A 57671-nucleotide genomic window follows, 5' to 3' on the forward strand; every position below is an offset into this window, starting at 1 on the left:
ATGGCCTTCTCTTAGACCCGACTCAGATAACACCCGAGCTAACACCACTTCGCCCCAGTTACCTTGCTGCTTGTTGTCCCCTTTCAGTGCTTGAGTCAGGTTAAGTGCCTCTCGGCTCATCTGCTCGTTCAACTGTTGCAGGTTACGCAATTCGTGCACCAAGGTATGTCGCTCTTTCGCTTCATGTCCGAAGCTATCTGTGACTTGCTTTTTAAAGCCTTCAATTTGATCTTTTAGCGGTGATAGCAGCCCTTCTAAACTTTGCTTGTTCTGTTGATCAACTTTGGCTGTTTTCACTTCAAAAAGCTGGTTGGCTAAATGCTCAAATTGTTGTGTTAATCGTTGTTCTGCATTTTCTAACAGCTGCAGCTTTTCAGCACTGGCCTGCTTTTCTTGTTCATGACGTGCTTCTTGCTCACGTCTCGTGGCTTCACTGTCAGACAAATTGACCCGCACCTGTTCTAAGTCGATAGCTAGCTGTGCTTTTTCTTGCTTTAAGGCTTCGAGATAACGCAGTTTTTCAACCGCCGCCATTAATTTTCCATGCACTTGTTTAAGTTCAAATGCGGACTTATCACGCTCTGCATCTAAACTATCTAAATCATTTTGTGCTTCTTTAAGCTCTTGTTGTGTGCGCGCATGCCATTGCTTGTCAGATTCTAAATCGTGCTCCAGTAACTGCACTTCTAGCCGCATTTTTTGTTTTACCCACCAGCCTGTACTCACTGCGCCAAACAGCAAACCTGATGCGGCTGCGATAACGATATCTTGATGTTGAATGAACCACTGCATAGCGACTGCCTAATATTAAGTCTTACTCTATTATTGATAGTATTTTTATACTGGATAAATGTCCAGTTTTAGCCCATCAGAATGGTCGCTATATTAACGGTCTCTTTTTCATCCATCTGAGCATAATAATAATGATAAATGAGCGTCGAGCGCTTGGCTTTGGGATCAGTGCAGTTCTGCTTTGGTCTACCGTTGCAACAGCTTTCAAACTGACCTTAGCTGAATTAACCCCAGTTCAAATGCTGACGGTTGCGAGTATCGTGTCCGTCATCACCCTGTTCGCAATTTGTGCCGTTCAAGGTAAATTGTCACAACTTAGCAGCACGTTTATCGCCAATCCTTGGTATTACATTCTTTTAGGGTTAATTAACCCACTAGGCTACTACCTCATTTTATTTAAGGCTTACGACTTATTGCCCGCTTCGCAAGCGCAACCGTTGAACTACAGTTGGGCGATCACGTTAACCTTAATGGCAGCGGTATTTTTGGGGCAAAAGATCCGCAAGCAAGATTGGTTTGCCGCCGCATTAGGGTATTTAGGCGTTATCGTTATTGCGACTAAGGGAGATGTGCTCGCACTCAATTTTGAAAGCCCGATGGGGGTTGGTCTTGCGTTACTTTCTACGTTACTTTGGGCAGGCTACTGGATTCTCAATGCTAAAAACAAGGCTGACCCGGTTGTTGCGGTACTGCTCGGTTTTTTGGTCGCTGTACCTCTTGCGGTAGGAATCAGTATTTTCGAAGGGGCACCTTGGCAACAAATTACCTGGAAGGGTTGGGCGGCCGTAACCTATGTTGGCCTATTTGAAATGGGCGTAACGTTCGTACTCTGGATAAGCGCACTTAAAGCCACCAACAACACAGCACGCATCAGTAACCTGATATTTACCTCGCCGTTTATTTCTTTGATGTTACTTGCCACCATCATTGGCGAAGAAATTCATCCTTCAACCTTAGTGGGTTTAGTCTTGATTGTGATTGGTTTGGTGGTGCAGCAGATTAAGTTTGGCAAAAAAGCCGTCACTTCATAAAAGCATAAAAAATGCCGAACTACACAAAGGCGTAGCTCGGCATTCAGAATCTCAGTACATTTGTAACTATGCGTACTGCCCAGCTACATAGCCGCTCGACCATGCCCACTGGAAGTTATAACCGCCTAACCAACCTGTTACGTCCATGACTTCGCCAACAAAGTACAAGCCCGATACATTTTTCGCTTCCATGGTTTTAGATGACAAGTGATCGGTATCGACACCACCTAATGTCACTTCTGCCGTTCTATAACCTTCTGTGCCATTTGGCAATACTGGCCAATTTTCAAGATGATCATGAATGGCTTGCATCTCTTTCGGATTAAACTGCTTTAATGGTTTATCGGTTAGCTCTTTTCTGTCAATCAACACTTCTACAAATCGCTTAGGCAGCACTTTTGATAAAGTATTTTTTAAATTTTGATTTGGGTGCTTTTCACGAGACTCTGTCAGCAGTTCCATGACATCGGCTTCTGGCACCAAATTAATGCTAACTTGCTGTCCGGGTTTCCAGAATGAAGATATCTGTAATACCGACGGGCCCGACAAGCCACGATGGGTAAATAGTAGTGCTTCTTTAAACAATGTTCCGTCTTCAGCCGTGATTTCTGTCGGTATCGCGATGCCCGATAGCGTTTCAAAGTCTTCTTTATCTTGCTTATGCAAAGTAAACGGGACTAACCCTGCTGTTGTTGGGATAACAGGTAAGCCGAACTGCTCGGCAATATGGTAGCCGTAAGGCGTTGCACCCAGTTTAGGCATCGACAAGCCACCGGTTGCAACCACCAGTGACTCACACTTGATTTCATCGGTATTGGTTACTAGCGTAAAACCCGTGCCTGATTTTTCAATCGATTCAATATCGGTGCGAAAACGCAAGTTAACATTCGCTAACTCACACTCTTTTAGCAGCATATCGACAATTTGTTTAGCGTTATCTTGGCAAAACAATTGGCCGTGATCGCGCTCGTCAACATCAATGCCGTACTTGTACACCATCGAGATAAAATCCCAATTGGTGTATTGCGATAATGCTGACTTAACAAAATGTGGGTTTTGGCAAAGGAAGTTACTGGCCGTCACATCGTAGTTAGTGAAATTACAGCGACCACCACCAGAAATGATAATTTTACGACCTGGTTTTTTGGCGTTATCAAGCACGAGAACATTACGCCCTCTTTTGCCTGCTTCTGCTGCGCACATTAGCCCGGCGGCACCTGCACCAATCACCACTACATCGTATTTATTGCTCATAACCCACTACCTAAAAATAAAAAAAAGATGCGCGATAATTCGCGCATCCTTGCAATTTGGACGCTATTTTAACCAGTATTTACCGCTTACGCTACTAAAGCACGAAAGCCATCAACAAAGTCAGCCCGAGTAACGAAAAGGTGAGCAAAAACAACTCTCGAACTTTAACGCATTTATGAGTAAAAACAGGATCATGATGATGTAGGTATTCACGGCTCTTCAAATAATGAAATAAACGGACTTGCTTAGCCATATTGCCATGAGTGGTGAAAAAACCACGACCATCGACTTGCTGGTACAACAATGGATGGGCTTCTCTCATGATGTATATCAATGAGCGTAATGCGGTCAAATATCTCATCATGTTGATGCCACTAACAAGCATCAAGGTAAACAGAATGGTATCTACACTGATCATCTTTTCCTCCCTACATCCCCTAGGATACCGAAAGGAAAAGACGACCTATATTAGGAGGCTTTTCGAACTGCTTGGTTAAGCAGCTGGGGTATCCATGATAGAAGATGAACCTTCTTTTGCCATGGTAGCTAGGTCTTTATCAATGAAAAACAGCGCTTTGCCGTCTTCACCAACCAACTCTAGCTTGTCTAAGATCCCTTTAAATAATTTCTCTTCTTCGTGCTGTTCAGCGACGTACCACTGAAGGAAGTTAAAGGTTGAGTAATCTTGATTAGTAAACGCAGCGTGAGCCAGCTTATTGATTCTGTCTGTAATCATTTGCTCATGTTTGTACGTTTCACGGAATACATCGCCTAAGCTATTGAACTCGTGTTGAGGAGAGTCAATTGCCCCTAAGATTGGCATAGCGCCAGTTTCACTCACATAAGTAAAAAGACGCTGCATATGCTCCATTTCTTCGGTGGCATGAGCTCGCAAAAACTCGGCTGCCCCCTCAAAACCTTTATCTTCACACCAAGCACTCATTTGTAAGTATAGGTTGGATGAGAAAAATTCCAGATTAATTTGCTCATTTAACTGGTCGACCATAGTCTGAGATAACATGCACTGTTCCTATAAAACATCGAAAATTTGAATAACTATAACACCTTATTAACTTAATGACGCGCTGTCTAGCCTCAAGTATTGGGATCACATCTACAAAAAAATCTGGCATCTAGTGCTAACCTATTTATAAGGTATTGAAACTGGAGTGCATAACATGAGTTATCAACATATATTGGTCGCGGTCGATCTTTCTGAAGATAGTAAGATATTGATAGACAAAGCGGTTTCTTTGGCAAAAAAACTGGAAGCTGAAGTTTCCTTCATTCATATCGATGTCAATTATGCCGAACTCTATACGGGATTGATTGATATTAACCTTGCTGAAACTCAGCATAATAATATGGAAGCCTCACAGCAACAGTTACAAGATTTTGCCAAACATGCCGATTTTCCGATCAAGCATACTTTAGTCGGAAGTGGTGATTTAACTGACGAATTAAGAGAAGCAATTGGTGAATTATCCGTTGATATGCTGGTTTGTGGCCACCATCAAGATTTTTGGAGTAAGTTGCTTTCTTGCACACGGCAGTTAATCAATAACTCTCCGGTGGATTTACTTGTTGTACCACTCAACGATAGCCAAGAATAGGCAATCTGGGTAGACTGTGAGAATCATTCTCAACTAACATTATGGACAATGAGATATTTATCCGCAGTTACCCTACTTTGGGCCTTTTCTTTTAGTCTGATCGGGGTTTACCTCGCCGGGCAGGTCGATGCTTGGTTTTCCGTGTTAACACGAGTCGCCTTAGCGAGCCTCGTGTTTTTGCCTTTCCTGAAAATACGCCAAGTACCTAAATCACTCATTGCTAAGTTAATGGCTATTGGTGGCATTCAACTTGGCTTAATGTATTGCTTCTACTATCAATCTTTTTTGCTACTGAGCGTACCCGAAGTTCTGCTATTTACGGTCTTTACCCCAATTTACGTCACCTTAATCTATGACTTATATAAAGGGCATTTCTCTCCGTGGTATCTAGTTACTGCAGCGATTGCTGTTACAGGTGCCGCCGTGATTAAGTTCGCAGGTATCAACCCAAACTTCTTAACGGGCTTCTTAGTCGTACAAGGGGCTAACCTGTGCTTTGCTATCGGCCAAGTTAGCTACAAAGTGTTAATGGAGAAGCAACCGATAGAGCTACCCCAGCATTCGGTGTTTGGCTACTTCTACCTTGGCGCCTTGTGTGTCGCGCTCGTCGCATTTGCCCTGCTTGGCAACCCAGATAAACTGCCTACCACCCAAACCCAATGGGGCATTTTGGTTTACTTAGGACTTGTTGCATCCGGTGCTGGTTACTTCCTTTGGAATAAAGGGGCGTGCTTTGTAAATGCTGGAGCTCTAGCGGTGATGAACAACGCCTTAGTACCAGCAGGTCTAGTGGTCAACATTCTGATTTGGAACCGAGACGTAGACTTACCTCGGCTTGCCGCTGGCGCGAGCATTATTTTACTTTCACTTTGGGTCAATGAAACTTGGGTAAAGCGAAAAGTAGCTCAAGATGGAGCGCTTCGAGTGTAAGTAAACTCGTAACACGATAAACAGATGGCAAAAAAGCGACGTGGTTATAACGTCGCTTTTTTTATATTGGTCATCAGCACTGAGCTTTATTAGTGAGTGGGCCGCTGAATTAGTGTACGGCGGAGTCTCGCGAACTATGTTCTTCAACGGTATGCAGTAAGTCGCTTCTCGTCATGAGTTGCTGATAGTTGACTTCGGCTTTACGCAGTTTTTTCATCAGCTTTTGCTGTTTTTTAAGCGCTTTCGCTAATTTTTTGTTTCTCTTTTTCTGCTGTTTTAGCGCTTTCTTGCTATCCATAGATTCGGCTTTTAGTGATGCACTAATCTCTGGATTCAGAATCGTAACTTCTGCTACTTCCCTTAGAGGGAGAGATTCAAGCACTAAACCACATTGTTCTTCTCTTGGTTTATCCAAGCAAGATTTAGGCGGAATCGCTGCCGGTTTACACAAATGGTTTTTATCAGACGCGGCACGGCTGCATGAGCGGCACATGTACTTAGGCGAAGCAATTAAGGCATGGATATCGCCAAGGTTACTCGCGATATCATGTCGATTCAGTTTGCAAAGACGTCGAGTCATGCTCACTCCAAACAGAATAATGATAACAATTCGTGTTTAGATATAGCGTGATTTGATGTTTAACGCAAGCACTAAATTTGTAGCAACTGCTATGTCATTGATGCCTTTACATACACATCAAAACGATTCTTTTTCGTTTCAATCGCCATGGTCGGTTTTTGCTCATCTAACCAATTGGCATAGTCTGGTCTTTTTACCACAACACGCTTGGTTGCTAGCGCCATCGCAGGCACTAATAAGCCATCTGCATCAGTATCGGCACCCACTAGCGATTGAAAAACTCGCATTTCTTTTTTCACCAACGCGGATTTCTTCTTGTTCTCAGGGTGCGGGTACATCGGGTCTAGGTACACGACATCAGGATGCTCAAATCCTTCTTGAGTATAAAGCTTGTCTAATGCATCGAGACTGGAGGCATGCAATAGTGACATTCGCTCACTCACCCACCCGCCAATTTCCGCATCGGCTTTCGCACGCTCTAGCCCGTCATCCAACAATGCAGCAACCACAGGGTTACGCTCAATCATTTGCACTTTACAACCCAACGACGCCAAAACAAACGCGTCTCGGCCTAAACCAGCCGTACCGTCTAATACACTCGGCGTTGCACCCTTATTCAGCCCAGCGGCTTTTGCAATAGACTGTCCTTTTCCGCCACCAAACTTACGCCTATGGCCTACCGCACCACCGATAAGGTCGACAGAAATTGCCCCTAACTTGGGTTCGTCGAGTTTGCGTAATTCCAATTGCTCAGACGTAAGTACCAAAGCAAATATACTTTGTTCGTCATGGGTTAAGTTCCAACGCGCTGCCAGCTCGTCCATACGGGCTTGTTGGCTTGGGTTGTCACAAATCAATTGTAATTGCACGCTAGGCTCCGAATCTCTTTTTTATGGGGTCGCAAGTGTAACCTAATTTAATGAATGGCGAGACTGTTGTTGTTCAATCATCTCATCAATGAGTTCAGCCAGTGGTTTCGGCATACCTATTTCATACCCTTGTCCGTAATCGACGCCAAGCTCACACAAACATTCAATGATCGCCGGGCTTTCCACAAATTCCGCGACGGTAATTTTACCCATTTGCTGAGCCAAATCGTTTATCGAACGAACCATGATCAAGTCCATTTCATTTTCATCGATATCACGCACAAACAGGCCATCAATTTTGACAATGTCTACAGGCAAAGATTTGAGGTACCCAAATGAAGATAAGCCCGACCCAAAATCATCAAGGGCAATCAAACAACCTAAAGATTTAAGATGAGTGAACGCCTGTTTTGCTTGCTCGACATTTTGAATGGCAGCGGTTTCTGTTATTTCTAAACAGATTTTACTGCTCGGGAAATCGGCCTCTGCAATGGTTGTAGTCAATGTGTTGATGAACTCAATGTTGCCCAATGACTGACCCGAAATATTAATCGAGCACATATCAATCAAAGCGGATTTTTCAGGGTGATTATCAAGCCACTGCATGGTTTTCGTAATGACATGTCTATCAACCAAATGGGCGATGTTGTAGCGCTCTGATGCAGGCATAAAGACACCAGGAGATAAGTACTCGCCATCTCGCTTTTTGATTCTGACCAAAATCTCTACGTGAATTCGGTGAGCATTGCCCTCATCAAGCCCTAAAATTCGCTGTGCAAATAATTCCATTCGTTGCTCTGACAACGCCTCATGCACTAAGTTAACGCTTTCCATCTGCTGCTGACGGTAATTTAATTCGGCATCATCCACCCGGTAGAGCTGATAACGGTTGCGTCCTTCTTCTTTTGCTGCATAGCACGCAGTGTCCGCCTGCGCGTGCACCATTTGCGGGGAAATGGCCGTATGATCAATCAAACGGATACCAATACTACAGCTCACATTCAGGCGCATTTTATCTAACACAAATGGATTATCGTTGAGGGTATCTATTATGGTCTGCGACACTTTTATCGCAGCCACTTCAGTACAATCTCTTAGCAACACGCCAAACTCATCCCCCCCCATTCGCGAAAGCACACCATTAAATGGCAGCACGTCTTGAATGAGCTGGGCACAATACACTATGGCTTCATCGCCAGCTTCGTGACCGACAGTATCATTAATTACCTTCAATTGATCGAGATCGATAAACAGCATGGCATGAGTTCGATAGTGTCCCTCAATTTCTTGCATTGCTTTCAATAATTGCTGTTCGAAATAATTTCGGTTAAACGCTTTAGTGAGCACATCATGCTGGGCTTGGTAAGCAAGTTGATCGGCCAAATCTCGTGTTTCACTGATGTCTTCCCCCACGATCAATAATTGCTGCGTTTCCGTTAGTGGGCGAATGTTTTCTCGGATCCAGATAGATTGGCCATCCAGTGTTTTGTATTGCACTTCCCGTCGCCATACCGACAACTCTGACGGCTTAGGCTGCAATAACAACTGCCTCGCAGTTAATGCATGATCATCCACGTAGAAGTCTTTTAGCCGGTGGCCAAGCAAGTCCATAGATTGATAACCCAACAGTTCTTGGGCGAAGCGGTTTACGGCCTGAATTCGATTGTTTTCGTCCAAGGTCAGCATCATGACCGGCTGTTTTTCATAGTAATGACGAAAGCTCGCCTCACTTTCAAACAGCTTTTCTTCGGTTTCTTTGCGAGAGGTAATATCTTGCGCTTCCACCAAGAATTCTTGGTGTGATTGCTCAACCACTGGTAACGCTTTTAGAGAAATGTCTAGTATTCTGGAGCCAAGAGTGTGGTGCAGCACCTCACCTTCAAACCGTATCCCAGAGGAAATACGCTCAAGGCTAAAGTACTGATAGATTTTATTGGCTGAGTCAGTGTGCCAACTGGAAAACTGCCACAGCGGGCGTTCAATATTGAAATCGTGACTGAACAGCAACTCCTGCATACGGCTATTACTTGAAATCAAGCGGCCATGTTGGTCAAAAATACCCAAATAAAGATTACTTTGATCAAATACCGTTTCCAACAACACTTGGTTTTTCCGCAGTTGCCGCTTACTGCTATTTAGTCTTTTGGTGTAATAAAGCAAACTGACGATGGTCAGAATCATTATCACAATGAACATCAAATACACTTTAAACTCTTGTAGATAAGATAACCAAAATGGAATCGGCTTATTATATAAGGAGCCCGATAATACTCCGCTACTATCGAGATCCCAATGTTTAAGTGCCTGATAATCTAACTTTAGCTGCGGGTTACTTAAAGAAATGTCCGGCAATGGCGCCTCGGGGTTATGCAGCACATCTAGCGCTTTTGCCCCTACAGCCACCCCATGCAGGTAGCCATCATTGATAATTCCACCAACGCTACCATGACCAAAACCAGCATTATGCAGCATATAGATGGGGGCTTTGGAATGTTGTTTCAGCCACGCCCAATCTTCAATGCCCAGCATCTCGCCATTCTCATCTCGGAAGTATATCCAAAACAGCAAGGCCGATTGTCGTGTCATCTTTTCTGTTATTTGGTGCAAAGTCTGGTTACTACTGGGGGCAATTACTTTAATAAGTGCCCTATCTGCAGGGTTCTTTGTTAAATATTGCTCAATGACCTTACGAGCGGCGTTACCCGTTTGGGAGTGATCAATGATGACCACAATTTTTTCTATATCAGGCTGAAAGCTTTTAATCAGTCGGATATTCCCCGCCACCTCAGAGTGTTCTGGGATGCCCGTAGCTCGAATTTTGGAATGAAGAGTGGGAGAGTAATTGTTGATACCACCAAAGATAACGGGAGTGTCACCAATTTCTTTGGACAAACTTTGCATCAGTGCTAATGCGTTATTATCACTGACAATAATGGCCTTGAATTTTTCTTGCTCGAATTTGGTTCTAAACAAAGATTCCAATTGTTCAAAGTACTGAGGAGTTTGCAAACGTTTCGTATCAAGATAAAACACACGATTGGATATATTTTCGGAGTCTAGTTGCTCAGAAAGACCCTTTTGGAGATTGTCTGTCCAAAAAAAACCTTGATGGTACGAATGCACGACCAATACATTTTCGTTACCACCAGACACTCCTGCGGTATATAAAGCAGTGCTTAGCAGTAATGTTACTGTCATTATCCAAGTACGTATCAAAATATCTTCTCGTCAAATTTGTCGGATATGCCTACTATGTCCAAAGCATCCTACTCCAGACTGAAACCTCCGATCCCCCGAAACAAGGAACGTAACATGCATACCAACCAGACACGTCTTGATGATTTAGATCGTGCCATTTTAAAAGCGTTAATGAGCGACGCAAGAACTCCGTATGCAGAAATGGCCAAGCAATTTAATGTTAGCCCAGCCACCATTCATGTGCGAATAGAAAAAATGAAAGCCGCTGATATCATTGAAGGAACGGAGGTGATAGTCAACACCAAGAAGCTAGGGTATGACGTGTGTTGCTTTATTGGTATTAACTTAAATGCCGCGAGAGATTACCACTCTGCGATTGCCAAGCTGAATGCACTGGATGAAGTGGTAGAAGCTTATTACACCACAGGTGCTTATAACATCTTCGTGAAGCTAATGTGTAAATCGATAGAAGAACTGCAGTTTGTCCTGATCGACAAACTGCAGGCCATTGATGAAGTGCAATCAACAGAAACGCTGATCTCACTGCAAAACCCGATCAATCGGAATGTGAATCCTTAGGCAGGAAGTGCGAAGTACTAAACTCTAAAGGCTAAGTGGAGATCGCCTCACACCTAGCACTTAGCTTTTCGCACCTAGCTTTTAGTACTTCTAGCCCTAAGCACTAATACCCGCATGTCTTAGCATGGCATCAATTTGTGGCTCGCGGCCTCGGAAGCGTTTGAATAGCTCCATTGGTTCTTCGCTGCCGCCCATTTCTAGGATGTTGTTTAAGAAGCTTTGTCCTGTTTCAGCATTAAAGATGCCCTCTTCCTCAAAACGAGAAAAGGCATCGGCTGATAACACTTCAGCCCATAAGTAGCTGTAGTAACCGGCACTGTAACCACCAGCAAAGATATGGCCAAAGCTATGAGAGAATCGGTTCCACTCAAGGCTTGGTAATACGGCGACTTTGCTTTTTACTTCGGTTAACGTTTCTAGTACACGAGCACCAATTTCTGGATCAAACTCGGTGTGAAGGGTGAAGTCGAACAAGCCAAGTTCAAGCTGGCGCAAAATAAACATCGCAGATTGGAAGTTCTTGGCTGCGAGCATTTTGTCTAGCATTGCTTTTGGCAGTGCTTCACCTGTTTCATAATGACCTGAAATAAAGCTTAACGCTTGCTCTTCCCAACACCAATTTTCTAGGAACTGACTTGGTAGCTCAACCGCATCCCATGGCACACCATTGATACCAGAAACCGCTGACTCTTCGATCTGCGTTAGCATGTGATGAATACCATGACCCGTTTCGTGGAATAGCGTCACGACTTCATCATGAGTAAACAAAGCTGGCTTGTCGCCAACCGGCTTATTGAAGTTACACGTGAGGTACGCGACTGGCGATTGCAGTTCACCGGTTTCGGTAACACGACGCACGCGGCACTCATCCATCCATGCACCGCCACGCTTGTGTTCACGCGCATACAAGTCTAGGTAGAAGCTACCACGCAGCTCGTCTTTGCTATCAAAGATATCGAAGAAACGCACCGAATCGTGCCATACATCAACCCCCTCACGCTCTTGCACTCGCATGCCAAACACACGGTTCAGTACTTCAAATAAGCCCGCGATGACTTTCGATTCAGGAAAGTAAGGACGCAACTCTTCATCGGAGATTTGGAACAAGTTCTGTTTTTGTTTTTCACTGTAATAGCCGATATCCCACGGATTTAACTCAGTGACACCACATTCTTTCTCAACAAACTGGCGCAATTCTTCTACTTCGCGTTCACCTTGTGGCTTGGCTTTTACTGCTAAGTCGTTTAAGAAACCAAGAACTTGTTGTGGGTTTTCCGCCATCTTAGTTGATAGCGACTTTTCACTATAGGTAGCAAAACCGAGCAAACGAGCAATTTCGTGACGCAGCTTTAATTGCTCTGCGATTAACTCCGAGTTATCCCATTTGTTAGCATTAGGCCCACGGTCAGAAGCGCGAGTTACGTAAGCTTCATACAGCTCTTTACGTAGCTCTTGATTGTCACAGTAAGTCATGACGGGAATGTAAGATGGCATTTCCAAGGTAATTAACCATCCATCCAATTCCTTGGCTTGTGCTGCCGCTTTTGCCGCCGCGATTGCTGAGTCTGGCATACCCGCTAATTCCGTTTCATCGGTAATTTGCTTCGTCCAACCCATCGTTGCGTCTAATACGTTATTCGAGAACTGAGAACCAAGCTCAGACATACGCTTGCTAATCTCGCCATAACGATGCTGCTCATCCGCTGGCAAACCAATACCAGAAAGTTCGAAGTCACGCAGTGCATCAGTGATCGATTTCTTTTGCGCTTGCGCTAGGCCGGTAAATTCCTCTGAATTTTTAATACTCTTATACGCATCGTATAAGCCTTTATGTTGACCAACCCAAGTGCCATATTCTGACAAAATAGGCAGACAGCTTTCATAGGCTTCACGTAATTCGTTACTATTTAGTACCGAGTTCATGTGGCTCACAGGAGACCAAATGCGGCTTAAACGGTCATCCACTTCTGCCAAGGGCATACAAATCGTTTTGTGACTCGGCGTGTCATTTGCTTCAAGAACTTGTTCTACTTTTGCGCGGCACTCTGCAATGGCTTGCTCTACAGCGGGCTTAACGTGTTCTGGTTTAATTTGAGAAAATAGCGGAAGATCGGTAAAGCTCAATAGTGGGTTGGACATCCTGAGTTCCTTTTAAAATTCGTCTTTTTTATTATTTCTACGTCTAATAAATGTAGGCATCTTATAGAAATTTCAATAGTGGCGTATAATCATTCACATTAGTTTATTAAAGTATCGTGAACCAAGCCTTCACAGCTCATTTCATAAAGCGAGAAACCATTTTGTTAAGTTATCGTCACAGTTTTCACGCAGGCAACCACGCCGATGTGGTTAAGCATATCGTCCAATCATTAATATTGGATGCTTTGGCTCAAAAAGAAACACCCTATGTTTACCACGATACGCACTCTGGTGTTGGTCGCTACGACCTGACTCACGAATGGTCAGAAAAAACCGGCGAATACAAACAAGGTATCTCTCGCGTTTGGCAGCAAACCGACATCCCAGCAGACATTAAAACCTACTTAAGTGCCATTACAGATCTTAATCAAGGTGATGAATTGCGTTACTACCCGGGCTCACCTCGCGTGGCTCGTGCACATTTGCGCCCTCAAGATCGCATGGTATTAACCGAACTGCATCCAAGTGATCACCCTCTTTTGGAGCAAGAGTTCCACCGTGATCGCCAAGTGAAAATTTACAAAGAAGATGGTTTTCAACGCTTGAAAGGCAGTTTACCGCCAAAAGAGCGCCGTGGTTTAGTTTTGATTGATCCACCTTATGAGCTAGCCAATGAATACCGTGATGTCGTAAAAGCAATCGGCCAAAGCCACAAGCGCTGGGCAACGGGCATTTATGCGATTTGGTACCCGGTTGTGAACCGTTACGACATTGATGACATGATTAAAGGACTTGAAAAGCTGGGTATTAGAAAGATATTACAAATAGAACTTGGCGTTTCTCCAGACACCAATGAACGTGGTATGACGGCATCAGGCATGATCGTGATAAACCCGCCTTGGAAACTAGAAAGCCAAATGAAGCAAATTTTACCGTTCTTGCAGCAAGCAATTGCCCCTGCGACCGGTCATCATAAAGTAGAATGGATTGTACCAGAGTAATTTCAAGGATAAGGAACAGCTCAACACCCTTCGTCCTGATTAGAAAACTTAAAAAAATTAAAACAAATCGGAGAAAGAAACAATGACAACACATTTTGACTATATCTGTATTGGCGGTGGTAGCGGTGGTATCGCATCGGCTAACCGTGCAGCAATGTACGGCGCTAAAGTGGCGCTGATTGAAGCTCAAGACCTTGGCGGTACTTGTGTTAACGTTGGCTGTGTGCCTAAAAAAGTGATGTGGCATGGTGCTCAAATCGCTGAAGCTATGCACCTTTACGCAAAAGATTATGGCTTTGATGTGGACGTCAAAGGCTTCGACTGGAGCAAACTGGTTGAAAACCGTCAAGCTTACATCAGCCGAATCCATGCTTCTTACGATCGAGTATTAGGCAACAACAAAATCAATGTGATTAAAGGCTTCGCTACGTTTATTGACGAAAAAACCGTTGAGGTAAACGGCGAGCAATACACAGCCGATCATATTCTGATTGCTGTAGGCGGCCGCCCAACGATTCCAAACATCCCAGGCGCCGAGCACGGTATTGATTCAAATGGCTTCTTCGAGCTAAACGAACAACCGAAGCGTGTTGCGGTTATCGGCGCAGGTTACATTGCGGTTGAAATTGCAGGCGTACTGCATGCGCTTGGCACAGAAACACATTTGTTCTGCCGTAAAGAATCACCACTGCGTAGCTTTGACCCGATGATCATCGATACCTTAGTTGAAGTGATGAACACCGAAGGCCCAACACTTCATACGCAGTCAGTGCCTAAAGAAGTGGTCAAAGAAGCAGACGGTAGCCTGACTCTTCACTTAGAAAATGGCAACACTCAAAACGTTGATACGCTAATTTGGGCGATTGGTCGCCACCCAGCAACTGATGCAATCAACCTATCTAATACTGGCGTTGCAACTAACGATGCGGGTTACATCAAGGTAGACGAATACCAACAGACTAATGTCGATGGCATTTACTGTGTTGGCGATATTATGGAAGGCGGCATTGAGCTGACGCCAGTTGCTGTTAAGGCTGGTCGTCAATTGTCTGAGCGTTTATTCAACAACAAGCCTGAAGCCAAAATGGACTATGAATTGGTACCTACGGTTGTATTCTGCCACCCACCAATTGGTACGATTGGCCTTACAGAACAAGAAGCAGACGACAAGTTTGGTAAAGATAACGTAAAAGTGTACACATCTGGCTTCACAGCGATGTACACCGCCGTTACGACTAATCGCCAACCTTGTAAAATGAAACTCGTGTGTGCGGGTGAAGAAGAAACCGTTGTCGGCATCCATGGTATTGGTTTTACTGTTGATGAAATGCTGCAAGGCTTCGGTGTTGCAATGAAAATGGGCGCCACTAAAGCAGACTTCGATTCAGTCGTAGCCATTCACCCAACAGGTTCTGAGGAATTTGTTACCATGAGATAATCACTTAAAATTCAAGGAGTTATAAAGATACCCCTTTGATTTTGAATGACAATAAAAAAGCCATGGACTATCCACCCATGGCTTTTTTGTATCAGTAACTTCGCATGTTAACTATGGGCACCGCTCCAAACGATGTCACGATAACGCTCGGCGTTAGTATCACCTTCTGTACTAAACAGCATAACAACCGCGTCTTGATTTAAACCAAGCTCATCACGAGTGGCTTGATCTGCCCCTTCTCGACATAACTTGTACAGCAACCCTAACGTGATAGCACCAGACTCACCACTGATGATTTGACTGTCGCCGGCAAGCGGATTACCCAACACTCGCATACCCGTAGCGGATACACTATCGTCCACAGCAGCAAAGTGATTACTGCAATCTTTTAGAACAGGCCAAGTAATCGGGTTAGGTTCACCACAAGCAAGACCTGCCATAATTGAGTTCAGCTCACCGGATACGTTAACGATTTCGCCTTTTGAACCTGAACGGAAGATACAATCAGCAGCAGAAGGTTCTGCGATAATCGTTTCGAAACTATCCGCTCCAAGCTTATCCGCTAAGTAACCTAAAATGCCGCCCGCCATTGCCCCGACACCCGCTTGCAGAAACACATGCGTTGGCGATCCAAATTCAAACTGCGCGGTTTGCTCGACGGCTTCGTCAGCCATGGTCATGTAACCTTGAGAAATCCAGGTTGGAATTTCTTCATAGCCATCCCACGCCGTATCTTGTACTAGCATCCAGCCATTGTCTTGCGCTGTCTGATTCGCCATACGCACAGTGTCATCATAATTTACGTCAGTAACGATGCACTCAGCGCCTAACCCTTGAATTCGTTTAACGCTCGCTTGAGCGGACCCCTTTGGCATGTACACAACAGCCTTTTGGCCCATCTCTCTTGCGGCCCAAGCCACACCGGTGCCGTGGTTCCCGGCGGTTGCAGTGGTAAATACCAATGGCTTATCAAGTTTAGAGGCTACGGTTTTCAGATTTATTTCCGAAATATCAATGCTTAGATGCTTAGCCAATTGACAGCCAAGAGCATATGAACCACCGAGTACTTTAAACGCATTGAGGCCAAAGCGCTTTGACTCGTCTTTTACCAAAATAGCTTTTACACCCAACTGTTTCGCTAAGCTAGGTAACGAAACCAAAGGCGTTGGCTGATAGCCTTCAATTTGACGATGAAATTCACGCGCTTGCAGAGCTTGTTTAGCAGTAAATAGCTCGCAGATTTTACCAGTGTAGAATGAGTTTTTTGATAGTTTTAGCATAGGGCACACTTCAATACAGGCTGAAATTGCGACAAGGCCATCAGAGCTTAAAAGCTAATGGCCGAATATCGAAACGAATTATTTGATGTAAGCGATCACGTCTACTTACCCTAAACCCAGAAGTTTGCTGGGCTTATTCATGAAGTTACCTGCGAATCCTACGTCGGAATATAATAATTCACTATCTAGTTCGCATTTACCTACCTATCTACTATAGCAAGCATTCACTTTACTGATATTATTAACAAAAACCATCCATCACTGCCATGCTTGCTCATAATCGAACCGAACTCATCTACCACTATTTTGATTTACCTGAACATCAGAAAAACACTTTCTTGGAGCATCTAACGAGAACGAGCCCCGAGCTAGCACAACAAATATTGCCATTCTTAACGCTAAAAGATGATGATGCCTCAGCCTTAACCGAGTTGCTTTCACAACACGTAACACAAGTCGTTCAGCATCAAGACACGCTAACCGATCTATCAGGGCAAAAGCTTGGAAAGTATGAGCTTAGCCATCTAATTGGTAGCGGCGGCTTTGGCGTGGTATATGAAGCCACTAGGCAAGATCAGACGTTTGATCAGACCTTGGCGATAAAAGTTACCCAACCAAAATTACAATCGTTACTTGGCGATGATTTTATTTATCAAGAAGCTCAAATTCTTGCTCGATTAAATCACCCATACATCGCTAAAGTGTACGATGGCGGTCGCCACAATGACTTTTCATATATTGTGATGGAAAAAGTGAACGGTGAACCGTTAAGCACATACTGTCAGCAGCATTTAGATTTCAATGCAAAGCTAACTTTATTCCGCAAAATATGCCAAGCAGTACAGCACGCACACCAGTCCCAAGTTTTACACGGTGATATTAAGCCTGAAAATATCATGGTCCAGGCTGAGAATCAGCCCAAGTTATTGGACTTTAACGGCACCGCTGCTTTTAGCGAGCAAAAAAGCATACGCGCTTTCAGTCGAGAGTTTGCTAGCCCTGAACAACTCTCCGGGGAGTTCTTGACCAATCACAGTGACATTTATTCTCTCGGAAAACTGCTCGAGTGGCTAATGAACGGTGAAAAGGCATCAACCTATCTCAAGAAGATCATAACTAAAGCGACTCAAGTATCACTAAATGAACGGTACGCCACAGTTCAAGCCTTATCTGAGGATATACAAGCGTTAGCAACCAAGCACCCAACAAGCTTCGAGCAACGCACGTTCTCTCGCGTAATATTAAGAGCAAGTCAACGACACCCTATTCGAGCACTATTAACCCTACTAACCCTCACTCTGATTTTGGTTTTCACTAATACGCTCAATCAGAAAAACCTCCAACTTCACCACGAAAAAGCGGTCACAGAGCAAATGATTTTCGAAGTCACCCATCTTTTTTTCAACAGTAAAGGACTCGTGCCTTTGCCCAGTTTATTAGAATTAACTCGTCGACGCGTTCTTGCAAATCCAGAGATGTCTGCTGAATTGAAACAAAAGCTTGTTCAAGCAATGATGACTCCACTACCTGAAAAGCAACAGCTCAATACTGACTGTCTGCCTGATTGTTCATAAGAGAAAACCATGGCAAAACTATATCTCATCGTTACATGCATGTTGCTATCAACACTCGTTGCTGCAGAACCCTCGGCATCAGAGCTTTTGACCTCATCGAAAAACAACCCCATTGTCTTTCGACCACTCAATATCATTATCAAAAACAACATCATCAAGAAGCGAGATCATCAAGGTAATCTTTGCTATTTCGATACAACCCGCCTTAATGAAAGCAACTATTTTGGTCCCATTGGTGGCTTAACCTACAAGGTAACGTCACAAGGTATTTATACTTACCCAGACATTGGTGACCAATTCGGTTCCGGTAAAGGGCGCACTGTTTGTGACATGGATCATGACAAGCGTTATACGGAAACTGAATTTGAGGCTATTACCGTTTTCGATGGCTGGGATGGGCTAGTTGGGTGCGCTTTGACAGGGTGTCGGTACAATGACTTAAATGGGTATTATATCGATGATTATTACGACTACGAACGCAGAAAATACCGCGCAGTGGCGAACCAATTCAACCCACAAACACTGATTTCAATGCAAAAAACTCAAGGTTTAGGAAAAATTCAGGGGATTGAACATGCAAACCGCAGCGAGTATCTGTGGTTTTCTTACCCTGAAGAAAAAGCACAAACCATTAACTTTGATGGCATTTGGCTCGAAACCCAATACAACAGCACTCCAAACCCTAACCACCTTTGCTTGCTAATAAAAGCCAACAAAATATGGTCTCTACCAAGCAAAAATGACCAATGCCCCAAACAAATAAACGCCTACTCGCTTGACGCAACAGAGCAATATCAAGACATGTGGTGGCTTAATCAAGAAACTCATTTTGCGACGTTGGCCCAACTGAATACATTAGTAAAATGGCAAACTTCAGAGACTAAAGATCAATACACAAATTGGGAATTCTTGCCGACAAGTCACGACTGGCAGAAAGGGATCTTATATCGCTTTAAACAACAGATTTCAGTACAAGACCCAACGAAAGCCATCACTTTACAAGCCTCACAGCTCACTAAAATCATAACGTTCAAATCAAGGTGAAGCATGACTCCAGATAATTTCACCGAGCTACTACATATGTGGCAACAGAATGACAAGCAAGCTGAAGAGGCCATCTATAGTTTGGCTTACCAGCATATGCATCAATTAGCTCATCAAGAGCGGCATCGCAGTGCGCAAAAGCATGGTGCTGATAACCCAGTGAATATGAACCCAATGCACAACACGACAGCATTAGTTCATGATGCTTACTTAAAAATAAGCCAAAATCGAAATCTCGACTATCACAATAGAAACCACTTTTTCTTGATGATTACAAAAGTCATGCGACAAATATTGGTCGATTACGCTCGAAAAGAATTGGCTCAAAAGCGACAATATCAAGATGAACTTATCGACACCAACAAAGCATCATTTGAAGATTTACTCAGCCTAGACAAGGCCATCGATAAGCTGGATAACAACTACCCTCGCCAAGCTAATGCCGTAAAACTTAAATATTTTGCAGGTCTTAGGACAAAAGAAATCAGCCAAATGTTGAACTGCAGTGAAAGTTTGATTGAAAAAGACCTCCGCTTTTCTCGCGGTTGGATCCAATTACAAGTTTGCTGATTTTTTTTAAATTATTTTGCGGCTTTTAGTTCTAATTACGTTCCTTGTTGGTCTTCTTCCGTTTCGACAATATAAACGGAACTCATTAACAGGAACGAGCAATGAATAAGTATTCTTTTTTAGCAATGGCTGTTGCAAGCATTCTAACAGGCTGTGGTGGTTCATCAGACAGTGCCAACAAGGACGTCGTAGACACAAAAATTAACTATCAAGCAGCAGACGGCTATTTGATTAACGCCCAAGTCTACATTGACCGAAATGAAGACGGCATTGCTCAAGAATCAGAGAAGCACCAATTAACCGGAGAGAAGGGCCTCTTCCAACTAACTAAAGCAGATAGTACCTACCCCGTGATCATCAAGGCTATTGCAGGTAAAACGTTTGATAGTGATAAAGGCGGTTACTTAACAAAAGGCTTTGAACTTATCGCAGAACCAGGACAGACGTTCGTATCGCCCTACACGACATTAGCCAAAGTAAAACAAATAACACTGGCTGAGCTTGCAACCGAGTTGAACCTCGAAGAGTCAATTCTAAGCAGTGATTATGTCGCATTAAAGCAAGACCAATCAGCCGAACAGCGCGCAAAAAAAATTCACCTAGTCGCTCGTTCCCTAACCCAACAATTGGAACCAACGTTATCCGAAACTAATTTGCTAAAAGAGAAACTCACGAGTGATAGCAAGAAGTTCATCGTAAAAGCCGATGAAATGATCAACAGCTCACCAGAGAGCTTAGATTCCGCCTTACTGATGCTTGACGACAGCGGTAAGGTCCAAAAAACGTCAATGCCGCCAAGTGTCAAAGCCGCTCTCGTTGGAAAACAATTTTTTACCATTTCTACCAACGCCTATTATTTTAAAACTGAAGGCTTAACAACCATTCAGTTTAATGACACACAAGCGATACTTAACGACGACTCCGGACAACCAATGTCGCCGATAGACATCACATACTCTAGTAGAGGTTTCCATAGCGAAAAAGGTGATATCGATGAAACGCTTGTCTATAGTAGTGACGCATTAAGTCTGATCGTAACCAAACAAAATGATCTTCAATTTTATTCAACCCATGACTACAGCAATGGCTATCAGAAGCAAGACTTCACACGAGAAAAATTAGTCGGAAAAACTTGGTATTACTTTTTTGACGACTCAAAAGACAAATCACCGCTCATCGTTGATTCCGCCTTTAAGTTTACAGACAAGGAAGTCATGGTTAGTAGTATCAGTGGTGATTTTGCAACCACTAAGAGTGCATGGCATTTAGATAACGGCTCTCTAGTCATATCCAAACACGATGACTGGAAAGAGGATTTACGTATTAGCCTGACCACAATTACGAGTGACGACCTCAGTCTGGTGTACAAAGATGGCGCAAGCCAAGGCTTACCAAAATTTATGACAACCAACTCAGACTTAGCGCGAACACTGCTAAAAGAGTGGCGTTGATCATCTAGCAAACCATTGTTCTATAAGCCCCGCAATTTGCTGGGCTTTTTTGTGCTTTCCGCTACAATGCCTCGGTTATTGAATATCAACCAAGGAATGATTGTACTGATGAATAAATCCCTACCTTTACTTTGCCTCAGCGCTGCCATGTTGGCTTCCAACGCGTACGCTCAAAGTGCATTAACCACTTATGGTGACATTGCTCAAATTGGTATTCCGCTAACAGCAGGAGCGATCTCACTGTATAAGGGAGACAAAGAAGGGTTTGTTCAACTAGCAGAAGGTGCTCTTTACACCGTCATTGCCACCCAAGGGCTAAAGTACGCGGTAAATGCGGAGCGCCCTAACGGCGGAGAGCACTCTTTTCCATCAGGGCATACCTCTGCCGCCACTCAAGGAGCAGCCTACTTGCAGTTTCGTTATGGCGCGGCTTATGGGGTTCCTGCCTATGCTGCTGCGGCACTGGTGGGCTATTCGCGAGTTGAAGGTGAGTATCACCACTGGCGTGATGTCATCGCTGGTATGGCATTAGCCACAGGCATTCAATATGCGGTGACTGAAGCGGGATACTCGATTACCGTCCATCCTTATTTTGCCGACAAAGAAACCGGCATTTTTGCGCAGATGAACTTTTAATACTCGTCATGCATTTGTTTAAATTGATGACGGCCAATATTACGGTTCAATACACAGCACATTGAGTAACGAAGACCCTTTTAGCTGGGTGACTTTTCCACTAGTAAAGAAAGCTTGATTACCGTCGCCCCAATAAGGCAAATGAATTGGCCATTTATTCTTAACCAATTCACCGGATTTCAAAATGGCTTGCCACTCTTCATTGTTGGCAAGTCGCATATCCAGTTTTCCACACAAAGCCTGTGCCGATTGATAGTTCATGCGATTCCAAGCCCTATCGTATTCCATGTAGAACGAATTATTGTCTTCTAGTACATACGGCACAACATACGTATGTATACCTAGCTTAGATTGACGGCGAATTTCAATATCATTACTCGCCGCCTTTTCAACCTTAGCGGTAGCTAATGCTGCGGGCTGCATATCTTTACTGGCCATCGCTGTGCTCGTCGTCGCTTCCTGCTTTGACTTTGTAGTCTTCTGGGCAGCAACTGGCGCAGCCATCAATGTAGCTTTATCCGCCGCTTCAACGCTTGCTTTAGGCTTTGATGCTTGTGACTTCGACTTTTGTGCTTCAGGCTTACCCTCTTCAACCACCTCTCTAACAAAGGCATCTTTGTAGGCTGGAAGCTGACGAATTTTCATTTTTTCTTGGTTTGCGGTCGCGAAATTTTCATAAGGGCCAATCAAGCAACGGTATTCTTGACCCTCTTTTTTCATCCAAACGTCCGTCGAGACTTTCTTATAAATGCTTTTTGCTTTTGAAAGCGGCATTGGCTTTTTCAAAATGCCACACTGAACCCAAAATAGTCCTTGAGATGTTTGCGGCTTTTTCTTGCCCCATAATCCATTGCCGATCGGACAATTGCCTTTTAGCATCGGCAATTCATTTTTTGACGCCTGAACCGCATCGCAGAGATATTCTTCGTCGGCCATCGCCTTACCTGCAGGCAAGGCAAGCGCGCACACCAGCGCAATTACAGGTAACGCCACTTTAGCCGTCAACTTTCCGTCCATAGCAAACTCCGCATTCATCAATATGATGTTTTTGATGCAAAAAAAGAGCCGTAAAAATACGACTCTTTAGTTTACGAACATTTTTGATTGAAAATCAATCGCCTTGGATCACCCTTTGTAGATTTTAGGGTTAAATACGTCACGTAACCAATCACCGAGCAGGTTGATCACCAAGACTAAGGTAACTAGCAACACACCAGGGAAAGCAGTAATCCACCACGCGCCTGAGAAGATGTAGTTAAAGCCAATACTGATCAACGCCCCTAGCGAGGGTTGATCGACAGGTAGACCCAAACCTAAAAACGAAAGCGCCGCTTCCGACATAATTGCGTTAGCCACTTGAACCGTTGAAATAACCAAGATTGGTGATAAACAGTTAGGCAGAATATGACGGAACATAATACGCGGAGACTTAAAGCCCATCACTCGCGCCGCTTCAACGTATTCTTTTTTCTTTTCCGCTAATACAGAAGCACGGATAGTACGAGCATATTGTGGCCATTCCGCCACACCGATGATCACCACCAACATAACAACCGCATACTGGGCATAGAAATCGCTGCCAAAGCTTGCTTTAAAGATGGCGGAAACAATGATTGCCACCATCATGGTTGAGAATGAAAGCTGAACATCGGCAAATCGCATTAAGAAGCTATCAATACGACCACCAAAGTAGCCTGCTGAAAGACCAATAATGATCCCCAGACACAGCTGAAGGCCAACCGCTAAGAAACCAATGGTTAATGATAGGCGAGAACCATAGAGCATAGTCGATAAAATATCACGCCCTTGCTCGTCAGTGCCGAGAAGAAAGCGCTCGTCACCGCCGTCCATCCACGATGGAGGCAGCTCTGAATCCATCAGATCAATGGACATTAAGTCATATGGATCCGTTGGAGCGATAATCGGTGCAGCCAGTGCCAGCACCAAAAACACCATAAAGACAGAAAAACTGAACATTGCCACTTTGTCTTTAAGGAAGTAGTACAAAAAATCTGATTGTTTAAAGCGCTCAAAACGGCTTGGAACGCTAGAAGTCGTGCTAGTAGTCATGATTACGCTCCTTTACCCGTTAGATTTACAGTTGGGTTAATGATGCCGTACAACAAATCGACAATGGTGTTTGTAACCACAAATAACAGTCCTACGAAAATAACGTAAGCAGTAATCAAAGGGGTATCAACACGATTGATGGCTTCTAAGAATAAGAAACCAGTACCCGGCCATTGGAACACCGTTTCGGTCAAAATCGTGTACGCAACCATGGTTCCGATTTGAACACCACCAACAGTAAGAACTGGCAGCATGGTGTTTTTAAGCGCATGTTGATAATAAATTTTATTAAGCGCTAGCCCTTTTGCTTTACCAAATTTAATGTACTCAGAGCTAAGAACTTCCAGCATTTCTGAACGAACTAAACGAATAAACAAAGGCAACATAATGGAAGCTAGAGCAATACACGGTAAAACAAGGTGAGCGAGGCCATCCAACGTCAAATAACCCGATTCCCAGCCAAACCAATTCGCGGTATCACCACGGCCATAAGACGGAAGCCAGCCTAACTCAATGGAGAATACGTACATCAGAAGAATTGCCGTTAAGAAAACGGGCACAGAGATACCGATGCTACTGCCAGCCATCACTATCTTAGTAAAAATACTTTTTGGGTGAATCGCTGAATAAACCCCTAACGGGATAGAACAGACGACAATGATGACAGCTGCACCAAAGACCAACTCTAACGTTGCAACTAATTTATCTAAAATAACATCCACAGCAGGTCGCTTGAAGAAGTACGACGTACCCAAGTCCCCTTGAACTGCTTTGCCTATAAAACGAGAATATTTAGTAATGAATGGGTCGTTGAGGCCAAGATCATCACGCAGCGCTTGTCGCTCCGATTCCGAAACTGACTGGCCAACTAACTCGCGTAACGGATCGCCCAGATTATCCTGGATAGCAAACGCCACCAAACTGATCACAAACATCACTATCAGTGCCTGAAACAGGCGCTTGACCAGAAACGTAAACATCCCTTGCCCCTTTAATATCTATCCATGACTTTCAAAAAAGAAAGAATTCAGCCTTAAAAATGGCGCTTAACCCGACTGAAACAAAGTTAAGCACCAAAAAAGAGTTCAGCACTCACTTATCTTAAATAAAGTGAGTGCTAATACTTCAATTACTTAACAACTAGGTCGCCAAAGTAAGGGAAGTTCATACCATTGATGATTGGACCAATTTCTACATTGCTCTTAGCCGCCCATGATGGATCCTGCCAATGTAGTGGGACGAATGCCGCTTCATTGTAAAGCGTTGCTTCAACTTGTTTCAACGTCGCGCTACGCTTTTTCAGATCCGTTTCAGCGTTGGTTCCCATCACTAGCTTATCAAGCTCAGGGTTCGAGTAACCACCACAGTTGTATTGGCCTTTACCTGTTGCTTCATCACGAGTCATCGTTAAGAACTCAGAGAAGTTTGCAGAATCTTCTGTATCTGGGTGCCAGCCGATCATCATCATGTCCGCCGCACACTTATCAAACTCAGGCCAGTATTGCGCTTTTGGCATTGTTTTAAGGTCAACCTTGATGCCAATTTTCGACAGCATTGCAGACGTCGCTTGAGCAATTTTCGCATCATTCACATAACGGTTGTTTGGTGCCATCATGCTTAATGTAAAGCCATCAGCGTAACCTGCTTCTTTCATCAGAGCTTTTGCTTTCTTAAGGTCGTAGCGAGGTTTAAGATCTTCATTGTAACCTGCGTAACCAACTGGGCTCTGTTGAGCGGCAGCCGTTGCTGCTCCTTTCATGATTTTCTTCGTAATGCCTTCGTTGTTCACTGCATAAACAATCGCTTGACGAACACGTACGTCTTTCAGCGCTTCGTTGCTGTTTTGGTTCATTTGGAACGTGATAATACGTGTACCTGGCATAGTGTACAGATCAACGCTTTTCGCTTTTTTAATACGCTTGTAGTCATTTGGAGCAACAGGAGCAATCATGTCTACGTCACCAGAAAGCAGTGCGGCTACACGTGTCGCATCTTCTTTAATCGGTACAAGAGTTAGATTATCAACATTGCCTTTTGAAGCGGTATCCCAGTAGTTACCAAAGCGTTCAAATTCAACTTTAACGCCTTGCTCACGAGACTTAATCGTAAATGGACCCGTACCAGAAACGTTCGTAGAAGCATACGAATTACCGTGCTTCACTAGAGCAGCCTTGTCTTCACCTGCTGCTGTCTTGCCTGAATAGAATTTGCTATCCATTGGGAAGATGTACGTCGCAACGTTTTCAATTAGAGGGTAAGTGCCGTCTGTTTTCACTTCAACGGTATAGTCGTCAACTTTAGTTAAAGAAACTAAAGGACCAAAGATACCTTTAAAGTCAGGTGATGATTTTAGACGAGAGAAAGTCCAAACAACATCATCCGCTGTAAACGCATTACCAGAATGGAATTTAACGCCTTTGCGAAGAGTAAAGCGCATAGTTTCGTTATCAACACGCTCCCATGATTCAGCCAAGCGCGGCTCAAAGTCCATAGTTTGAGTAAAGCGCACTAGTGGGTCAAATACCATGTGCGACATCTGCAATGTGCCGCCAGATAGCTGCTCATGCGGATCCAGAGAAACTGGGTCTGCGGCATAACCAACCGTAATATCAGCGGCTGCTGCACCAAAACTAAGACCTGCGGCCATCAACGCCACTGCTAATTTGCTTTTCATGGTTTTCATTGCATAACTCCTTATGCGGGAATCCAAATCCCTAGTTGTTGTATTTGTCTGTGTTGTGTTTGTCTTTCTTACATTTATTGTTTTCCAGTCAATAACGAAACTGGTGGCTTACGCCGTTTGTACGTCTTCTCGCAAACCCGTGAATTCAGGCATTAGAGAAATTAACTGCTTACTGTACTCATGCTGTGGGTCAGTAAACAATTGCTCGGTTGGGGCAACTTCTAATAACGTGCCCATCTGCATCACGCCAATACGGTCACACATTTGACGAATGACAGGTAAATCGTGACTGATAAACAACATGGTTAAGTTCAGCTCGTCTTGAAGATCTTTTAATAGGTTCAAAATCTGAGCTTGAACAGATACATCCAATGCCGATGTTGGTTCATCACAAATCAATAAACGAGGCCTTGTTGCCAAAGCTCGTGCGATAGAAATACGTTGACGCTGACCACCTGAAAATTCATGTGGGTACTTCAAACCAGCCATCACCCCTAAACCAACGTGATCAAGCAAATCGTTCACAATAGTGCGCGTTTCTGCTTCATTGGCAGTGAGTTTATGGAATCGAATTGGTTCTGCAATGATGTCGAAGATTTTCATTCGAGGGTTCATTGAGGTATACGGGTTCTGGAACACCATCTGCATTTGGCGACGCATAGGACGACGCTCTTTTTCAGATTTCAGGGAAGTTAAATCAACACTTTCAAACGAAACTGTTCCTGAATCTGGTGCATATAAACCAGCTATAATGCGAGCAATGGTCGATTTACCAGAACCTGATTCACCAACCAAACCAAAGGTTTCACCCTCATTAACTTCAAAACTAACGTTATTAGACGCTTGCACGTATTCACGGCGGCTTTCAAACAAAGAATCTTTAGTTATAAAACGTAGGTTAACGTTTTGGACATCAAGTAGCGGGCCTTCATATTCACGCTGATCTTGGCTTTGACCCAACCAATGGTTCTTAATATCTAGTTGCTTTAGTTCTTCAGCTTCTTCGATATAACTTACTAGTGGGAAGCGTCCTAATTTAACGTCAGAGCGAGGAACCGCTGAGATCAAGCTACGGGTATAGGAATGATCAGGGTCACCCAGTACTTTCTTCGTTGGACCAATTTCGACTAGATCACCACGGTACATTACTGCTACACGGTCTGTGACATTAGATACCACACCCATATCGTGAGTAACCAACATACAGCCGACGTTTTTCTCGATACACAAATCGCGGATAAGAGTCAGGATTTGGTCTTGAATGGATACATCAAGTGCTGTAGTGGGTTCATCTGCGATGATTAACTCTGGTTCACCAGCCAACGCGATTGCAATAACCACACGTTGACGCATACCACCAGAAAATTGGTGAGGGTACTGCTTTAAACGGTTTTCAGGCTGTGGGATCCCGACTTGATTCATCAACGACAGCGATCTTTCGTACGCTTCTTGATCAGAAACCTTCATATTGGCATGAATCGTTTCTTTCAGTTGATGTTCAACCGTAAATAGCGGGTTGAGTGACGTCATAGGATCTTGGAATATAAATCCAATTTTTGAACCACGTACGCTTCGCATTTGTTCAGGCGTTAATCCTGAAATTTTTTCGCCATCAAGAAATACGTCGCCATTAACAACTAGCCCTGGTGGGCTTAATAAATCGATGACTGCATTACCTACTGTTGACTTGCCAGCGCCGGATTCTCCGACCACACCAACAATTTCACCGCGTTCAATATTAAACGACAATGATTTAACAGCAGCATGAACTCCGTGTCGAGATGGGTACTCGATACGAAGATCCCTTACTTCTAAAAGTGACATTATCAGACCTCTACTGCTCTGGCAGTTTTCTGCCCTGTCTGCAAAATTGATTCCATTCGATGTCAGAAACAAGTTTCTGACCAAGATAAGCCAGCTCATAATTTGGCTTATTATTCACAGAAAAGCAACAAACAAAGCATAAAAATGGGCTTGAGAATCAATTAGAAGCAGATTAAATGCATATTAATTCACTTTTAAAGATTTTTCGTGCATTTTTTGCTCTATCGATCAGTCGAACATTACGCCATCTAACAGCTAAAAATTAGGCTTTTCTATTACAGAACGGTTCAAAGTACAAATAATCAGCAAGACATAATTATTCAAACTATCAAATTAACAAAACAGAAACATGTGTCATTTTTAGGTTGATAGGCAGATGTATAAGCTACTAAATTAGCAATTAGGCAGTTTATATAACTAGCAAACAATCGATAGTCACACCATAATATGTAATACCAATGTGGTAACAAATTGATGTAGCACGGAAAATGAGTTCTAGCGCACATAGGATAATGATAAAAACCACATTAGTGACTCCCTTTCTCTCGCAATCTCTCTCAGTCAGTACAATCTCAACACCTTTATATACCAATAAGTAGGTTTGCCGCCGATACCTAACAATAGAGTAAATTATGAGCCAATCGACAGGCTTGATGAGAGAAGTGAAATCGAACGAGGCTTCAGATACACAAAAGCCTCATCTAATGATAAGGCTTTTTTAGTAGAGGTCGGTGAAGAGCCGACTTTGAATAAGCCGAACCCCCGACTCTCGGGTTTTAAATGCAAAAAAGCCTCATCTAATGATGAGGCTTTTTTAATAGTGGTCGGTGAAGAGGGATTCGAACCCCCGACCCTCTGGTCCCAAACCAGATGCGCTACCAAGCTGCGCTATTCACCGACAAATTCTGTACTTGGTTCGCTTTCAGTAGGGTCAACCCTCTGGTCCGCTATTCCAAGAGCCGTGATGCGCTATCAAACCACGCTATTCACCGACATAGGTTTTATTCTGAAAAATCAGAAAAGGAAACTAATGGGTTTAGTTACCGAGTTAATGGGGTGGCTAACGAGATTCGAACTCGCGACCACCGGAATCACAATCCAGGGCTCTACCAACTGAGCTATAGCCACCACTAACTTTTTACATAACCGCAATTAAGCGATTATCGAAATAGTGGTCGGTGAAGAGGGATTCGAACCCCCGACCCTCTGGTCCCAAACCAGATGCGCTACCAAGCTGCGCTATTCACCGACAAATTTTTTAATTTGGTTCACACTAAAAAGAGTTAACTCTTTGGAAATGCTAGTCCAATGTTCCTGAGGAACGTTTCGTTTCGACATTAAATCAAAACTGGAAACAAATGTCACCAAAATAATGGGGTGGCTAACGAGATTCGAACTCGCGACCACCGGAATCACAATCCAGGGCTCTACCAACTGAGCTATAGCCACCATTATGTATCTTTTCGCCAATAACTACTTATTTTACTAAGTATCCGGATGGTACGCCCGAAAGGATTCGAACCTTCGACCTTTGGCTCCGGAGGCCAACGCTCTATCCAGCTGAGCTACGGGCGCATGCCCTATCGGCGGAGTGGAATAATACGGATATCACACTATGCCGTCTAGTGTTTTTTCAACTTTTTTTACCGTTTGTTGCCTTTTTCAGCAATTAGGATGTGATAAAGACCTTGTCATGGCGATCTTGTGGTTTCTTGCAACAACTCAACAAGCTATAATCACGCAATATTTACATTGATTTAACAGGCGTTTTTCTCCTGCTTTATCAAAAATCAACAAATAGTGGTAAACATCGTATTTATCATCGCCCAGGAATGTAAAGTGAGTTTATGGATATGTCTCGACCAATTTTAAGTCTATTGGCTGCTACCTTAGTTTTTTCTAGTAGCGCATTCGCCACCTCTGTTGACCGTGATGCAATTGAAAAACGCATTCAGCCTGTCGGTCAGGTTTATTTAGCAGGCAGTGAGCCTGTTGCAGCAGAACCTGCAGGTCCACGCGATGGCGCTACTGTTTACAATACATTTTGTACAGCTTGTCACACATCAGGTGTCAGTGGTGCCCCTATCAAGGGTGATGCAGGCCAGTGGGGTTCACGAATCGCACAAGGTCGTGATGTATTGAATAACCACGCTATCAATGGCTTTAATGCAATGCCAGCAAAAGGCTCTTGTATGGATTGTTCTGACGATGAAATCATCGCAGCGATCGATCATATGATTGAAGGGCTGTAAAGGCTAAGTGCTAAGAATAAAAGGCTTGGTTAACCTACCAAGCCTTTTTTGATCTTTTCTCTATAATATTTCGCTTTTAGGGCTTATCTCTACTTCTTAAACATCGCCCTTATATTGGCAATGTGCGCCTGACCTTTTTCCATTCTTTCTTCCGCCGACTGAGGCTTTTTAGTTGACTCCCATTCAATATCATCTTGCGGAAGTTCGTCTAAAAATCGACTTTGTTGCGGTTTGATCAGTTCACCATATTGGCGGCGTTCTTTACAGATAGTAAACGTCAGTTCTTTTTGAGCGCGAGTAATGCCTACATACATAAGGCGACGCTCTTCTTCTACGTTTTCTTCATCAATGCTGGTCTGGTGAGGCAATATGCCCTCTTCCGCCCCAATCAAATAAACGTAAGGAAACTCCAACCCTTTTGATGCGTGCAATGTCATTAACTGTACTTGGTCTGCATCGTCGTCATCTTCGCCACGTTCCATCATGTCTCTGAGGGTGAGCCTTAACACCACTTCTTTCAGCGTTTTTATCTCTTTGTCGTAATTGTCACCTTCAAGGTCGGCCACTATCCAACTGTATAAATCCGACACATTCTTCATGCGCATTTCAGCCGCTTTAGGGCTAGCTGAAGTTTCATATAGCCAATCTTCGTAATGAATATCACGCACCAAAGAACGTACAGCTTCAACGGTATTACCACGTTCAGCGTTATCCGAAATCGCGACAATCCAGCGAGTAAAACGTTGCAGGTTTTCTAAACCTCGCCCTGTTAGGGTTTGCTCTAATCCCATCTCAAAGCTGGCTTCAAACAAGCTTTTACCACGCATATTGGCGTAGCTGCCTAGTTTTTCTAGGGTTACCGGGCCGATCTCACGCCTTGGCGTATTCACTATGCGTAAAAAGGCATTATCATCGTCAGGGTTAACTAATACGCGCAAGTAAGCCATGATGTCTTTAATTTCAGACCGAGAGAAAAAAGACGTGCCGCCCGAAATCTTATATGGGATGCGGTTTTGCATCAGCGCTTTTTCGATCAAACGAGACTGATGGTTACCACGGTAAAGAATTGAATAGTCTTTATAGTCAGTTCGGTTTAAGAACTTATGCGCAATCAGTTCACCCGTGACTCTTTCCGCTTCATGCTCTTCATTTTTTGCATGCAACACTTTGAGTTGCTCCCCATCAGGGATTTCTGAAAATAGCCTTTTTTCATAAACGTGTGGGTTATTGGCAATCAAAATATTAGCAGAACGCAAAATACGACTGGTGGAGCGATAGTTTTGCTCAAGCTTGATCAGTCGTAAGTCTGGGTAATCTTTACCTAACAAGACTAAGTTTTGCGGTTTGGCACCGCGCCAGGAGTAGATAGACTGGTCATCATCGCCAACCACGGTTAACCGGCCTCGTTCACCTACGATTAATTTCACCAATTCATATTGGCTGGTGTTGGTATCTTGATATTCATCCACCAGCAGGTAGCGAATACGACTTTGCCAACGCTTACGAACTTCTTCATTGTTTCGCAGTAGTAATACTGGCAGTGAAATCAAATCATCAAAATCCAGTGCGTTATAGGCTTTCATTTGCTTAAGGTACATTTCATAACAAAAGGCAAATAACTGGTCTTGCTCGCCTTTCGCTTGTCCTTTCACCTGTTCCGCCGTCAACATGTCATTTTTCCAATTGGAAATACTGCTCATTAAGGCCTTTAACAGATCTTTATCGCCATCAAGTTGGGTTTCTGTTAACTCTTTGAGTAACGCCATTTGGTCTTGGTCATCAAATAACGAAAAGCCAGCCTTTAGCCCCAGTGTTTTGTATTCTTTGCGGATGATGTTCAAGCCTAATGTATGAAAGGTTGAAACCATCAAGCCTTTAGATTCTTGTTTCCCCAGCGTTTGCCCCACCCGCTCTTTCATTTCTCGTGAGGCTTTATTGGTAAAGGTTACCGCTGCAATATTACGAGCTTTATAGCCACATTGCTGAACCAAGTAAGCGATCTTATTGGTAATAACACGGGTTTTACCCGAGCCTGCGCCAGCCAGTACTAGGCAGGGCCCAGACACAAATTTTACCGCTTCGTCTTGTCTTGGGTTCAGCTTCATTTTGCACTCTAAAAGGTTCTCATTATTCGGGCTATATAATAGACGTGCTAAGGTTTGAAAGCTATGTCCAATCCATTGCATGAAAAAAGATCCACTAATTTGTTATTTTTTGTTGCACAAGAGGGCAGCAAGTGATCTATAATGAATGAACGTTCATTCATTAATAGGTGTCTACATGAGTATCAACACTGAACAGGATAAACGCGAAAAGATTCTAAATGCAACGGAAGCAGTGCTGGCTGAAGAAGGATTCCAAGGCATTTCCATGCAGAAAATCGCAAAGGAAGCAGGGGTAGCCGCAGGAACGATTTATCGATATTTCGAAGATAAAGATCACCTGCTAAAAGAGATTCGCTTTCGAGTCACCAAACGAATTGCTGATCATCTGCAAGCCAACGTGAGCGAAACAATGCCGATAGAAGAGCGCTATCAGGTGATGTGGCTAAACTTATGGAATCTGGCCCGCGACAACTGTTTATTGCTCAGCAATCGAGTGCAATACGACTCACTGCCAAAGCCCTCAAGCTCAGAGGAATGGCAACAAGAAAGAGAGATGTTTCATAAAGTAGAGCTGACTTTCAACCAAGGTAAAGAGTCTGGCCTATTTAAACCTCTCGATAACAGAATTTTATTTGGCTTAAGCCTAGAAGTCGGTGTGACATTAGCGCGCAAACACTCTCTAGGAATCATTCACATTGACGACGAAACCCTTGATGCCGCGATTGCTGCAAGCTGGGACGCTATTATTCAACATTAACTTGGAGTTCTAAACAGAATGAAAAAGTGGACATTTTTTATGTTACTTATCGCGATACTGCTTTTCGGTAGCGTAATAGGTTTTAATCTTTTCAAGCAGCAGAAAATTGCTGAGTATCTTGCGAATCGCCCGGAAGCTGAATTCCCAGTGACGGCTCAAGAAGTAGTTTCTATTGACTGGGTTCCAAACATTGAAGCAATTGGCTTTATCGAACCTAACCAAGGTGTGACTTTAACAACAGAAACCAGCGGTGTTATCAAAAGCATTGATTTTGAATCTGGTGTTGCGGTTAAAAAAGGGCAAGTTTTAGTGGCATTGGATTCTGCTGTTGAACGTGCGAATCTAAAAAGTACTCAAGCTCGCCTACCAGCTGCAGAAGCCAAATTCAAACGTTACGAAGGCCTGTACAAAAAAGGTTCTGTTTCAAAAGAATCGTTTGACGAAGCAAAAGCGGCTTACTTTTCTTTAGAAGCTGAAATCGAGAGCTCTAAAGCCTCGATTGCTCGCCGTACCTTGAAGGCACCGTTTGATGGTGTGGTTGGTATTCGTAATGTGTACCTAGGTCAGTATCTTCAACCTAGTACCGAGATTGTTCGCCTTGAAGACACCAGCGTAATGCGTTTGCGCTTCACGGTTCCTCAAACGGATATTCCACGTATTCACATTGACCAAAAAATCAAAATTTCAGTGGATGCCTACCCTGAAGATAGCTTCGAAGGCACCATCAGTGCCATTGAGCCTGCGGTAAGCGTTCAAAGCGGCCTAGTACAAGTTCAAGCTGATATTCCTAACAATGATGGTCAATTACGTAGCGGTATGTTCGCTCGTGCTAACATCATTTTACCAGCAATCACCGGCCAAGTAACACTGCCACAAACCGCCATTACCTTCACATTATACGGCGACAGCGTGTATGTCATTACTGAAGAAGATGGTCAGAAACGCGTTAAGCAGCGTGTAGTAAAAGTGGGCGAACGCAAAGCGGATATTGCTCACGTAATAGAAGGCGTTGAGCCTGGTGATTTAGTGGTTACGACTGGTCAAGTTCGTCTAAGTAATGATGCAAAAGTACGCATTGTTGAAAATGACGCAACAACACCACCAGCCGAAACACCGATGCTGTAATTGGAGGAAGCATGCGCTTTACTGATGTTTTTATTAAGCGTCCAGTTTTAGCGGTATCGATCAGCTTTTTGATTGCCTTGCTTGGTTTCCAAGCGATATTCAAAATGCAGGTCCGTCAATACCCTGAAATGACGAACACAGTGGTTACTGTATCCACTAGCTACTACGGTGCAAGTGCCGACCTGATACAAGGCTTTATAACTCAGCCCTTGGAGCAAGCCGTCGCACAGGCCGATAATATCGACTTTATGACGTCGCAATCGGTGTTGGGTAAATCCACCATCACAGTGACCATGAAATTGAACACCGACCCAAATGCGGCATTGGCAGATATACTCGCCAAAACCAACTCGGTTCGGTCTCAGTTACCCAAAGAGTCTGAAGACCCCACGGTAACCATGTCGACCGGTGATTCAACCGCCGTGCTGTACATCGGCTTCACCAGTGAAGAGTTATCTTCTAGCCAAATCACCGACTACCTTGAGCGTGTAATCAACCCTCAATTGTTCTCGGTAAATGGCGTATCTAAAATCGATATGTACGGTGGTATGAAATACGCCCTACGTGTGTGGTTAGATCCGGCCAAAATGGCTGCGTTGAAGATGACAGCAACCGACGTGATGCAAGTCTTGAACGCCAACAACTTTCAGTCAGCAACGGGTCAGGCAACCGGTGAGTTCGTTCTATATAACGGCAGCGCCGATACACAGATCTCAAATGTTGCTGAGCTAGAAAAACTGGTGATTAAGAGTGATGTCGGTGAAGTTATTCGTTTAGGTAACATCGCCAAAGTAACACTAGAGAAAAGCCATGATGTTTATCGAGCCAGTGCCAACGGTCAAGAAGCCGTGGTTGCTGCAATAAATGGTGCACCTAGTGCCAACCCAATTACCATCGCTAAAGATGTGTTGGATCTTCTTCCTCAATTGAGAAAGAACTTACCTAGCAATATCAGCATGGAAGTCATGTATGACTCAACGGAAGCCATCAATGAATCTATCAACGAGGTAATCAAAACCATCGTTGAAGCGGCATTGATCGTACTGGTGGTGATCACCTTGTTCCTTGGCTCATTCCGCGCCGTTATGATCCCATTGGTGACAATTCCGTTGTCGCTGATTGGTGTTGCAATGGTGATGCAAGCCATGGGTTTCTCATGGAACTTAATGACGCTACTGGCCATGGTATTGGCTATCGGCTTGGTAGTAGATGATGCCATCGTTGTACTTGAGAACGTCGATAGACACATTAAGCTAGGTGAATCACCGTTCCGTGCTGCGGTTATCGGTACTCGAGAAATTGCGGTTCCTGTTATCGCTATGACGTTAACACTGGGTGCGGTATATGCGCCTATCGCGTTAATGGGTGGTATTACCGGTTCCCTGTTTAAAGAGTTTGCTCTAACACTTGCAGGGGCGGTGTTTGTCTCGGGTATTGTTGCATTAACACTATCGCCAATGATGTGTTCGAAAATGCTCAAAGCCAACGAGACACCAAACAAGTTTGAGACTACTGTCCACAACTTGCTTGACCGTATGTCTAATGGCTATGAGAGAATGCTTGGTCGCGTCATGCAACGTCGTCCTGTTATCATCGCGTTCGCTATCATCGTGTTTGCTAGTTTGCCGATGCTGTTTAAGTTCATCCCTAGTGAGCTTGCTCCATCAGAAGATAAAGGTGTGGTAATGCTGATGGGTACTGGCCCGTCAAACGCTAACCTAGATTACTTGCAAAACACCATGAACCAAGTGAATGCTATTCTGACTGAACAGCCAGAAGTGAAATTTGCTCAAGTGTTTACGGGTGTTCCTGCGTCTAACCAAGCCTTTGGTTTGGCTTCTATGGTGCCATGGAGCCAGCGTGAAGCTAGTCAAGCTGAAGTCTCTAAGCGTATTGGTGAATTGGTAAAAGACGTTCCAGGAATGGCCGTTACCGCTTTCCAAATGCCTGAATTGCCAGGTGCGGGTTCTGGCCTGCCACTGCAGTTTGTTATTACGACACCAAATAGCTTTGAAAGCTTGTTCCAAATTGCGACCGATATTCTGGCTGACGTTTCAGTTAACCCATTGTTTGTTTACTCAACATTGGATCTTAACTACGACTCCGCAACCATGAAGATCCATATCGACAAGGACAAAGCGGGTATCTATGGTGTGACCATGCAAGACATCGGTATGACCTTAAGTACCATGATGGCTGATGGTTATGTTAACCGTATCGATTTGAATGGTCGTTCTTATGAAGTGATCCCTCAAGTTGAGCGTAAATACCGCCTGAACCCTGAATCCATGAACAACTACTACGTTCGCGCAGCAGATGGCAATGCGATTCCACTGGGCAGCTTAATTGACATTGAAGTGGTTGCGGAGCCCCGTGCTCTACCTCACTTCAACCAATTAAACTCAGCGAGTATTGGTGCGGTGCCAAGCCCAGGTGTTGCTATGGGTGATGCCGTTAACTGGTTTGAAGATGTCGCACAAAACAAACTACCATCAGGCTACAACCATGACTACATGGGTGAAGCAAGACAGTACGTAACAGAAGGTAGCGCGCTATTCGCAACCTTTGGTTTAGCACTAGCGATCATCTTCTTGGTTCTAGCGATTCAATTTGAATCCGTTCGAGATCCATTGGTTATCATGGTGTCGGTTCCACTGGCGATATGTGGTGCATTGATTTCACTTGCATGGGGCGCAGCCTCAATGAATATCTACTCGCAAGTGGGCTTGATCACCTTGGTTGGTCTTATCACCAAGCACGGTATTTTGATTTGTGAAGTAGCAAAAGAAGAGCAACTGCATAATAAGAAAGATCGTATTGCGGCGGTAACGGAAGCGGCGAAGGTTCGTCTGCGTCCTATCCTAATGACTACTGCTGCCATGATTGCAGGTCTGATTCCACTGATGTACGCAACCGGCGCAGGTGCTGCTCAACGTTTCAGCATTGGTATTGTAATCGTATCCGGTCTTGCTATCGGTACTATCTTTACCTTGTTCGTACTACCAGTGATTTACAGCTACCTTGCTGAAAAACACAAACCGCTTCCTATTTTCCTAGAAGATAAAGATCTAGAAAAACTGGCGCGAGTAGACGAAGCCAAAGCCGCTCAACGCGAAATTCGCGAATAGAGCATTAACGGGTATATCATCCAATCAAAAGGCTACTTCGGTAGCCTTTTTTGTATTTGCTAACGACTTTTTTATTTGAAATGAATAGAATGAAGGCATTGATATAGGAGCGATTAGAAAATGTTTGATCCAAAAAAGCTTGAACAAGTAGCAAAGCAGATCCATGAATCCATGCCGCAACCGGTCAAAGAATTGGGTTCGGATGTTGAACAAAAAGTACGCCAGGTCATTCAAGGCCAGCTAAACAAACTTGATGTTGTTAGCCGTGAAGAGTTCGATGTGCAAACTCAGGTACTTCTGCGCACTCGCCAGAAACTGACTGAAATGGAACAAAAGCTAGCGGATCTTGAAGCTAAGTTCTCAGACAAATAGTACTTAGCTAGTGACACAAAAAAAGCAGAACCGTAAAGGTCCTGCTTTTTTATTATCAACTAAAGAAACATATTTGCGAAACTACAAGGTTTCTAACTTAGCGTATTGTGTCACTAACCACTTAATGCCCTCACCATTAAAGGCAACTTGCACTCGGCTTTGAGGTCCACTGCCTTCAAAATTAATGATCGTGCCTTCACCAAATTTCGGGTGCATTACTCGCGCACCTAAGCTAAAACCGGTTTCGTTGAAGTTTTCTTTTACTGCCGTTGGGCTAAAGCGCCCTGTGCTAGTCGGTCGGCTCACCTGCGCTTTCATACGTACTTCATCCAAACAAGTTTCGGGTAACTCACGAATAAAACGAGATGGCTTATGATATTTATCTTGCCCGTACAGACGACGCATCTCAGCATAAGTAATGTAGAGCTTTTCCATCGCTCGGGTCATGCCAACATAACAAAGGCGACGCTCTTCTTCCAACCGCCCCGCTTCTTCTGCCGACATTTGGCTTGGGAACATGCCCTCTTCAACACCGACCATGAAGACCATTGGGAACTCCAAACCCTTAGCACTGTGCAGAGTCATGAGTTGTACTGCCTCATCAAACTCATCCGCCTGCCCCTCACCCGCTTCAAGCGCAGCGTGAGATAAGAACGCAGACAGCTCGCTCATTTCATCGGCTTCTTCTGGTTTTTCAAACTGGCGAGTTGCCGTAACCAATTCTTCTAAGTTTTCAATTCGGGCTTTCGATTTCTCGCCCTTTTCTTGCTCGTACATAGCAAACAAACCGGAGAACTTAATCACATGGTCCGCTTGTTCATGCATCGCCATTTCGGCCGTGTCATCTTCTAGGGCATTAACCAGTTCAACAAAACGGCTTAACGCGCCCGCAGCACGGCCAGCAAAGACTTTTTCGTCTAACAAGGCAACACTGGTTTGCCACATGGTCGCTCCGCGCTCGCGAGCTGCAAAACGGATGGTCTCTAGTGTTTTATCACCTAAACCACGAGTGGGTGTATTCACCACTCGTTCAAATGCCGCATCATCATTACGGTTAGACATCAGACGTAGGTAACCCAGTGCATCACGAATTTCTAAACGTTCAAAAAATCGCATGCCACCATAAATACGATACGGTAAGCCCCCTTGAATTAAGGCTTCTTCCAACACCCGCGACTGAGCATTGTTTCGATACAACATAGCCGTATCGGTTAATGAACCGCCTTTTTCTTTCCACTCTTTGATTTTACTAACCGCAAAGCGTGCTTCATCTAATTCGTTATACGCGGAATAAACAGAAATGGATTCACCGTCATCGCCGTCTGTCCAAAGCTCTTTCCCCATACGCTCAGTATTGTTAGAAATCAGCTCATTGGCGGCTTTCAAAATCGTTTTTGTTGAACGGTAGTTTTGCTCAAGACGAACGGTTGACGCGCCCACAAATTCATCAAGAAAGCGTTGAATGTTTTCAATTTTTGCACCACGCCAGCCATAGATCGACTGATCATCATCCCCCACGATCATCACGTTACATGCTGGGCCGGCCATCATGCGTAGCCAAGCGTATTGGATGTTGTTGGTATCTTGGAATTCGTCGACCAAAATGTGCTTAAAGCGCGCTTGGTAGTGCTCTCGAATGTGTTGTTTATCGCGCAGTAACTCTTGGGCACGCAACAAAATTTCTGCAAAGTCGATCAAACCTGCACGATCACAAGCTTCTTGATAAGCCGTATAAATTTGTAACCATGTTTTGGTCACAGGATCATGATAAGCATCAATATGGTTTGGACGTAAACCTTCATCTTTCTTGCCGTTGATCCACCAGCAAGCTTGGCGAGCAGGCCATTGCTTTTCATCTAGGTTTAATGCTTTTATCAAGCGCTTCAGCAAACGCTGTTGATCATCAGAATCGATGATCTGAAAATCTTCTGGCAACTTAGCATCAAGGTAATGAGCACGCAGGATGCGATGACAAATACCATGGAACGTGCCATTCCACATCCCTGAAGAACTACCCATCATTAACTCTTCAATACGGCCCCGCATCTCGGCGGCAGCCTTATTGGTAAAAGTAACCGACATAATAGAAAACGGCGACGCTTGCTCTACCGACATCAGCCACGCAATGCGATGCACCAGCACTCGGGTTTTACCACTGCCCGCCCCCGCTAAGATCAACATATTGTTTAGCGGCGCTGCGACAGCTTCGCGTTGTTTGTCATTCAAACCATCAAGTAATAAGGAAGCGTCCATCGTTTTCTACTGTTTATTTATACATAACAAAAGATTATACCCCAAATAAAGGTCAGAAATCTGGCTTAAGAAACGAAAAAAATGTCATTTTTTAATCAATTTAAATTCAATGACTTAGAGTTTAAATTGTAATAATGTGAAAATTTATCGCACATAATGTGAAATATTTTCAGCGTTTACCTAATCTAATTAGGTAAGCAACTTGAGCAAAGCGACAAAAAACCAAGTTGTGATAATTAAAGAAACTATGGATCAAGTTCGAGGAATTTATTATGAAAAAATCTAATCTTGCTGTTACTGCTGCTATCACAGGTCTTCTAGCTCTTGGAGGCACAGCGTTAACTGCGACGTCTGCTGTCGCGGCTGAAAAAGAGAAATGCTACGGAGTAAGTAAAGCGGGCAAAAATGACTGTGCTACCAAAAGCAGCTCATGTGCAGGTACAGCTAAAGAAGATTTCCAAAAAGATGCATTCGTTGTAATGCCAAAAGGACTTTGTGGCAAATTGGCTGGCGGCAGCACCATGTCTTCATAATAAACAGTTTATTCAGCAGGGCTCAATTAGCACGCCCTGCTGAGCTGTTACCTTTTATTCATTTCGGAGAAATTCAATGCATCCATTAGTTGGAGTCGGTTTGCGAACTCCTCACTTAGACTTTTTTGAGCACACTCCTACCGATTTGGGCTGGCTTGAAATCCACAGTGAGAACTATTTCCAACCTCGTTCACCATCCCGTATCCAATTAAATGCGATCGCAGATAAATACCCAATAAGCTGTCATGGTATTGGTTTGTCCCTTGGCTCAGTCAACCAGGTCAGCCAATCTCATTTACGACAATTGAAAACGTTAGTCGATGACCTTAACCCCATCATGGTTTCTGATCATTTAAGTTGGAGCGAAAATGGTGGTCATCACTTTAACGACTTGCTGCCCCTTCCTTATACAGAAGAAGCACTGGATGTATTTTGCCGCAATGTACTTCAAGTTCAGGATTACATCGGTAGACCGTTACTGATTGAAAACCCATCCAGTTACATGAAATTCAATCATTCCACCATTGATGAGTGGGACTTCTTAAACCAAGTACACCAAAGAACTGATTGCCGATTGTTGCTGGATTTCAATAACATTCATGTATCCGCGTTCAATCACCAATTCGATGCTAACCACTATATTCAAACCATCAACGCAAACGCTGTTGATGAAATTCATCTTGCGGGCTTCACCGTAAAGCAGTACCCACAAGGGGAAATCTGGATCGATACGCACAGTAAACCCGTCAGCGACGAAGTTTGGCAACTGTTTCAAACTTGGATCTCCCAACATGGTGCTAAGCACACCCTAATTGAATGGGATCTCGATATTCCTAACGTTGAAGTGTTACTGGGTGAAGCGAAAACCGCAAGTGGGTACTTACACAAAGCGAAACACGGAGGCATTATTCATGACTCTATCGCTGGCTAACCTACAGTCCCGTTTTGCTGATGCCTTGAATTACCAAGCAAAAGGGGAAGAGTGCAATATTCATAGTGATCACTTTGCTGCGGATCAGCGTATGCAGATCTATCGCAACAACTACATCATCAGTTTGAGTGAGGTTCTGCAAGCAACTTACCCGCAAGTATTGGCTCTGGTCGGGGAAGAGTGCTTCATGCAGATAGCTCGACATCACGTACTGAACAACCCGCTACAACAAGGTGATGTGACCCACTACGGCGCTAATTTTACTAACAGTATTGAGCAATTTGAACAAGTCATACAACAAGCACCCTACTTACTCGATGTCGCGGCTCTCGAGTGGCTGCTTGATACAAGCAATCAATCGAGCAACATATCTTCTGTTGCCGATCTTAATGTACTCCCACTGGAAAACCTGAGTCAGATAGATGCAGATCAACAGCCTTTTGTTCAACTGAAGTTACAGAACAATCTTCACGTGCTGGCTAGCGATTATGCCGTATTCAGTTTATGGCACGGAATTAAGAACAATCAGCTAGATAACCTTGATTTAAGTAAAGCAGAGCAAGGTGTCGTCTATGTCGACGAAGCTCACCAAGCGCACATTACACCATTAAACCCATTGAGCTTTAAGCTATTGGAACACTGTTTAGCACCGCATACCTTAGGCACATTGCCTGCCGAGCTTTTGCCACACTTAGCCGATTTGGTGAACCATCAATTGGTGATAGGTTTTGAATTGGCGACAAAGGAGAACGTAGAATGAACATGAATCAAAATTTGGCTCGTTACGATCAATTGATCGCGACTCTGCAATCTCTATTTGTACCCATTCTATTATTGGCATGTAGAATTTGGGTTGGCTATGTCTTCTTTAATTCCGGCCTAACCAAAATCGCCACTTGGGACAGTACACTCTATTTGTTTGAGTACGAATATCAGGTTCCACTGTTACCATGGCAACTTGCCGCTTATGTAGGCACCGCGACTGAACTCAGTTTACCGGCATTTTTGGTGCTCGGGTTGCTAACTCGCCCAATGGCTGCAGCTCTATTCGTGTTCAACATCATGGCAGTTGTCTCCTATCCCGTATTATGGGACGGCGGTTTCTTTGACCACCAGTTATGGGGCTTAATGATACTGATCGTCGTTGTTTGGGGGCCGGGAGTCATTTCCACAGACGCATTGTTAAGACGTAAAGTAGAAACCACTAGCTAACGGTTTCTCTCTAAAATGCAAAGCGCAGGTAAGGTTTACTTACCTGCGCTTTTTTGTTTTTTAATCAAGAAAACAACACCATGTATTATTGAAGTTTGATGTTGGTTATGTTTTTACGAATTCAAGCGCATAAATAGAAGCCAAACTGCAACAAACATGTTTTGCTGCCTAGAAAGTAACAAGATGTAATTGACTATGACTACGACAGCCCAGCGACGCGAACACATCATCGAACACATTCAAACCCACGGAACAGGCACGGTTGAAGACTTCTCTAGCGAATTTGGTGTATCCAAAGTCACAATTCGTAACGATCTACGATTACTTGAAAAGCAAGGCTGTGTAGAACGGGTTTATGGTGGAGCAACCCTCAATAAGCAGTTCGCTTTTGATCGTTCTCTTAAGATTAAGGGAAAAATAAACACCAATATCAAAGCTCAAATTGCACACGAAGCATTAAAGTTAATCCAACCGGGAGAGAACATCATTTTAGATTCGGGTTCGACTACCGAACAGATCGCACTTAACCTATCTGACGACGTCTCTCTAGTCGTATTTACTAATGCCATCAACATTGCTTACCACCTTGCGAGCTATCCAAAAGTAGAGGTGATCATTGCTGGCGGAACCATGCGCCAAGACTCTTTCTCCATTCACGGAGCCAATGCAGAAAGCCACCTTAGTCAGTATCGGTTTGATAAGGTCTTTCTAGGTGTCGATGGCTTTGAATTAGAGTCGGGAATCACGACACCTCACAAAGGGGAAGCACAACTGAATCGAATCATGTGCCGAGTAGCTAAACAAGTCATCGCAGTAACGGATTCATCCAAGTTTGAGCAAAAAAGTTTTTGCATCATCACGGCTGCCCAAAACATCGATACCTTGATTACTGATAAAGGCATTCCTAGCCATTATAAATCTTCATTAGAGCAACATGGTGTCACTGTCATCATCGCAGACGACTGATACTCGCCACAGACTAATGACGGCTCGTTTACTATTGAGTCGTTTTTTACTTCTTATTACTGATAATTCTCTTAGCTAATTTTTTCACTTTTCTGCATTGTGTGATCACGGTCACCCCAAAGACTGAAATGCTCTTATAAATCCCTCAGTAAACCACCCTTTCGCTTTGCTTTTATAAAAAGCCTTATACCACCGAACTTCTCACCACTCTTCAGTCATAAAACGAAAGAAAAAACCCTTTCACTTAATACAAAGCGAAAGGTTTTTTACTTACTTTTGCTTTCGATTACAGCTGTGATCTAGCGTCAACTTTGCTTTCCCTTTCGGTGCTCTAATTAACAACGAAAGGAAACGAAAGGTCGAAAGACTGAACAATTACTAAATTGAAAGTTGAGAGCGCAATAATGAAAAGCAGCGAACGTCGTCAGAAAATAATGAAACAAGTACGCCTTAACGGCGCTACGAAAGTTGACGACTTAGTCGGTCAGTTTTCTGTTTCTGCGGTGACGATTCGCCACGACCTCAATTTACTTGAGCAACAAGGCTGTGTATTTCGTTGCTACGGTGGTGCAACCCTCAACCCCAATTTCGCTTTTGATCAACCGCTTCATCAAAAGGGCCAACTTAACCGCAATATTAAAGACCGAATTGCTTTCATCGCCGCAAGCAAAATTAATGACGGTGAAGCCGTTATTCTCGATTCAGGTTCAACCATTAGTTGTATGCCCCCTTACTTAAGCAAGACTCAAGGCTTAGTCGTCATGACAAACGCTTTGAATACCGCCTACCTACTTAGCGGTTACAGCAACATAGATCTTCATGTTGTCGGCGGCAATCTGCGCCGTGCATCTTGTTCCCTGACTGGTGCACACGGCGAACTGCAAATTAAAGATTTTCATTTCGACAAACTCTTTCTGGGTGTTGATGGCTTTGATTTAGAAGCAGGAATCACCACACCAAACCAAAATGAAGCACGTATCAATAGAGCCATGTGCCAAGCCGCCAAACAAGTCATTGCCGTAACAGACTCCAGCAAGTTTGGCCGAAAAAGCTTTTGCATGATCCGTGCAGCTCAAGATATCGACATTCTCATTACCGACAGCCACATCCCAACCCACTATCACCAACAACTGGTTGATATGGGTGTGGAAGTCATTATCGCTGACCAAGAAACTCACTAGGAATTGTGATGAAAGCGCTTATAGATTTAATTCAACAGCATAAACAAGGGCACGCGAGCGGTATCTACGCAGTGTGTTCTGCGCACCCTTTAGTTTTGGAAGCTGCGCTTACTCAAGCAAAAAATGACGACCAATTGGTGTTGATTGAAGCTACATCCAATCAGGTCAACCAAGACGGCGGCTATACCGGAATGCAACCACAGGCCTTCGTTGATTTCGTCTACGACCTAGCAGACTCAATGGCGTTCGATCGTAATAAAATTCTACTTGGTGGTGATCACTTAGGGCCAAACTGCTGGCAAGCGCTTAGCGCCGAACAAGCCATGGCAAAGTCCGATATTTTGATTCGTGATTACGTACTGGCTGGTTTTCGCAAGATACATCTCGATTGCTCGATGCCGTGCGCCGGTGACCCAACACCACTCACAGACGAAATAATCGCGCAACGCGCAGCAAGACTATGTGACATTGCGGAACATGCATGGCAACAAGCTGGCGGCGAAGCACCCGTTTACGTTATTGGCACAGAAGTTCCAGTTCCCGGCGGCGCGCAACATGATATGGAAGACACACTAGCAGTAACGACGCCAACTGCGGCCAAAGACACCATAGATGCTCATTATCAAGCCTTTCAATCCTTTGGTTTGACTCAGGTATGGTCACGAGTGATTGGTTTGGTCGTTCAGCCTGGCGTTGAGTTTGACCATCACAACGTGGCTCACTACCAACCAAACAAAGCACTGAAGTTATCTGGGTTTATTGAAAGCCAACCGCACATGGTGTTCGAAGCTCACTCAACAGATTACCAGTGCGACTCAGCGTACCAGCATTTGGTACGTGATCACTTTGCCATATTAAAAGTGGGCCCTGCACTCACGTTTGCTTTGCGTGAAGCCTTGTTTGCACTAGACCGAATCGAACAAGAATGGCTTGGCAGCCATCAAGCGTCTCACTTGCGTGCAACGTTAGAACAAGTCATGCGAGAACAACCCAATTACTGGCAGAGTTATTACCAAGCCAGTGGACACCAACAATATTTGGATTGCGCGTACAGCTTAAGTGACCGAATTCGCTACTACTGGCCGCACCCTCAAGTGCAACAAGCTTTAAGCCTGATGATGGACAATCTCACCAATAATCCTGCGCCTATCACTTTGCTGAGCCAATACATGGCCAATCAAGCTAAGGCCGTCATCGCTGAACACATTATCAACGATCCAAAACAACTCATCATTCACAAGGTAATGGAAGTTACCCAAGTTTACGCGCAAGCCTGTTATTTCAATGCGCTGGCGCCTAAGGAGACCGTATTATGAACAATTACTTAGGCTATTCTGATGCTTGGCTATCTGAGAAGAATGGCATTCATACCGCTCGCGAAGTAGAACATCAACCGAAGCTGTGGCGGAACTTAGCATCCCTTTTAGATCAAAATAAAGCTGAAATAGATGCGTTTTTAACACCAATTTTCGCAAAGAAAAAATTGCGTATTGTACTTACGGGTGCAGGAACATCTGCATTCGCAGGTGCAGCTCTAGCGCCATTCTTAAGCGCTAAGATTGGCTTTCACGTTGAAGCTGTTGCAACGACCGATATCGTCTCCAATCCAGAGCAATATTTAGATCCAAGCCGCCCAACTCTAATCGTGTCATTTGCCCGTTCCGGAAACAGCCCAGAAAGTGTGGCGGCGGTGCGACTTGGTGATCAACTGGTTGATGAATGTTATCACCTGTTTCTTAACTGTAATCCTGAGGGCTCTCTCGCACAACACGCCAAGAATGCCGATAACGCACTGTGCGTCAACATGCCTGACGGCTCTAATGATCAAAGTTTTGCGATGACATCCAGCTTCACTTGTATGCTGATGTCAGCTCTCTACTTACTTAACCCACAACCGGTTTTAGAGTTGAAACAAACTATCGATCGTATTGCCAGCTTATGCGAAAGCAAATTAGTGCAATGGCAACAAGCAACAAAAAAACTGGCAACTCTTCCTTACCAGCGCCTCATTGTGTTAGGCAGCGGAGGCTTTACCGGCCTTGCTCAAGAAGCTTCTCTAAAGTCACTCGAACTAAGCGCTGGTGCTGTGACGACTTGCTTTGACTCTTCATTGGGTTTTCGTCACGGTCCTAAGTTTTTCATCAATTCAGAAGCCTTAGTGATACAGCTTTTTTCTAGTGACGACTATACCCGACAGTACGACACAGACCTGTATAACGAACTCCGTCAAGACGGCCAAGCCATGGGCTTAGTGGCGCTGACGGAGCAACCTCTGGATGGTGAGAACGTGCTTGAACTCGGGCATACAAACCTAGATCAAGAGTGGCTTTGCTTCCCATACATCATTTTTGCCCAAATGTTGGCATTTGAAAAATCGCTGCAGCTGGGTTTAGGCCCTGATAACCCTTGTCCGAGCGGTGAGGTTAACCGTGTTGTTCAGGGCGTCACGATTCACCAATACCAATAATAACTCACTAAATTAACGTGTTTCAAATAAGGAAATCACCATGCCGAATATTGTATTGAGCAGAATTGATGAACGCCTAGTCCATGGACAAGTTGGGGTGCAATGGGTTGGCTTTGCTGGCGCAAACATTGTGGTCGTAGCTAATGACGAAGTCGCACAAGACACCATCCAGCAAAACTTAATGGAAATGGTCTTGGCTGAAGGGATCGCCATTCGCTTCTGGAGCATTCAAAAAACCATCGACACCATCAACAAAGCCGCAGACAGACAAAAAATTCTACTGGTCTGTAAGAGCCCGAAAGATTTCCGCCAGCTCGTTGCAGGCGGTGTACCGATTAAAAACATTAACGTTGGCAACATGCATTTTGCCGACGGTAAGAAACAGATTTCTAAAACGGTTTCTGTTAATGCGGAAGACGTGGATGAATTCTCGCAACTAAAAGCACTGGGTGTCACCTGCTCGATACAAGGTGTGCCAACCGAAAGTGCAACTGACATCTTTACCCTACTTTAAAAAGGAACAAAGTTATGGATATAGGATTTATGCAAGCAGCAATGCTCGGCATTCTTGCTTTCTTCGCTGGGTTAGACCTGTTTAACGGGTTAACCCACTTTCACCGCCCAGTGGTGTTAGGCCCGCTAGTGGGCTTAATCCTTGGTGATCTGCAAACCGGTATTTTGGTTGGTGGTACGTTAGAGCTGATTTGGATGGGCCTTGCCCCTCTTGCAGGAGCACAGCCACCAAACGTGATCATCGGCACCATCGTTGGTACCACATTCGCCATCACCACCAAGGTTGAGCCGAACGTCGCGGTTGGCGTGGCTGTCCCATTTGCTGTTGCCGTACAAATGGGCATTACTTTGCTGTTCTCCGCAATGTCTGCCGTGATGTCAAAATGTGATGAATACGCTGAGAATGCCGACACAGATGGCATTGAGAAGATTAACTATTTTGCTCTGTCTGTTCTTGGGGTTTTCTACTTCTTATGTGCGTTCTTGCCAATTTACCTAGGCGCAGAACACGCCGGCAACATTGTACAAACCTTACCAAAAGAACTCATTGATGGATTAGGTGTTGCGGGCGGCATCATGCCAGCGATTGGTTTTGCTGTTCTGATGAAAATCATGATGAAGAACGTTTACATCCCTTACTTCATCTTAGGTTTCGTTGCAGCGGCATGGTTACAGCTACCCATTCTCGCTATCGCGTGTGCGGCAACGGCTATGGCTGTTATCGACTTCATGAGAAAAACCGAACCTGCACCTGTTACTGCACCAGCTGAGGACCTTGAAGATGGAATCTAATGTAAGCAATGAAATTGATGTTCGCCGCCTCAACACTGAAGTGCAACCTGCTCCAGGTGTCTCTGATGACGAATACGAAAATAAGGAAGTCGGCGTTGAGTTGACTAAATCTGACATTAACCGCATGGCATGGCGTTCTCTGTTACTCCAAGCCTCGTTTAACTACGAAAGAATGCAAGCATCGGGTTGGCTCTACGGCATTTTACCTGCATTGAAAAAGATTCACCCGAACAAAGCCGACTTAGCCAAGTCAATGAAAGGTCACATGGGGTTCTTTAATACTCACCCATTCCTAGTTACGTTCGTGATGGGCATTGTACTGGCGATGGAAAGCTCTAAGCAGAACATCAACAGTATTCAAAGTACCAAAATTGCCGTTGGTGCCCCTATGGGCGGTATCGGTGATGCGATGTTCTGGCTAACTTTGCTTCCTATATGTGGTGGTATTGGTGCCGACCTTGCTCTGCAAGGTTCCATTATGGGCGCGGTGTTCTTCTTCGTACTGTTTAACGTTGTGCACTTCGGGCTTCGCTTTGGTCTTGCTCATTATGCCTACCGTATGGGGGTATCGGCCATTCCGCTAATAAAAGCCAACACCAAGAAAGTCGGCCATGCCGCTTCTATCGTTGGTATGACGGTAATCGGAGCCTTGGTTGCCACGTATGTTCGCTTAGCAACCACAGCAGAGATCACCGCTGGTGATGCCGTCGTGAAACTGCAAGCCGACGTTATCGACAAACTGATGCCTGCGTTCTTGCCACTGGTCTACACCTTAGCGATGTACGCCTTGGTGAAACGTGGCTGGAGCCCACTTCGTCTGATTGTTATCACAATGACATTGGGTATTGCGGGTCGCTTTATGGGCTTCTTGTAAGCCTGAACTCAACATTATTTCAGTAGTAATGGGGCTGATATCCAGCCCCTAAAAGGAATGAATATGATCGCAGTAATTTTATCAGGCCATGGTGGCTTTGCGAGCGGCATAGAGCAAGCGATTCACCAAGTGATTGGCGAACAAGAGCAATTCAGAGCCATTGATTTTCCTGCAGAGATGACGACACCGCAACTTGAAGCGGCGATGCGTACAGCCTTGTCTGACATTGATACGGGCGAAGGTGTGGTGTTTCTCACTGACTTGCTTGGAGGTACGCCTTTTAGAACCGCTTCATTACTGAGCCAACAACAAGACAAGATCGAAGTATTAACGGGAACCAACTTACAAATGGTTGCTGAAATGCTGCTAGAACGAGATGAATTGTCATTAGTCGAATTTCGTAGTCAGGCACTGACTTGTGGGCACCGAGGCATGACAAGTCTCCATGATGAACTTAGCAAGTCCCATCAACAGGAAACCGTTGAAGATGGAATCTAACCTACAACACATTAGAGCTGGCCGTGTGCTTGTTGATCAGCAATGGCAGCACGACTGTATCGTTAGCTTTGACGAACTTGGCATTATTCGCTCAATTCAAGCAACGAATAGCCCTGATGCGCCGACCAACTATCACGACGTGGGCAATGCAATGTTACTACCAGGCTTGGTTGACTCTCATGTGCATGGAGCAAATAACAGCGATGTGATGGATGCAAGCCACTCCAGTTTAGAAAATATGTCGACTTACTTTGCCAAGCATGGTGTCACGGCTTTTGTTGCGACAACAGTTACCGCTCCAGTCGACAAGATAAAAAACGCATTAAGACAAATTGGCAAGAGTCGTGCGGAAGGCCTTAGTGGTGCAGAGTTATTAGGTGGCTATTTAGAAGGCCCTTACTTTACCGCAAGACACAAAGGCGCTCATCCTGAAGCTTGGTTCCGTGAACTCGATTGTGAAGAATTAGATAACTGGATTTCTTATTCAGACAACAGCCTGATCACCGTCGCGCTAGCGCCGGAAAAAAGCAACGCAGCACAAGCGATTAAACATCTTAAACGCAACAACGTTAAGGTCATGCTTGGGCATACAGACGCAAATTCAGAGCAAGTAGAAGCCGCATTCAACGCGGGCGCTGATGGCATAGTGCATTGCTACAACGGCATGCGCGGGTTACATCATAGAGACCCTGGAGTGGTTGGTGTCGGCCTTTGTCATCCTAACAGCTATGTCGAAATAATTGCAGACGGTATGCATGTTCACCCTACAGCCATTGATGTGGCCCATCGCTGTTGTGGTGAGCGTCTAACGTTAATTACCGATGCGATGCAAGCTGCAGGGATGCCAGATGGCACCTATCAGCTTGGTGAATTTGAAGTACAGGTGAACAGCGGTGAAGTACGCACTCCTTGCGGTAGCCTCGCTGGCAGTACCTTACATTTACTTCAAGCAGTTTTGAACCTAAGTAAATGGCTCAATCTGCCATTGGAAAAAGCGTGGATGTATGCCTCGAAGGTACCCGCTCAATCTCTCAGCCTAGAGAACCAAATAGGCACCCTCTCAATTGGCAAGCGCGCTTCAATGGTTGCGCTTGATGAACATCATTTAGTTTTGAACACATGGGTAAACGGCAAACTCGTATTTTCTGCCAACCCATCTCGTTGCCCGGAGGCACTATGTATCTGATTTCTTCTCGTGAAATGTTAAAACGCGCTCAACTTGGTGGCTATGCGGTTCCGGCCTTCAATATCCATAATCTTGAAACAGTACAAGTTGTTGTTGAGACCGCCTCAGAAATGGGATCCCCTGTTATCCTCGCGGGTACACCAGGTACCTACGATTATGCCGGTACTGACTATTTGATTAGCATCTGTAAAGAAGCAGCTCACAAGCACTCAGTTCCATTGGTCTTACACCTCGATCACCATGAGTCTTTTAGCGATATCCAACAAAAAGTTCAGCATGGTATTCGCTCAGTCATGATTGATGGTTCTCATTTTGCGTTCGACCAAAATATAGAAACGGTTCGACAGGTTGTCCAGTACTGCAACCGCTTTGATGCCAGCGTAGAAGCAGAACTCGGACGCCTCGGAGGCCAAGAAGACGACCTCATAGTAGAAAGTGCCGACGCGCTTATGACCGATCCTGGCGCTGCCGCAGAGTTCATCCGCCGCACAGGGATAGATTCGCTGGCCGTCGCCATTGGTACCGCTCACGGTATGTATAAAGCTGAACCAAAATTGGATTTCGAGCGATTGGCAAAGATCCGCAATGTGGTCGATATTCCACTCGTTCTACATGGAGCATCAGGGGTACCAGACGCAGCCGTTAGACGCTGTATCGAGCTAGGCGTGTGCAAAGTAAATGTGGCGACAGAACTAAAAATTGCCTTTGCCGACGCGGTCAAACTGCATTTCAAAGAAAACCCAGAAGCCAATGACCCCCGCAAGTACATCGTACCCGGTAAAGAAGCAATGAAGAAAGTTGTTATGGACAAAATTCGCGTGTGTGGCAGCGAAGGAAAAATTTAGTTTTCGATCACCTCCCCCTATAGTTTGGTGGCAATGGACAGCGAGAGCTGTCCATTTTTTTATTTCCTAGCCTGAATGTTTTTTAAGGCAATAAAAAAGGCCAGCTTCATGCTGACCTTCAAAATATCTTTGCGCATCCGCGCTTTAGTGTTTCAAGCTTTATCTATTTTCGATAAACGCTTTTAGTTCTTCAGCCGAAATACCCTTTTCAGCTAGCTCATCAGCGATGCCTTGAACTTGCTCACCTTTACGAGATTCGATGACTTTTTGAAACTGATAAACGATATCTCGCAAATTAGCCAAAGGCACTTGTTTAGCCGCACTACGAATTCGCTCTTCGCTTTGATTTCCGAGTTCCTGAAGTAATTTACCAAACATTACTTTTTCCGGAGACTCTTCTAGCTGCTCTAGCCTTTTCGCCATTTCATAAGTCGTCAAAGACATGGTTGTAGTATTCGCTTAATTTGAGGGAGATAAGCCTTAATAATACACCTCTTTGATGCGAATGGAAAACAACCAATATTACTTTGTACTTAAGTTAAATCTTAGGCGGCCGATTCGCTATGCCAATGCTTTCCTACTTTACTCAACAAAATGAATAATCCTGGCGCTAACAACCACATATGCAGAGCAATCATCACATGAGGAGTGAAATCTAATCTTTGCATTGTACCAACAATAAGCCCAGCACCACTCATTTGGAACAACCCTAGCAGTGCAGCAGCAGTACCTGCTTTGTCTCCAAATGGCGCCAATGCTTTTCCTGCTGCTCCGCCCATGATAAAGGCAAAACCAACTGAAGAAAGAAAAATGGGTACCATAAAGGCCCAAGCCGTTTGGCTACTCAGCAAGGCCAACATCAAAACACCAGAGAATAGTAAAGAGACGATCCCGGCCATAAGCATTTTGTGAGTACCGAACTTGTCCATCAGTTTCGGTGCAACTAAGCAGCTAATGATGTTCACAACTGCATTGATACCAAACCAGAACGTAAACGCGTTCATGTCTAAGCCTAAGTTACCCATTAGGACTACTGGTGCCGAGGTTACATAAGCCAGAATCACGGCCATTCCCAACATACAAAGTGATGCATGGAACACGAAGCTTGGGTGCTGTAATACTTGCCAGTAACGCTGTGGCTTGAACAGAGCTTCCTTCGACGGTGCAGGGTTGGTCTCCTTCATACCAATCATCAACGTAATACCAACGACCAGTGCAAATCCCCCCATAAAACTAAAGTTACTGCGCCAACCAAATTGCTGCGTTAACCATGCACCTAAGATTGGGGCTAAGGCAGGAATGAAGCAAATAGCCCCATTCAGGTAGCTGATCATTTTGCCGCTTTTTTTCGGGCCAAATAGATCGCGAACTGTCGCAAAGGCTGCTACCGATGTTGCACATGCACCGAGGCCTTGTAGCAGTCTAGCAATGAGCATCCATTCAATTGATTGAGCGGCCCACGCCAAGCAAGCACTCAATCCATAGATGAACACGCCACCCAATGCAACAGTTCGACGTCCGTAACGGTCTGCCATAGGGCCAGCAAATAATTGCCCAACGCCCATAGCAAACAGAAACCAAGTAATCGTATCTTGAGCCAAAGTGTGTTCCACGTGAAACGCTTGCGCCATCGTAGGTAAAGCTGGCAGGTAGATATCGATCGCCAGTGGGCTAAACAGTACAAGTAGCACCAATAAGGTAAGCTGAAGTTTGGTTGGATTCGTGGTTGGCATAATGACTCTATTAATTACTGGATGACATATCTCTGCCGCAGAGTTTATGATGAAGGCAACATGAATGGAAATGGCAAATCCTCATCCCAGATATTCCAAATAGGAATTTCACATGAATATCGAACAGCTTGGTCGTATCGACCTTAATCTTTTGGTTTGTCTCAATGTATTAATTGAGGAACTGAACGTAACAAGAACCGCATCTCGCTTGTGTTTAACGCAATCCGCCGTCAGCAAGTCTTTGGCCAAACTGCGAGAGCAATTTGATGACCCACTCTTTTATCGCACATCACATGGTTTAAAGCCCAGCCCAAAGTGTTTGTACTTAAAACCAAAACTTGAAGCTTTGATTTTTCAACTTGAATCCATCACCCAACCTGAAGCATTTGACCCAGAAACTTCAACACGTCGCGTTCATATCGCATTAGTTGAAAGTGTCTACCCACTTATTTTACCTCATTTTTTACCTGACATTTTTCAGCAGGCGCCACAACTAAAAATCAATACCCACAGCTGGTCCTTAGACACATTCAAACAACTTCAATCAGGTGAAATGGATTTAGGCATAACCGGCAAAGACATTAACCTTAACGATGCCGCCATGACGATGCTACCGCCTAGAGACATATGCTGGCAGGAAATCTACCGTGATGTACAGGTTTGCCTCGTGCGCAAAGACCACCCGATTCTTGACAAGCCGTGGGACCTAAATGCTTACCTTGCAGAAAGACACGTGCAAGTTCGCTGCGATGGCAATGACCGTTGGCTACTTGATTTTCGTTTAGCAGATGTAGGGCTAGAGCGCGACATTGCCATGTACGTACCTGACTTCAACAGCGCCGCTAATTTGTGTTCTTATACCGACTTTGTATTTACAGCGCCGCGCCACTTTTGTCGCTACATAGAGCAGTTCTTAGATCTTGTGGTTGTTCCGTTACCAACCGATCTTCCGCCAATGGCCTACACCCTATTTTGGCACAAAGACCGAGACCAAGATCCCGCGCTCACATGGATACGCGAGCTAATAAAAGAAAAGACTAATCACTTAAGCCAACAACCATTATAAATCCATTGCGAGTACGAAAAAAAAGCGCTAGCTTGTACGCAGTCCAACCACAGAGTTCGGATGTACAACACTAATAAGGACAGTAATCACATGCACAGTACTATTACACAAAAGGTTGAATCCCTTAGAAATTGGCTAATTGAAAATCAATACGACGCATTTATCATTCCTCATGAAGACGAGTTTTTAGGTGAGTACATCCCAGCTCACAATGAGCGCCTTCATTGGGCAACGGGCTTTACGGGTTCAGCAGGAGCTGCGGTCATTACTCCAGATCGCGCAGCCGTATTTGTTGATGGTCGCTATACTGTGCAGGTAACAAAACAAGTACCTAGTGATATATTCGAATACTGCCACCTAATTGAAACTCCACCTATCGATTGGATTTGCAGTGAATTAAAGCAAGGTGCCAAAGTTGCGGTCGATGCAAGAATGCACTCGGCTAATTGGCTTAATAACAGCCAACAGAAACTGATCGATAACGGTGAGGTCTGTATCCTCGGAAGCAACCCTATTGATATTCTTTGGCATGACCGCCCTGAAGCAAAGTTTACTGACGCCTCTTTGATGAGTGAGGAGAAATCTGGGCTTTCAAGCACAGCAAAGCGCGCTCAAATCGCCAAAGAGCTAATCGAGCAGAAAGCAGATGCCGCTTTACTGACTCAACTCGATTCTATTTGTTGGTTATTGAATGTCCGTGGTTTGGACGTTTCAAGACTTCCTGTACTGCTGTCACATGCCATCATCTACAACACCGGCAATGTTGATTTCTTTATTGATTCAACCCGACTACCTGCTGAATTCGACCAGCACGTTGGCAATGGTGTTTCAGTTTTCGCTCCTTCTGAACTAGAAGCACGACTGGCGACAATGACCGGCAAGCAAGTGCTTGTTGACCCTGCTACCAGCAACGCGTGGTTCACATTAGTTCTGCAAAATGCGGGCGCTGAACTGATTGAAGCGGCCGACCCATGCTTGCTAATCAAAGCTGCTAAAAACCCAGTAGAATTAGCGGGAATGAAAGCTTGTCATATCCGTGATGGTGCTGCGATGACGAAGTTCTTGTCTTGGTTAGACAGTGAAGTTGATAATGGCAAACTGCACAACGAAGCACATCTCTCAGACACACTTCAAGGGTTCAGAGAAGAAGATCCTACGTTAGTAGACTTAAGTTTTGATACTATTTCAGCTGCTGGCGGTAACGCTGCAATGTGTCACTACAACCACAATGACCAACCTCAACCAGGTCAGCTTTCATTGAATAGCCTTTACCTTGTTGATTCAGGTGGCCAGTACCCTGACGGTACAACCGATATCACACGTACCATCGCTATCGGCCAACCAAGTGATGACATGAAGCAACAATTTACTTTGGTACTTAAAGGTCATATTGGTCTGACGACGGCGCTATTTCCTAAAGGCACAACAGGTCATCAGCTGGATGTGCTTGCCCGTCAGCCTCTTTGGTCGCAAGGTTACAATTACGATCACGGCACCGGACACGGTGTTGGCCACTTCCTAAGTGTTCACGAGGGTCCACAACGTATTGCTCCTGCAGTGAATACAGTGGCATTACTTGAAGGCATGGTCCTTTCTAACGAACCGGGTTACTACCGTGCAGATGCGTTTGGTATTCGAATTGAAAACTTGGAAGTTGTGAAGGAAGTGGCAACGAATGGTGATATGTCGATGCTTGGCTTTGAGTCATTAACTCGTTGCCCTATCGATAAACGTTGTATCAACGTTAACATGCTGACTCGGCCTGAGTTGGAATGGTTAAACAGCTATCACCAAAAGGTTTGGGATGAAGTAAGCCCACTTGTTTCAGGCGAACCGCTTAACTGGCTAAAACAAGCAACAGCAGCATTAAGCTACCCAGAAGCTTAAACCTTATAGCCATGACATAAATGAAAGCCACTCAAACGAGTGGCTTTTTTGTTTCACGTGAAACAGGCTAAACGTGCTAACAACTTAACCAGAATGGAGTACTTAGCCAGAATAAGCACTGTGCCAATCCTTCCAAACGGGTTCAAAGCCCCGGTTTCTAATCGCATCAGCGACACTTGCAGCACTGCGTTCGTCACTAATAGCAAACTGTTCCAATGCCTCACTAGGTGTTGCATAACCGCCGGGCTGAGTTTGCGAGGCAGCAGAGACGGATGTTACTCCTAACGGCAACACATTATCGCGGAAGCTTTCTGATTCGCGTGTAGATAGAGACAGTTCAACTTCAGGGTTTAGCAAACGATAAGCGCAAATAAGCTGCACTAACTGTTTATCACTCATTACTGACTTAGGTTCAATCGATCCCTCACACGGCCTTATT

At 44.4% G+C, this 57671-nt stretch carries 51 protein-coding genes and 5 tRNA genes (2 of these 56 only partly in view); 32 read left to right on the forward strand and 24 right to left on the reverse strand.

The genetic code is table 11. The annotated features are described in order from the left end of the window. On the reverse strand, positions 1-792 hold the 5' portion of the coding sequence (rmuC, locus tag QWZ04_RS04500; protein ID WP_290325377.1) for a DNA recombination protein RmuC. Its footprint begins 711 nt before the window's first position; 792 of the gene's 1503 nt are visible here — the first part of the coding sequence; it begins with the start codon at positions 790-792; the stop codon falls past the left edge of the window. Positions 793-926: 134 nt separating this feature from the next. On the opposite strand from rmuC, the gene QWZ04_RS04505 reads away from it, so the two are divergent. Beyond that, positions 927-1823 carry a DMT family transporter gene (locus QWZ04_RS04505; RefSeq protein ID WP_290325529.1) on the forward strand — a complete coding sequence of 299 codons (897 nt, stop codon included), beginning with the start codon at positions 927-929 and terminating at the stop codon, positions 1821-1823. Positions 1824-1889: 66 nt separating this feature from the next. Here the strand turns inward: QWZ04_RS04505 and QWZ04_RS04510 are convergent, their stop codons facing one another. The 3 genes from QWZ04_RS04510 to ftnA all read right to left on the reverse strand — a co-directional run bounded on the left by QWZ04_RS04510 (position 1890) and on the right by ftnA (position 4098). Beyond that, positions 1890-3077, reverse strand: a complete 1188-nt coding sequence (locus QWZ04_RS04510) for a BaiN/RdsA family NAD(P)/FAD-dependent oxidoreductase (RefSeq protein WP_290325379.1) — start codon at positions 3075-3077, stop codon at positions 1890-1892. Positions 3078-3171: 94 nt separating this feature from the next. After that, positions 3172-3495, reverse strand: a complete 324-nt coding sequence (gene uspB / locus QWZ04_RS04515; RefSeq protein WP_290325381.1) for a universal stress protein UspB — start codon at positions 3493-3495, stop codon at positions 3172-3174. A gap of 75 nt (positions 3496-3570) precedes the next feature. After that, positions 3571-4098 carry a non-heme ferritin gene (gene ftnA, locus QWZ04_RS04520; RefSeq protein WP_290325384.1) on the reverse strand — a complete coding sequence of 176 codons (528 nt, stop codon included), beginning with the start codon at positions 4096-4098 and terminating at the stop codon, positions 3571-3573. 157 nt (positions 4099-4255) lie between these two features. Here ftnA and QWZ04_RS04525 point away from each other — a divergent pair, with 157 nt between their 5' ends. Beyond that, on the forward strand, positions 4256-4690 hold the full coding sequence (locus tag QWZ04_RS04525; protein ID WP_290325386.1) for a universal stress protein: 435 nt from the start codon (positions 4256-4258) through the stop codon (positions 4688-4690). 48 nt (positions 4691-4738) lie between these two features. After that, a complete protein-coding gene (locus QWZ04_RS04530) occupies positions 4739-5620 on the forward strand; it encodes a carboxylate/amino acid/amine transporter (RefSeq protein WP_290325388.1) in 882 nt (293 codons plus the stop codon). Positions 5621-5729: 109 nt separating this feature from the next. Here QWZ04_RS04530 and QWZ04_RS04535 read toward each other — a convergent pair whose 3' ends face one another. The 3 genes from QWZ04_RS04535 to QWZ04_RS04545 all read right to left on the reverse strand — a co-directional run bounded on the left by QWZ04_RS04535 (position 5730) and on the right by QWZ04_RS04545 (position 10267). Next, positions 5730-6200 (reverse strand): hypothetical protein, encoded by a 471-nt coding sequence (locus tag QWZ04_RS04535; protein WP_290325390.1) that lies wholly within the window; start codon positions 6198-6200, stop codon positions 5730-5732. Positions 6201-6289: 89 nt separating this feature from the next. Then, the gene (locus QWZ04_RS04540; protein ID WP_290325392.1) at positions 6290-7069 is read right to left on the reverse strand and encodes a class I SAM-dependent methyltransferase; all 780 of its coding nucleotides are present in this window, start codon (positions 7067-7069) and stop codon (positions 6290-6292) included. A 42-nt stretch (positions 7070-7111) separates the two neighbouring features. Then, complete coding sequence (locus QWZ04_RS04545; RefSeq protein WP_290325394.1) at positions 7112-10267, reverse strand: EAL domain-containing protein; 3156 nt, start codon at positions 10265-10267, stop codon at positions 7112-7114. Between the two features lie 114 nt (positions 10268-10381). Between QWZ04_RS04545 and asnC the strand changes: the two genes are divergently transcribed. After that, positions 10382-10846 carry a transcriptional regulator AsnC gene (gene asnC / locus QWZ04_RS04550; RefSeq protein ID WP_102523510.1) on the forward strand — a complete coding sequence of 155 codons (465 nt, stop codon included), beginning with the start codon at positions 10382-10384 and terminating at the stop codon, positions 10844-10846. A 96-nt stretch (positions 10847-10942) separates the two neighbouring features. On the opposite strand, the gene prlC is transcribed toward asnC, so the two are convergent. Beyond that, positions 10943-12985, reverse strand: coding sequence for an oligopeptidase A (gene prlC / locus QWZ04_RS04555; protein ID WP_290325397.1), 2043 nt, complete (start codon positions 12983-12985; stop codon positions 10943-10945). Between the two features lie 161 nt (positions 12986-13146). On the opposite strand from prlC, the gene QWZ04_RS04560 reads away from it, so the two are divergent. After that, positions 13147-13986, forward strand: a complete 840-nt coding sequence (locus QWZ04_RS04560; RefSeq protein WP_290325399.1) for a 23S rRNA (adenine(2030)-N(6))-methyltransferase RlmJ — start codon at positions 13147-13149, stop codon at positions 13984-13986. 82 nt (positions 13987-14068) lie between these two features. After that, entirely contained in the window at positions 14069-15424 is a 1356-nt protein-coding gene (gorA, locus tag QWZ04_RS04565) for a glutathione-disulfide reductase (RefSeq protein WP_290325400.1), read from the forward strand. Between the two features lie 107 nt (positions 15425-15531). On the opposite strand, the gene dpaL is transcribed toward gorA, so the two are convergent. Further along, positions 15532-16704, reverse strand: coding sequence for a diaminopropionate ammonia-lyase (dpaL, locus tag QWZ04_RS04570; RefSeq protein ID WP_290325402.1), 1173 nt, complete (start codon positions 16702-16704; stop codon positions 15532-15534). A 266-nt stretch (positions 16705-16970) separates the two neighbouring features. Here dpaL and QWZ04_RS04575 point away from each other — a divergent pair, with 266 nt between their 5' ends. The 5 genes from QWZ04_RS04575 to QWZ04_RS04595 all read left to right on the forward strand — a co-directional run bounded on the left by QWZ04_RS04575 (position 16971) and on the right by QWZ04_RS04595 (position 21979). Further along, entirely contained in the window at positions 16971-18278 is a 1308-nt protein-coding gene (locus QWZ04_RS04575) for a serine/threonine-protein kinase (protein ID WP_290325404.1), read from the forward strand. 9 nt (positions 18279-18287) lie between these two features. Then, positions 18288-19322 (forward strand): hypothetical protein, encoded by a 1035-nt coding sequence (locus QWZ04_RS04580; RefSeq protein WP_290325406.1) that lies wholly within the window; start codon positions 18288-18290, stop codon positions 19320-19322. Between the two features lie 3 nt (positions 19323-19325). Further along, entirely contained in the window at positions 19326-19892 is a 567-nt protein-coding gene (locus tag QWZ04_RS04585) for an ECF-type sigma factor (protein ID WP_290325408.1), read from the forward strand. Positions 19893-19993: 101 nt separating this feature from the next. After that, a complete protein-coding gene (locus QWZ04_RS04590; protein ID WP_290325410.1) occupies positions 19994-21343 on the forward strand; it encodes a hypothetical protein in 1350 nt (449 codons plus the stop codon). A gap of 108 nt (positions 21344-21451) precedes the next feature. After that, positions 21452-21979, forward strand: a complete 528-nt coding sequence (locus QWZ04_RS04595; protein WP_290325412.1) for a phosphatase PAP2 family protein — start codon at positions 21452-21454, stop codon at positions 21977-21979. Between the two features lie 39 nt (positions 21980-22018). Here QWZ04_RS04595 and QWZ04_RS04600 read toward each other — a convergent pair whose 3' ends face one another. From QWZ04_RS04600 to QWZ04_RS04645, 10 genes are all read right to left on the reverse strand, one after another. Beyond that, positions 22019-22996 carry an SPOR domain-containing protein gene (locus QWZ04_RS04600; protein ID WP_290325414.1) on the reverse strand — a complete coding sequence of 326 codons (978 nt, stop codon included), beginning with the start codon at positions 22994-22996 and terminating at the stop codon, positions 22019-22021. A 108-nt stretch (positions 22997-23104) separates the two neighbouring features. Beyond that, complete coding sequence (locus QWZ04_RS04605; protein WP_290325416.1) at positions 23105-24049, reverse strand: ABC transporter permease; 945 nt, start codon at positions 24047-24049, stop codon at positions 23105-23107. Between the two features lie 2 nt (positions 24050-24051). Beyond that, the gene (locus QWZ04_RS04610) at positions 24052-25029 is read right to left on the reverse strand and encodes an ABC transporter permease (RefSeq protein WP_290325418.1); all 978 of its coding nucleotides are present in this window, start codon (positions 25027-25029) and stop codon (positions 24052-24054) included. A gap of 149 nt (positions 25030-25178) precedes the next feature. Beyond that, positions 25179-26732, reverse strand: coding sequence for an ABC transporter substrate-binding protein (locus QWZ04_RS04615; protein ID WP_290325420.1), 1554 nt, complete (start codon positions 26730-26732; stop codon positions 25179-25181). Positions 26733-26840: 108 nt separating this feature from the next. Then, entirely contained in the window at positions 26841-28556 is a 1716-nt protein-coding gene (locus QWZ04_RS04620; protein WP_290325422.1) for a dipeptide ABC transporter ATP-binding protein, read from the reverse strand. 821 nt (positions 28557-29377) lie between these two features. Further along, positions 29378-29454 (reverse strand) — tRNA-Pro (locus QWZ04_RS04625). A 154-nt stretch (positions 29455-29608) separates the two neighbouring features. Continuing rightward, a tRNA-His gene (locus QWZ04_RS04630) sits at positions 29609-29684 on the reverse strand. A gap of 44 nt (positions 29685-29728) precedes the next feature. After that, a tRNA-Pro gene (locus QWZ04_RS04635) sits at positions 29729-29805 on the reverse strand. Positions 29806-29929: 124 nt separating this feature from the next. Continuing rightward, positions 29930-30005, reverse strand: a tRNA-His gene (locus QWZ04_RS04640). A gap of 49 nt (positions 30006-30054) precedes the next feature. Further along, a tRNA-Arg gene (locus QWZ04_RS04645) sits at positions 30055-30131 on the reverse strand. A gap of 272 nt (positions 30132-30403) precedes the next feature. On the opposite strand from QWZ04_RS04645, the gene QWZ04_RS04650 reads away from it, so the two are divergent. Next, positions 30404-30808, forward strand: a complete 405-nt coding sequence (locus QWZ04_RS04650) for a c-type cytochrome (RefSeq protein ID WP_290325424.1) — start codon at positions 30404-30406, stop codon at positions 30806-30808. Positions 30809-30897: 89 nt separating this feature from the next. On the opposite strand, the gene rep is transcribed toward QWZ04_RS04650, so the two are convergent. Continuing rightward, entirely contained in the window at positions 30898-32913 is a 2016-nt protein-coding gene (gene rep, locus QWZ04_RS04655) for a DNA helicase Rep (RefSeq protein ID WP_290325426.1), read from the reverse strand. Positions 32914-33088: 175 nt separating this feature from the next. On the opposite strand from rep, the gene QWZ04_RS04660 reads away from it, so the two are divergent. From QWZ04_RS04660 to ubiK, 4 genes are all read left to right on the forward strand, one after another. Beyond that, the gene (locus QWZ04_RS04660) at positions 33089-33670 is read left to right on the forward strand and encodes a TetR/AcrR family transcriptional regulator (RefSeq protein WP_290325428.1); all 582 of its coding nucleotides are present in this window, start codon (positions 33089-33091) and stop codon (positions 33668-33670) included. An 18-nt stretch (positions 33671-33688) separates the two neighbouring features. After that, positions 33689-34795 carry an efflux RND transporter periplasmic adaptor subunit gene (locus QWZ04_RS04665; RefSeq protein ID WP_290325430.1) on the forward strand — a complete coding sequence of 369 codons (1107 nt, stop codon included), beginning with the start codon at positions 33689-33691 and terminating at the stop codon, positions 34793-34795. 11 nt (positions 34796-34806) lie between these two features. Further along, positions 34807-37923, forward strand: a complete 3117-nt coding sequence (locus QWZ04_RS04670; protein ID WP_290325432.1) for a multidrug efflux RND transporter permease subunit — start codon at positions 34807-34809, stop codon at positions 37921-37923. Positions 37924-38043: 120 nt separating this feature from the next. Further along, complete coding sequence (ubiK, locus tag QWZ04_RS04675; protein ID WP_290325433.1) at positions 38044-38295, forward strand: ubiquinone biosynthesis accessory factor UbiK; 252 nt, start codon at positions 38044-38046, stop codon at positions 38293-38295. A gap of 81 nt (positions 38296-38376) precedes the next feature. On the opposite strand, the gene uvrD is transcribed toward ubiK, so the two are convergent. Beyond that, entirely contained in the window at positions 38377-40548 is a 2172-nt protein-coding gene (uvrD, locus tag QWZ04_RS04680) for a DNA helicase II (RefSeq protein ID WP_290325435.1), read from the reverse strand. A gap of 272 nt (positions 40549-40820) precedes the next feature. Between uvrD and QWZ04_RS04685 the strand changes: the two genes are divergently transcribed. The 14 genes from QWZ04_RS04685 (at position 40821) to QWZ04_RS04750 (ending at position 52546) form a co-directional block, all read left to right on the forward strand. Next, the gene (locus tag QWZ04_RS04685; protein WP_102523544.1) at positions 40821-41081 is read left to right on the forward strand and encodes a BufA1 family periplasmic bufferin-type metallophore; all 261 of its coding nucleotides are present in this window, start codon (positions 40821-40823) and stop codon (positions 41079-41081) included. Between the two features lie 76 nt (positions 41082-41157). Then, positions 41158-42012 carry an MNIO family bufferin maturase gene (gene bufB / locus QWZ04_RS04690; protein WP_290325439.1) on the forward strand — a complete coding sequence of 285 codons (855 nt, stop codon included), beginning with the start codon at positions 41158-41160 and terminating at the stop codon, positions 42010-42012. After that, positions 41993-42772 (forward strand): HvfC/BufC N-terminal domain-containing protein, encoded by a 780-nt coding sequence (locus QWZ04_RS04695; RefSeq protein WP_290325441.1) that lies wholly within the window; start codon positions 41993-41995, stop codon positions 42770-42772. The genes bufB and QWZ04_RS04695 overlap by 20 nt, the downstream gene beginning before the upstream one ends. Further along, positions 42769-43224: a DoxX family protein gene (locus QWZ04_RS04700; protein WP_290325443.1), complete on the forward strand. Its 456-nt coding sequence runs from the start codon at positions 42769-42771 to the stop codon at positions 43222-43224. The genes QWZ04_RS04695 and QWZ04_RS04700 overlap by 4 nt, the downstream gene beginning before the upstream one ends. A gap of 195 nt (positions 43225-43419) precedes the next feature. Beyond that, positions 43420-44190 (forward strand): transcriptional repressor AgaR, encoded by a 771-nt coding sequence (gene agaR / locus QWZ04_RS04705; protein ID WP_290325445.1) that lies wholly within the window; start codon positions 43420-43422, stop codon positions 44188-44190. Between the two features lie 404 nt (positions 44191-44594). After that, positions 44595-45371 carry a transcriptional repressor AgaR gene (agaR, locus tag QWZ04_RS04710; protein WP_290325447.1) on the forward strand — a complete coding sequence of 259 codons (777 nt, stop codon included), beginning with the start codon at positions 44595-44597 and terminating at the stop codon, positions 45369-45371. A gap of 8 nt (positions 45372-45379) precedes the next feature. Then, entirely contained in the window at positions 45380-46687 is a 1308-nt protein-coding gene (locus QWZ04_RS04715; RefSeq protein ID WP_290325449.1) for a D-tagatose-bisphosphate aldolase, class II, non-catalytic subunit, read from the forward strand. Continuing rightward, positions 46684-47838, forward strand: a complete 1155-nt coding sequence (locus QWZ04_RS04720) for an SIS domain-containing protein (protein WP_290325451.1) — start codon at positions 46684-46686, stop codon at positions 47836-47838. Before QWZ04_RS04715 ends, QWZ04_RS04720 begins: the two co-directional genes overlap by 4 nt. A 40-nt stretch (positions 47839-47878) precedes the next feature. Continuing rightward, positions 47879-48352, forward strand: coding sequence for a PTS N-acetylgalactosamine transporter subunit IIB (gene agaV, locus QWZ04_RS04725; RefSeq protein ID WP_102523551.1), 474 nt, complete (start codon positions 47879-47881; stop codon positions 48350-48352). A gap of 14 nt (positions 48353-48366) precedes the next feature. Beyond that, positions 48367-49143: a PTS N-acetylgalactosamine transporter subunit IIC gene (gene agaW / locus QWZ04_RS04730; RefSeq protein ID WP_102523552.1), complete on the forward strand. Its 777-nt coding sequence runs from the start codon at positions 48367-48369 to the stop codon at positions 49141-49143. Beyond that, positions 49133-50017: a PTS N-acetylgalactosamine transporter subunit IID gene (agaE, locus tag QWZ04_RS04735; RefSeq protein ID WP_102523553.1), complete on the forward strand. Its 885-nt coding sequence runs from the start codon at positions 49133-49135 to the stop codon at positions 50015-50017. The genes agaW and agaE overlap by 11 nt, the downstream gene beginning before the upstream one ends. 63 nt (positions 50018-50080) lie before the next feature. Next, positions 50081-50515, forward strand: coding sequence for a PTS galactosamine/N-acetylgalactosamine transporter subunit IIA (gene agaF / locus QWZ04_RS04740; protein WP_290325457.1), 435 nt, complete (start codon positions 50081-50083; stop codon positions 50513-50515). Continuing rightward, positions 50505-51701: an N-acetylglucosamine-6-phosphate deacetylase gene (gene nagA / locus QWZ04_RS04745; protein WP_290325459.1), complete on the forward strand. Its 1197-nt coding sequence runs from the start codon at positions 50505-50507 to the stop codon at positions 51699-51701. The genes agaF and nagA overlap by 11 nt, the downstream gene beginning before the upstream one ends. Then, positions 51692-52546 (forward strand): tagatose bisphosphate family class II aldolase, encoded by an 855-nt coding sequence (locus QWZ04_RS04750; RefSeq protein WP_290325461.1) that lies wholly within the window; start codon positions 51692-51694, stop codon positions 52544-52546. Before nagA ends, QWZ04_RS04750 begins: the two co-directional genes overlap by 10 nt. 159 nt (positions 52547-52705) lie before the next feature. Here the strand turns inward: QWZ04_RS04750 and tsrA are convergent, their stop codons facing one another. Beyond that, a complete protein-coding gene (gene tsrA / locus QWZ04_RS04755; protein WP_290325463.1) occupies positions 52706-52990 on the reverse strand; it encodes an H-NS-like global regulator TsrA in 285 nt (94 codons plus the stop codon). Positions 52991-53091: 101 nt separating this feature from the next. Further along, positions 53092-54279, reverse strand: coding sequence for a multidrug effflux MFS transporter (locus QWZ04_RS04760; protein WP_290325465.1), 1188 nt, complete (start codon positions 54277-54279; stop codon positions 53092-53094). Between the two features lie 112 nt (positions 54280-54391). Here QWZ04_RS04760 and QWZ04_RS04765 point away from each other — a divergent pair, with 112 nt between their 5' ends. Together QWZ04_RS04765 and QWZ04_RS04770 are read left to right on the forward strand one after the other, a co-directional pair. Next, a complete protein-coding gene (locus tag QWZ04_RS04765) occupies positions 54392-55345 on the forward strand; it encodes a LysR family transcriptional regulator (protein ID WP_290325468.1) in 954 nt (317 codons plus the stop codon). 90 nt (positions 55346-55435) lie between these two features. After that, positions 55436-57232 carry an aminopeptidase P family protein gene (locus QWZ04_RS04770; RefSeq protein ID WP_290325470.1) on the forward strand — a complete coding sequence of 599 codons (1797 nt, stop codon included), beginning with the start codon at positions 55436-55438 and terminating at the stop codon, positions 57230-57232. Between the two features lie 102 nt (positions 57233-57334). Here QWZ04_RS04770 and thiH read toward each other — a convergent pair whose 3' ends face one another. Next, a protein-coding gene (thiH, locus tag QWZ04_RS04775) for a 2-iminoacetate synthase ThiH (RefSeq protein ID WP_290325471.1) crosses the window boundary here: on the reverse strand, positions 57335-57671 show its 3' end. The gene runs 776 nt beyond the window's last position; only the last 337 of its 1113 coding nucleotides appear in the window; the start codon falls outside the window, past its right edge — the gene reads right to left on this strand; its stop codon occupies positions 57335-57337.

This window comes from Vibrio tapetis subsp. quintayensis (assembly GCF_030409945.1).
Lineage (GTDB): Bacteria > Pseudomonadota > Gammaproteobacteria > Enterobacterales > Vibrionaceae > Vibrio > Vibrio quintayensis.

Coding starts and splice junctions, on each gene's coding strand:
- QWZ04_RS04510 (WP_290325379.1), bottom strand. CDS start 3,077: ATGAGCAATAAATACGATGTAGTGGTGATTGGTGCAGGTGCCGCCGGG.
- uspB (WP_290325381.1), bottom strand. CDS start 3,495: ATGATCAGTGTAGATACCATTCTGTTTACCTTGATGCTTGTTAGTGGC.
- ftnA (WP_290325384.1), bottom strand. CDS start 4,098: ATGTTATCTCAGACTATGGTCGACCAGTTAAATGAGCAAATTAATCTG.
- QWZ04_RS04525 (WP_290325386.1), top strand. CDS start 4,256: ATGAGTTATCAACATATATTGGTCGCGGTCGATCTTTCTGAAGATAGT.
- QWZ04_RS04530 (WP_290325388.1), top strand. CDS start 4,739: ATGAGATATTTATCCGCAGTTACCCTACTTTGGGCCTTTTCTTTTAGT.
- QWZ04_RS04535 (WP_290325390.1), bottom strand. CDS start 6,200: ATGACTCGACGTCTTTGCAAACTGAATCGACATGATATCGCGAGTAAC.
- QWZ04_RS04545 (WP_290325394.1), bottom strand. CDS start 10,267: ATGACAGTAACATTACTGCTAAGCACTGCTTTATATACCGCAGGAGTG.
- asnC (WP_102523510.1), top strand. CDS start 10,382: ATGCATACCAACCAGACACGTCTTGATGATTTAGATCGTGCCATTTTA.
- prlC (WP_290325397.1), bottom strand. CDS start 12,985: ATGTCCAACCCACTATTGAGCTTTACCGATCTTCCGCTATTTTCTCAA.
- gorA (WP_290325400.1), top strand. CDS start 14,069: ATGACAACACATTTTGACTATATCTGTATTGGCGGTGGTAGCGGTGGT.
- dpaL (WP_290325402.1), bottom strand. CDS start 16,704: ATGCTAAAACTATCAAAAAACTCATTCTACACTGGTAAAATCTGCGAG.
- QWZ04_RS04575 (WP_290325404.1), top strand. CDS start 16,971: ATGCTTGCTCATAATCGAACCGAACTCATCTACCACTATTTTGATTTA.
- QWZ04_RS04580 (WP_290325406.1), top strand. CDS start 18,288: ATGGCAAAACTATATCTCATCGTTACATGCATGTTGCTATCAACACTC.
- QWZ04_RS04585 (WP_290325408.1), top strand. CDS start 19,326: ATGACTCCAGATAATTTCACCGAGCTACTACATATGTGGCAACAGAAT.
- QWZ04_RS04590 (WP_290325410.1), top strand. CDS start 19,994: ATGAATAAGTATTCTTTTTTAGCAATGGCTGTTGCAAGCATTCTAACA.
- QWZ04_RS04595 (WP_290325412.1), top strand. CDS start 21,452: ATGAATAAATCCCTACCTTTACTTTGCCTCAGCGCTGCCATGTTGGCT.
- QWZ04_RS04600 (WP_290325414.1), bottom strand. CDS start 22,996: ATGGACGGAAAGTTGACGGCTAAAGTGGCGTTACCTGTAATTGCGCTG.
- QWZ04_RS04605 (WP_290325416.1), bottom strand. CDS start 24,049: ATGACTACTAGCACGACTTCTAGCGTTCCAAGCCGTTTTGAGCGCTTT.
- QWZ04_RS04610 (WP_290325418.1), bottom strand. CDS start 25,029: ATGTTTACGTTTCTGGTCAAGCGCCTGTTTCAGGCACTGATAGTGATG.
- QWZ04_RS04615 (WP_290325420.1), bottom strand. CDS start 26,732: ATGAAAACCATGAAAAGCAAATTAGCAGTGGCGTTGATGGCCGCAGGT.
- QWZ04_RS04620 (WP_290325422.1), bottom strand. CDS start 28,556: ATGTCACTTTTAGAAGTAAGGGATCTTCGTATCGAGTACCCATCTCGA.
- QWZ04_RS04650 (WP_290325424.1), top strand. CDS start 30,404: ATGGATATGTCTCGACCAATTTTAAGTCTATTGGCTGCTACCTTAGTT.
- rep (WP_290325426.1), bottom strand. CDS start 32,913: ATGAAGCTGAACCCAAGACAAGACGAAGCGGTAAAATTTGTGTCTGGG.
- QWZ04_RS04660 (WP_290325428.1), top strand. CDS start 33,089: ATGAGTATCAACACTGAACAGGATAAACGCGAAAAGATTCTAAATGCA.
- QWZ04_RS04665 (WP_290325430.1), top strand. CDS start 33,689: ATGAAAAAGTGGACATTTTTTATGTTACTTATCGCGATACTGCTTTTC.
- QWZ04_RS04670 (WP_290325432.1), top strand. CDS start 34,807: ATGCGCTTTACTGATGTTTTTATTAAGCGTCCAGTTTTAGCGGTATCG.
- ubiK (WP_290325433.1), top strand. CDS start 38,044: ATGTTTGATCCAAAAAAGCTTGAACAAGTAGCAAAGCAGATCCATGAA.
- uvrD (WP_290325435.1), bottom strand. CDS start 40,548: ATGGACGCTTCCTTATTACTTGATGGTTTGAATGACAAACAACGCGAA.
- QWZ04_RS04685 (WP_102523544.1), top strand. CDS start 40,821: ATGAAAAAATCTAATCTTGCTGTTACTGCTGCTATCACAGGTCTTCTA.
- bufB (WP_290325439.1), top strand. CDS start 41,158: ATGCATCCATTAGTTGGAGTCGGTTTGCGAACTCCTCACTTAGACTTT.
- QWZ04_RS04695 (WP_290325441.1), top strand. CDS start 41,993: ATGACTCTATCGCTGGCTAACCTACAGTCCCGTTTTGCTGATGCCTTG.
- QWZ04_RS04700 (WP_290325443.1), top strand. CDS start 42,769: ATGAACATGAATCAAAATTTGGCTCGTTACGATCAATTGATCGCGACT.
- agaR (WP_290325445.1), top strand. CDS start 43,420: ATGACTACGACAGCCCAGCGACGCGAACACATCATCGAACACATTCAA.
- agaR (WP_290325447.1), top strand. CDS start 44,595: ATGAAAAGCAGCGAACGTCGTCAGAAAATAATGAAACAAGTACGCCTT.
- QWZ04_RS04715 (WP_290325449.1), top strand. CDS start 45,380: ATGAAAGCGCTTATAGATTTAATTCAACAGCATAAACAAGGGCACGCG.
- QWZ04_RS04720 (WP_290325451.1), top strand. CDS start 46,684: ATGAACAATTACTTAGGCTATTCTGATGCTTGGCTATCTGAGAAGAAT.
- agaV (WP_102523551.1), top strand. CDS start 47,879: ATGCCGAATATTGTATTGAGCAGAATTGATGAACGCCTAGTCCATGGA.
- agaW (WP_102523552.1), top strand. CDS start 48,367: ATGGATATAGGATTTATGCAAGCAGCAATGCTCGGCATTCTTGCTTTC.
- agaE (WP_102523553.1), top strand. CDS start 49,133: ATGGAATCTAATGTAAGCAATGAAATTGATGTTCGCCGCCTCAACACT.
- agaF (WP_290325457.1), top strand. CDS start 50,081: ATGATCGCAGTAATTTTATCAGGCCATGGTGGCTTTGCGAGCGGCATA.
- nagA (WP_290325459.1), top strand. CDS start 50,505: ATGGAATCTAACCTACAACACATTAGAGCTGGCCGTGTGCTTGTTGAT.
- QWZ04_RS04750 (WP_290325461.1), top strand. CDS start 51,692: ATGTATCTGATTTCTTCTCGTGAAATGTTAAAACGCGCTCAACTTGGT.
- tsrA (WP_290325463.1), bottom strand. CDS start 52,990: ATGTCTTTGACGACTTATGAAATGGCGAAAAGGCTAGAGCAGCTAGAA.
- QWZ04_RS04760 (WP_290325465.1), bottom strand. CDS start 54,279: ATGCCAACCACGAATCCAACCAAACTTCAGCTTACCTTATTGGTGCTA.
- QWZ04_RS04765 (WP_290325468.1), top strand. CDS start 54,392: ATGAATATCGAACAGCTTGGTCGTATCGACCTTAATCTTTTGGTTTGT.
- QWZ04_RS04770 (WP_290325470.1), top strand. CDS start 55,436: ATGCACAGTACTATTACACAAAAGGTTGAATCCCTTAGAAATTGGCTA.